This window comes from Thiococcus pfennigii, assembly GCF_016583835.1.
Lineage (GTDB): Bacteria > Pseudomonadota > Gammaproteobacteria > Chromatiales > Chromatiaceae > Thiococcus > Thiococcus pfennigii.
Genome location: NZ_NRRW01000018.1, coordinates 1 through 56,958 on the forward strand (window position 1 = coordinate 1; position 56,958 = coordinate 56,958).

General features: G+C 69.0%; 45 protein-coding genes, 1 rRNA gene and 1 CRISPR repeat array (1 of these 47 only partly in view). Of the genes, 14 read left to right on the forward strand and 32 right to left on the reverse strand.

Translation table 11 applies throughout. The features are described from left to right. Positions 1 to 101, forward strand: a 5S ribosomal RNA gene (rrf, locus tag CKO41_RS08085); the annotation flags it as partial. A 165-nt stretch (positions 102 to 266) separates the two neighbouring features. Here rrf and CKO41_RS08090 read toward each other — a convergent pair. The 3 genes from CKO41_RS08090 to hcp form a co-directional block, all read right to left on the reverse strand. Next, positions 267 to 1,817: an ammonia-forming cytochrome c nitrite reductase subunit c552 gene (locus CKO41_RS08090; protein WP_338115554.1), complete on the reverse strand. Its 1,551-nt coding sequence runs from the start codon at positions 1,815 to 1,817 to the stop codon at positions 267 to 269. A 183-nt stretch (positions 1,818 to 2,000) separates the two neighbouring features. Then, on the reverse strand, positions 2,001 to 2,516 hold the full coding sequence (nrfH, locus tag CKO41_RS08095) for a cytochrome c nitrite reductase small subunit (protein ID WP_200249283.1): 516 nt from the start codon (positions 2,514 to 2,516) through the stop codon (positions 2,001 to 2,003). Between the two features lie 125 nt (positions 2,517 to 2,641). Next, on the reverse strand, positions 2,642 to 4,270 hold the full coding sequence (gene hcp / locus CKO41_RS08100; RefSeq protein ID WP_200381786.1) for a hydroxylamine reductase: 1,629 nt from the start codon (positions 4,268 to 4,270) through the stop codon (positions 2,642 to 2,644). Positions 4,271 to 4,617: 347 nt separating this feature from the next. Here hcp and CKO41_RS08105 point away from each other — a divergent pair, with 347 nt between their 5' ends. Together CKO41_RS08105 and CKO41_RS08110 are read left to right on the forward strand one after the other, a co-directional pair. Beyond that, on the forward strand, positions 4,618 to 5,334 hold the full coding sequence (locus tag CKO41_RS08105) for a Crp/Fnr family transcriptional regulator (RefSeq protein ID WP_200249285.1): 717 nt from the start codon (positions 4,618 to 4,620) through the stop codon (positions 5,332 to 5,334). Between the two features lie 648 nt (positions 5,335 to 5,982). Then, positions 5,983 to 6,567: a L,D-transpeptidase family protein gene (locus tag CKO41_RS08110; protein ID WP_200249287.1), complete on the forward strand. Its 585-nt coding sequence runs from the start codon at positions 5,983 to 5,985 to the stop codon at positions 6,565 to 6,567. Positions 6,568 to 6,631: 64 nt separating this feature from the next. Here the strand turns inward: CKO41_RS08110 and CKO41_RS08115 are convergent, their stop codons facing one another. From CKO41_RS08115 to CKO41_RS08130, 4 genes are all read right to left on the reverse strand, one after another. Further along, a complete protein-coding gene (locus tag CKO41_RS08115; RefSeq protein WP_200381787.1) occupies positions 6,632 to 7,084 on the reverse strand; it encodes a DUF3617 domain-containing protein in 453 nt (150 codons plus the stop codon). Positions 7,085 to 7,135: 51 nt separating this feature from the next. Then, positions 7,136 to 8,344, reverse strand: coding sequence for an EAL domain-containing response regulator (locus tag CKO41_RS08120; protein ID WP_200381788.1), 1,209 nt, complete (start codon positions 8,342 to 8,344; stop codon positions 7,136 to 7,138). Then, a complete protein-coding gene (locus CKO41_RS08125; protein WP_200381789.1) occupies positions 8,341 to 13,275 on the reverse strand; it encodes a PAS domain S-box protein in 4,935 nt (1,644 codons plus the stop codon). The genes CKO41_RS08120 and CKO41_RS08125 overlap by 4 nt, the downstream gene beginning before the upstream one ends. A gap of 306 nt (positions 13,276 to 13,581) precedes the next feature. After that, positions 13,582 to 14,457, reverse strand: a complete 876-nt coding sequence (locus tag CKO41_RS08130; RefSeq protein ID WP_200381790.1) for a cation efflux transmembrane domain-containing protein — start codon at positions 14,455 to 14,457, stop codon at positions 13,582 to 13,584. A gap of 78 nt (positions 14,458 to 14,535) precedes the next feature. On the opposite strand from CKO41_RS08130, the gene CKO41_RS08135 reads away from it, so the two are divergent. After that, on the forward strand, positions 14,536 to 14,955 hold the full coding sequence (locus tag CKO41_RS08135) for a MerR family transcriptional regulator (RefSeq protein ID WP_200249375.1): 420 nt from the start codon (positions 14,536 to 14,538) through the stop codon (positions 14,953 to 14,955). 432 nt (positions 14,956 to 15,387) lie between these two features. Then, positions 15,388 to 18,660: direct repeats of the CRISPR family, unit length 36 nt; unit sequence GTGCTCAACGCCTTTCGGCATCTCGGATGGGTTCGT. 239 nt (positions 18,661 to 18,899) lie between these two features. Here CKO41_RS08135 and cas2 read toward each other — a convergent pair. The 16 genes from cas2 to CKO41_RS08215 form a co-directional block, all read right to left on the reverse strand. Next, complete coding sequence (gene cas2, locus CKO41_RS08140) at positions 18,900 to 19,208, reverse strand: CRISPR-associated endonuclease Cas2 (protein WP_200249299.1); 309 nt, start codon at positions 19,206 to 19,208, stop codon at positions 18,900 to 18,902. After that, entirely contained in the window at positions 19,205 to 20,842 is a 1,638-nt protein-coding gene (locus CKO41_RS08145; RefSeq protein WP_200381791.1) for a type I-MYXAN CRISPR-associated endonuclease Cas4/Cas1, read from the reverse strand. The genes cas2 and CKO41_RS08145 overlap by 4 nt, the downstream gene beginning before the upstream one ends. A gap of 38 nt (positions 20,843 to 20,880) precedes the next feature. Next, complete coding sequence (gene cas5 / locus CKO41_RS08150; protein ID WP_200381792.1) at positions 20,881 to 21,564, reverse strand: type I-MYXAN CRISPR-associated protein Cas5/Cmx5/DevS; 684 nt, start codon at positions 21,562 to 21,564, stop codon at positions 20,881 to 20,883. Between the two features lie 7 nt (positions 21,565 to 21,571). Then, complete coding sequence (locus tag CKO41_RS08155; protein WP_200381793.1) at positions 21,572 to 22,504, reverse strand: hypothetical protein; 933 nt, start codon at positions 22,502 to 22,504, stop codon at positions 21,572 to 21,574. Between the two features lie 19 nt (positions 22,505 to 22,523). Continuing rightward, on the reverse strand, positions 22,524 to 24,218 hold the full coding sequence (gene cmx8, locus CKO41_RS08160; protein WP_200381794.1) for a type I-MYXAN CRISPR-associated protein Cmx8: 1,695 nt from the start codon (positions 24,216 to 24,218) through the stop codon (positions 22,524 to 22,526). After that, positions 24,215 to 26,584, reverse strand: coding sequence for a CRISPR-associated helicase Cas3' (cas3, locus tag CKO41_RS08165; protein WP_200381795.1), 2,370 nt, complete (start codon positions 26,582 to 26,584; stop codon positions 24,215 to 24,217). The genes cmx8 and cas3 overlap by 4 nt, the downstream gene beginning before the upstream one ends. Beyond that, positions 26,581 to 27,201 (reverse strand): type I-MYXAN CRISPR-associated protein Cas6/Cmx6, encoded by a 621-nt coding sequence (gene cas6 / locus CKO41_RS08170; RefSeq protein WP_200381796.1) that lies wholly within the window; start codon positions 27,199 to 27,201, stop codon positions 26,581 to 26,583. The genes cas3 and cas6 overlap by 4 nt, the downstream gene beginning before the upstream one ends. A gap of 579 nt (positions 27,202 to 27,780) precedes the next feature. Beyond that, complete coding sequence (locus CKO41_RS08175) at positions 27,781 to 28,767, reverse strand: helix-turn-helix transcriptional regulator (protein ID WP_200381797.1); 987 nt, start codon at positions 28,765 to 28,767, stop codon at positions 27,781 to 27,783. A 61-nt stretch (positions 28,768 to 28,828) separates the two neighbouring features. After that, complete coding sequence (locus CKO41_RS08180; protein ID WP_200381798.1) at positions 28,829 to 30,001, reverse strand: class II fructose-bisphosphate aldolase; 1,173 nt, start codon at positions 29,999 to 30,001, stop codon at positions 28,829 to 28,831. Between the two features lie 52 nt (positions 30,002 to 30,053). After that, positions 30,054 to 30,824 (reverse strand): HAD-IA family hydrolase, encoded by a 771-nt coding sequence (locus CKO41_RS08185; protein WP_200249320.1) that lies wholly within the window; start codon positions 30,822 to 30,824, stop codon positions 30,054 to 30,056. Positions 30,825 to 30,923: 99 nt separating this feature from the next. Continuing rightward, positions 30,924 to 31,328: a type II toxin-antitoxin system VapC family toxin gene (locus CKO41_RS08190; protein WP_200249322.1), complete on the reverse strand. Its 405-nt coding sequence runs from the start codon at positions 31,326 to 31,328 to the stop codon at positions 30,924 to 30,926. Between the two features lie 8 nt (positions 31,329 to 31,336). Continuing rightward, on the reverse strand, positions 31,337 to 31,558 hold the full coding sequence (locus CKO41_RS08195; protein WP_200249324.1) for a hypothetical protein: 222 nt from the start codon (positions 31,556 to 31,558) through the stop codon (positions 31,337 to 31,339). Between the two features lie 333 nt (positions 31,559 to 31,891). Beyond that, positions 31,892 to 32,950, reverse strand: coding sequence for a nicotinate-nucleotide--dimethylbenzimidazole phosphoribosyltransferase (gene cobT / locus CKO41_RS08200; RefSeq protein WP_200381799.1), 1,059 nt, complete (start codon positions 32,948 to 32,950; stop codon positions 31,892 to 31,894). Between the two features lie 872 nt (positions 32,951 to 33,822). Further along, positions 33,823 to 35,334: a cobyric acid synthase gene (locus CKO41_RS08205; protein WP_200381800.1), complete on the reverse strand. Its 1,512-nt coding sequence runs from the start codon at positions 35,332 to 35,334 to the stop codon at positions 33,823 to 33,825. A 13-nt stretch (positions 35,335 to 35,347) separates the two neighbouring features. Beyond that, positions 35,348 to 36,334: a threonine-phosphate decarboxylase CobD gene (gene cobD / locus CKO41_RS08210; protein WP_200249331.1), complete on the reverse strand. Its 987-nt coding sequence runs from the start codon at positions 36,332 to 36,334 to the stop codon at positions 35,348 to 35,350. Positions 36,335 to 36,367: 33 nt separating this feature from the next. Then, positions 36,368 to 36,943 carry a DUF1134 domain-containing protein gene (locus tag CKO41_RS08215; RefSeq protein WP_200249333.1) on the reverse strand — a complete coding sequence of 192 codons (576 nt, stop codon included), beginning with the start codon at positions 36,941 to 36,943 and terminating at the stop codon, positions 36,368 to 36,370. 266 nt (positions 36,944 to 37,209) lie between these two features. Here CKO41_RS08215 and CKO41_RS08220 point away from each other — a divergent pair, with 266 nt between their 5' ends. From CKO41_RS08220 to CKO41_RS08245, 6 genes are read left to right on the forward strand one after another with little or no spacing between them, the layout of a single operon-like run. Continuing rightward, a complete protein-coding gene (locus CKO41_RS08220) occupies positions 37,210 to 38,022 on the forward strand; it encodes an MlaE family ABC transporter permease (protein WP_200249335.1) in 813 nt (270 codons plus the stop codon). Between the two features lie 4 nt (positions 38,023 to 38,026). Further along, positions 38,027 to 38,764 carry an ATP-binding cassette domain-containing protein gene (locus CKO41_RS08225; RefSeq protein ID WP_200381801.1) on the forward strand — a complete coding sequence of 246 codons (738 nt, stop codon included), beginning with the start codon at positions 38,027 to 38,029 and terminating at the stop codon, positions 38,762 to 38,764. Continuing rightward, positions 38,761 to 39,867 (forward strand): MlaD family protein, encoded by a 1,107-nt coding sequence (locus tag CKO41_RS08230; RefSeq protein WP_200381802.1) that lies wholly within the window; start codon positions 38,761 to 38,763, stop codon positions 39,865 to 39,867. The genes CKO41_RS08225 and CKO41_RS08230 overlap by 4 nt, the downstream gene beginning before the upstream one ends. Beyond that, on the forward strand, positions 39,855 to 40,496 hold the full coding sequence (locus CKO41_RS08235; RefSeq protein WP_200381803.1) for an ABC-type transport auxiliary lipoprotein family protein: 642 nt from the start codon (positions 39,855 to 39,857) through the stop codon (positions 40,494 to 40,496). Before CKO41_RS08230 ends, CKO41_RS08235 begins: the two co-directional genes overlap by 13 nt. A gap of 50 nt (positions 40,497 to 40,546) precedes the next feature. Further along, a complete protein-coding gene (locus tag CKO41_RS08240; RefSeq protein ID WP_200381804.1) occupies positions 40,547 to 41,938 on the forward strand; it encodes a hypothetical protein in 1,392 nt (463 codons plus the stop codon). Next, positions 41,922 to 43,805, forward strand: coding sequence for a diguanylate cyclase (locus CKO41_RS08245; protein WP_200381805.1), 1,884 nt, complete (start codon positions 41,922 to 41,924; stop codon positions 43,803 to 43,805). Before CKO41_RS08240 ends, CKO41_RS08245 begins: the two co-directional genes overlap by 17 nt. A gap of 34 nt (positions 43,806 to 43,839) precedes the next feature. On the opposite strand, the gene CKO41_RS08250 is transcribed toward CKO41_RS08245, so the two are convergent. The 7 genes from CKO41_RS08250 to CKO41_RS08280 all read right to left on the reverse strand — a co-directional run bounded on the left by CKO41_RS08250 (position 43,840) and on the right by CKO41_RS08280 (position 52,307). Next, the gene (locus tag CKO41_RS08250; RefSeq protein ID WP_200249348.1) at positions 43,840 to 44,142 is read right to left on the reverse strand and encodes a DUF3240 family protein; all 303 of its coding nucleotides are present in this window, start codon (positions 44,140 to 44,142) and stop codon (positions 43,840 to 43,842) included. Then, positions 44,139 to 45,098 carry a sodium-dependent bicarbonate transport family permease gene (locus CKO41_RS08255; protein WP_200249350.1) on the reverse strand — a complete coding sequence of 320 codons (960 nt, stop codon included), beginning with the start codon at positions 45,096 to 45,098 and terminating at the stop codon, positions 44,139 to 44,141. Before CKO41_RS08255 ends, CKO41_RS08250 begins: the two co-directional genes overlap by 4 nt. 644 nt (positions 45,099 to 45,742) lie before the next feature. Continuing rightward, positions 45,743 to 46,981 (reverse strand): class II fructose-bisphosphate aldolase, encoded by a 1,239-nt coding sequence (locus tag CKO41_RS08260; RefSeq protein WP_200249351.1) that lies wholly within the window; start codon positions 46,979 to 46,981, stop codon positions 45,743 to 45,745. 145 nt (positions 46,982 to 47,126) lie between these two features. Then, positions 47,127 to 49,448 (reverse strand): nitric oxide reductase activation protein NorD, encoded by a 2,322-nt coding sequence (locus CKO41_RS08265; protein WP_200381806.1) that lies wholly within the window; start codon positions 49,446 to 49,448, stop codon positions 47,127 to 47,129. 145 nt (positions 49,449 to 49,593) lie between these two features. After that, positions 49,594 to 50,400: a CbbQ/NirQ/NorQ/GpvN family protein gene (locus CKO41_RS08270; RefSeq protein ID WP_200249354.1), complete on the reverse strand. Its 807-nt coding sequence runs from the start codon at positions 50,398 to 50,400 to the stop codon at positions 49,594 to 49,596. A gap of 103 nt (positions 50,401 to 50,503) precedes the next feature. After that, a complete protein-coding gene (locus CKO41_RS08275; protein ID WP_200249355.1) occupies positions 50,504 to 50,857 on the reverse strand; it encodes a ribulose bisphosphate carboxylase small subunit in 354 nt (117 codons plus the stop codon). Between the two features lie 28 nt (positions 50,858 to 50,885). Then, positions 50,886 to 52,307, reverse strand: coding sequence for a form I ribulose bisphosphate carboxylase large subunit (locus CKO41_RS08280; RefSeq protein WP_200381807.1), 1,422 nt, complete (start codon positions 52,305 to 52,307; stop codon positions 50,886 to 50,888). A gap of 122 nt (positions 52,308 to 52,429) precedes the next feature. Here CKO41_RS08280 and CKO41_RS08285 point away from each other — a divergent pair, with 122 nt between their 5' ends. Next, positions 52,430 to 53,326, forward strand: a complete 897-nt coding sequence (locus CKO41_RS08285) for a LysR family transcriptional regulator (RefSeq protein WP_200249357.1) — start codon at positions 52,430 to 52,432, stop codon at positions 53,324 to 53,326. 260 nt (positions 53,327 to 53,586) lie between these two features. Beyond that, on the forward strand, positions 53,587 to 54,033 hold the full coding sequence (locus tag CKO41_RS08290) for a cupin domain-containing protein (RefSeq protein ID WP_200249358.1): 447 nt from the start codon (positions 53,587 to 53,589) through the stop codon (positions 54,031 to 54,033). Between the two features lie 30 nt (positions 54,034 to 54,063). On the opposite strand, the gene CKO41_RS08295 is transcribed toward CKO41_RS08290, so the two are convergent. Then, positions 54,064 to 54,555 (reverse strand): DUF2939 domain-containing protein, encoded by a 492-nt coding sequence (locus CKO41_RS08295; protein ID WP_338113697.1) that lies wholly within the window; start codon positions 54,553 to 54,555, stop codon positions 54,064 to 54,066. 150 nt (positions 54,556 to 54,705) lie between these two features. On the opposite strand from CKO41_RS08295, the gene CKO41_RS08300 reads away from it, so the two are divergent. Both CKO41_RS08300 and CKO41_RS08305 read left to right on the forward strand, forming a co-directional pair. Continuing rightward, positions 54,706 to 55,383: a DUF4126 family protein gene (locus tag CKO41_RS08300; RefSeq protein ID WP_200381808.1), complete on the forward strand. Its 678-nt coding sequence runs from the start codon at positions 54,706 to 54,708 to the stop codon at positions 55,381 to 55,383. A 12-nt stretch (positions 55,384 to 55,395) separates the two neighbouring features. Continuing rightward, complete coding sequence (locus CKO41_RS08305) at positions 55,396 to 56,631, forward strand: multifunctional CCA addition/repair protein (protein ID WP_200249364.1); 1,236 nt, start codon at positions 55,396 to 55,398, stop codon at positions 56,629 to 56,631. A gap of 56 nt (positions 56,632 to 56,687) precedes the next feature. Here the strand turns inward: CKO41_RS08305 and CKO41_RS08310 are convergent, their stop codons facing one another. Then, positions 56,688 to 56,958, reverse strand: the final stretch of a protein-coding gene (locus CKO41_RS08310) for an inorganic phosphate transporter (protein WP_200249365.1). 1,298 nt of this gene lie beyond the right edge of the window; the window shows 271 of its 1,569 coding nt (coding positions 1,299-1,569); the start codon falls outside the window, past its right edge — the gene reads right to left on this strand; its stop codon occupies positions 56,688 to 56,690.

Here is a 56,958-nt window from a genome sequence, read left to right on the forward strand (position 1 = left end):
GCACTGGAACCACCTGATCCCATCCCGAACTCAGAAGTGAAACGGTGTATCGCCTATGATAGTGTGGGGCCTCCCCATGCGAAAGTCGGTCACCGCCAGGTCCCTACCCAAAAAGCCCGCTGAGTCTCGCACTCAGCGGGCTTTTTTTTGGCTGTATGCTTGCGGGGCCGATGGTGAAATCGATGTGTCCGGGCCACCAGGCGGCCGAGGCTGGGGCGCCCGTGCGTCGGCCGATGCGACGCGAGACCGGCGGCGGCGAGTGGCGGTCACCTCGACGACCGCGGGCGCAGCGCGGCGGCCTGGGCCTGGCGGCTGTAGTCGATGGACTCGGCGAGCAGGCGCATCGATTCCTGGTCGGCATGGAAGCCCCGAGAGTTCTCGCTGCTGATGTAGTCGAGCCGCCACATCGCCTTGCGTTGCAGGTCGAAGACGGCCGCCAAATCCGCGTCGCTGGCGCCGCTGGCCTGGGCCTCGATGATCGCATCGAGCATCTCGGTCATGGCCGCGCCGGCGCGTTCGGTGAGGGCGACGGTGCGGTCCTGGATCGCCACGACCCGGGCGCGAAGCTCGTCCTCGGGGACCTTGTGACAGGTCTGGCAGGCGCCGTTGATGTCCTCCATCGGGCTGCGGACATCGTGGTTGCTGACCTTCATCGCGCCCTTGCGCTCGTAGGGCATGTGGCAGTCGGCGCAGGCCACGCCGCTGCGGGCGTGGATGCCCTGGCTCCAGAGCTCGAACTCCGGATGCTGGACCTTGAAGACCTTGGCCCCGGTCTCGCCGTGCGCGTAGTCGTAGAAGGCCGTGCCGTCGGGGAACCGGCGCCCCTCCCAGAACCGTTCCGCCGCATCGGCACTGAGCCCGTGGCCCCAGGGGTAGGTCAGGGTGTCCTTGTCGGCGCAGTAGTACTCGACATGGCATTGCCCGCAGACGAACGAGCGCATCTCCTGGCGGGTGGCCAGCGCGTTCGGGTCGTAGGGCGCGCGGCGATCGCCCCGGCGCCACTGCGCGATGCTCGGCAGGTGCGGCACGGCCCCCTCGCCAGCGGCCAGTTCGGCGATGCCAAGCAGGAAGCCCGGGCGGGTCACGCGGACCGCCATGGTGTTCGGGTCATGGCAATCGACGCAGCTGACCGGGTGCGCCTCGCCGGTCGGTGGCGCATGCGCCCCGTCGATGGGCTTGCCCGCGTATCCGCCGGTGAACCCCCCGGTCGGGGCCATCGGGAAGACCGGCTCGTCCTCGCCCGGCGTGCCGTCCGGGGTGGCCGAGAGCATCGCCAACACCTCTTGATAGGGCCGCTGGCTGAGCTCCTGGAAGCCGCGAATCATCGCGGGCATGTCGAGCGCGGCGGCCAGCCGCTCATCGGTGACGGTCTCGCCCATCGCCTCCAGCCCGACCCGGCGGTAGAGCACGTTCACCGAGCCATGGCAGTGCAGGCAGGCGCCGGCCTGCGGTCGCTGGGTCACGCGCTCGGTCACGCCCTGATCGTAGAGCATGTAGGCGTGGCCGCGCGCCTCGCGGTAGTCGATGCTGAAGGCGTACCCGGCATAGAGCCGCGCTAGCCAGGGATGGGCCTCCAGCTTGCTCCGCGGCATCGCGCTGCTGCCGCCGTAGAACTTGTCGCCCGAGGTCGACTTCCAGCCGTCGAACTGATGGGGCCAGTTCTTTCCCCAAGGCTCGGGGTCGGTGGTGATCTCATCGACCTCGACCACGCGCACGAATGGCTGGCGGGCGTCCTGCTTGTGGGTGAACATGGTGATCAGCACCCAGGTCACGACCAAAGTGGCGATGACGGCGAGGCCGAACACGGCGGCAAGCACCAAGGCGCCACCGCGCTGGTCGCGAGGCCGGCCAAGGGCAGTGTCCGGGGCGGGAACGGGGCGGGCTTGGTTCGGGGCTTGATTCATCCTGGACCTCTCGATCTGGGGACCGCGGAAGCGCTGGACCATTCAGCGCCTCCCGTGCCGACTCTTGGCCAGGGCGGCCAATGAATCGGCGTCTTCTCAGCGGCGCAGTGCGTGGCCGACATCGCTGTGGCAGTGCACGCACAGCAGCGCCTGATCGCCGGGCTCGGCCGGGAGCATGTGATCGACGAATGGCCGGTGGCAGTGCAGACAGGCGGCCTGGGTGACGCGCCGATTGCGCGGGCGGATCTGGAGCGGCTCGTGGAAGTCGCCGGTCGTGAAGGCCAGCGCATGGAAGAAGCCATTGTCGGCCTTGATCAGCCACTTGCCGACGGGATCGTGGGGGAGATGGCAATCGTTGCAGCCGGCGACCCCCCGATGGCTCGATTTGACCCAGGCGTCGAACGGATCCTGCATCAGATGACAGTTGATGCAGGCCGTGGGGTCATCGGTCAGGTAGGACAGGCCGTTGCCATAGCCGAGCGTGAACAGTCCCACACCGCCGAGCACGCCGAGCGCTGCGGCCAACGCGATCGCGAGCCACCCGCCCGGCCTGGGGCGGGGAGGCCGCGGTTCGCGCCCGGCGAATGGATCCTGGCCGCCTCGCGTCTTCATCGCGCTCTCCGGCTGGAACCTGTCGATAGCCTACGCCGTTTCCAGCGCCGCGGACACCCGCGCGGCGCCTCGCCCCGTGCCGTGCGGGGGCTGCCGGGCGCACCGGGCCGCCCGACCCGCGTGGATCAGGCCGCGGCCATCATGGCCGCGACATCCTCGTGCACGTCCCCGATCGGTCGGATGTCGAACTGCTCGATCAGGACCTTGGCGACGTTCGGCGACAGGAAGGCCGGCAGGGTCGGTCCCAGGCGGATGTGCTTGACCCCCAGGTGCAGCAGCGCGAGCAGGACGATGATCGCCTTCTGCTCGTACCAGGCGATGTCGTAGGAGATCGGCAGCTCGTTGATGTCGTCCAGGCCGAAGGCCTCCTTGAGCTTCAGCGCGATGAAGGCCAGCGAGTAGGAGTCGTTGCACTGCCCGGCATCGAGCAGGCGCGGGATGCCGCCGATGTCGCCGAGATCGAGCTTGTTGTAGCGGTACTTGGCGCAACCGGCGGTCAGGATCACGGCGTCCTGCGGCAGGGCCTGGGCGACATCCGTGTAGTAGCTGCGCTCCTTGTGCCGGCCGTCGCAGCCGCCCATGACGACGAAGCGCTTGATGGCGCCCGACTTGACCGCGTCGATGACCTGATCGGCCAGGGCCATGACCTGGGCATGGGCGAAGCCGGTCGTGATCTCGCCTTGTTCCAGCTCGGTCGGGGGCGCGCAGGTCTTGGCCTGCGCGATCAGCGCCGAGAAGTCCTTGGCGCCGCCCTCGGGGCGGTCAGGGATGTGCTCGATGCCCGGCCAGCCGGTCATACCGGTCGTGTAGATGCGGTCGCGGTAGGCGACCTTGACCGGCGTGATGCAGTTGGTGGTCATCAGGATCGGGCCGTTGAAGGCGGCGAACTCCTTGTCCTGTTGCCACCAGGCGTTGCCGTAGTTGCCGATGAAGTGCGGATACTTCTTGAAGGCCGGGTAGGCATGGGCCGGCAGCATCTCGCTGTGGGTGTAGACGTCGACGCCGGTCCCGGCGGTCTGCTCGAGCAGGTCTTGCAGGTCCCTGAGGTCGTGCCCCGAGATCAGGATGCCGGGGTTCTTGCCCACGCCGAGCCTCACCTGGGTGATCTCCGGGTGGCCGTAGGCGCGGGTATTGGCCTCGTCGAGCAGGGCCATCGCGGTCACGCCCACCGCGCCGCACTCCATGACCAGCGCGACCATCTCCTCGATGCTCAGCTCGCGGGTCGTGGCGGCCAGCGCCTTGATCATGAAGGCATGGATCTCGGGCCTCTCGAGGCCGAGGATGGCGGCGTGGTCCGTGTAGGCGGCCATGCCCTTGACGCCGTAGATCAGCAGCTCGCGCAGCGAGCGCAGGTCTTCGTTGGGCTGCGATAGCACGCCCACCGCGGCGCCCTTGGCGGCGTAGGCGCTCGCCGGGCCGCTCCAGGTGACGGCATCCTGCGCGCCGTCGAAGCCGAGCGCGGCCTTCAGCGCATCGCGCCTGGCGATGGTCTCTTGGATCAACTCGTCGAAGCGCGCGGCATCGAAATTGGCGTTGGTGATCGTGGCGAAGAGTGCGCGGGTGATGAAGGGGCCGACCGAGTCGTCCGGCCGCCCCTGGCGCTGCGCCGCCTCGGCGACCAGGGCCAGGCCCTTCAACAGATAGACCAGCAGGTCGTGCAGCACGGCGATGCTCTCGGTCTTGCCGCAGATGCCCTTGACGGTGCAGCCGGTGCCCTTGGCCGCCTCTTCGCACTGGAAACAGAACATATTCATGGAGACGCTCGATAACTTGGCGGTGGTTCAGCGATGTCGGCCTTGACGGGAGACAGTCTTCCAGATCGCGACGAGGGCCGACTTGATCAGGGTCAAATCGTCTTTTTCGTCAATTGCGACAGCCGGTTGTCTTGCGTTCGCCGTGCCGGGCGTGGCGGTCTTCACCGAGTGGGGGAGCAGGACCCACGTAAAGCCTCTTTGCGCTTTCAACGACTTCCGTCCATGATGAAACGGTCGACTGCCGTTTTCAGGATCATGCCGGCCCTGTCGGCGCCCTGGCCGCCGGAGTCCCTCGGCCACGCCGCTTGGCGCGACCGCATCGCCGCACACGCACCCGAGCAGACCCGATGATCGAAGCCCTTTGCCGCACGCCGCTGCTCTCGCAACTGACCGACGCCCAGTTGCAGAGGGTGGCTGCGCGTGCGCACAGGCGGCGTCTCGAGGAGGGCGAGTGGCTGTTCGCTCAGGGCGATGCGGCGACCCGCTTCTATCTGGTCGAAGAGGGCCAGATCCGGCTGTTTCGCCTGGCCGCCGACGGTGGCGAGAAGGTCATCGAGATCGTCTCGCCGGGCCAGACCTTCGCCGAGGCGCTGATGTTCATGCAGGCACCGCACTATCCGGTCAGCGCGGCCGCGCTCTTGCCGACGAGCCTGATTGCGATCGATGCCCTGGATTTCGCGGCCATGCTGCGCGAATCGGTCGATACCTGCTTCGTCGTGCTCGGCGCGCTGAGCCGGCGTCTGCGGGCCTTGATCGGCGAGATCGACAACCTGACGCTGCACACGGCGCGCAACCGCGTCGCGCGCTACCTGCTGTCGCAATGCCCGGTCGACCGGCGTGCCTTCACCCTCGAGATCCCCAAATCCGTGCTGGCCTCGCGCCTGTCGATCAAGCCCGAGACCTTCTCGCGCGTGACCAAGCAACTCGCGAGCGAAGGTCTGATCTCGGTGCACGGTGGACACATCACGATCCATGACCGCGACGCGCTCGATCGTGCCGCCGAATGGCAGGGCGACCTCGAGCAGGGTGGCGGCGCGTGTCCGCGGTCGCTTCGCTCCCGCTGACCACTATCGGACATGAGCGCCAACCACAGACCCCGAGCCCAGTCGAGAACACGCGGCCAGATGTCACTTGCGGGGGAGGCTGTGCACGTCGTCCAAGTCGTGTTCGGCGACGAAATCGCGCAAGCGCACTAGATCCCGTGCGGCGCTCGCCGTGGCTGGAGTCGCTTCAACCGGGCCGCTCACACTCGATTTCGGAGTCCCAGCGGTCGATTCAGGCCAGCACCTCATCGCCATCGACCACCCTGCCCGGCAGTCAACTCGGCCGATGGCGAACCACAGCGACTATCACGATATCTTCTCTCGAGCGTTCCACCGAAAGGCGGCAGTTGGACGGTGCCCGAGGTGCGCCGCGCGCGACCTGCATCGGGCGCCGTAGCGGCCTTCACCGAGCGGGTGAGCAGGACTCACGGGGACCTTGAAGAATTGCCATCCGGGCAATCTTTCAAGACGCGAAGCGAAAATGCGATTTTCGCTTCGCTTCATTCCAAGTCGCTTAGGCGACTGAAAATGGCGAGGCATCCTTGCCCTGCGCAGGCACCTGGACGTTTCCAAGGGGCCCTTGATCCCCTGATGGCGGCATTGTCTCCGCGTCTGCCCCTTCGTTAGAATCCGCCGCCAACAAGGACCCGAACCGTCGACGCCTCCCCGATGCCCGCCCGTCTCTTGCCCCTGCTGCTCTGTCTGGGGCTGGCCGCCTCGCCGTCGGCCGGCGCGATGTCGTTCCTCGTCAAGCGCGGCGAGGAGCCGGCCGTCGAGCCCTCGCCGGAGCGGGCCGCCGAGGTCGCGGCCGAGTATCGCCGCCTGGTCGCCGATCTGGTCGTCGTCGAGAAGTCCGAGCGGCGCCTCTATCTGGTCAAGGATGAACGGCCCGTGCGCTCCTATCCGGTCTCGTTGGGCTTCGCGCCGACCGGGCACAAGGAGCGCGAGGGCGATGGACGCACCCCGGAAGGTCGCTATGTGCTCAATTGGCGGAAGGCCTCGGGCAACTTCTACAGGTCGATCCACATCAGTTACCCCAACGCCGAGGATCGCCTGCGCGCCGCCAGGCTCGGCGTCAACCCGGGTGGCCTGATCATGATCCATGGCCAGCCCCCGCCGAACGAATACAGCGACCTCCAGGACCTGTTGCGCGACGAGGATTGGACCCAGGGCTGCATCGCCGTCTCGAACCAGGCGATCGACGAGATCTGGGCGGCGACCCGCAACGGCACGCCGATCGAGATCCGGCCCTGAGTCGTTGCCGTTGCGATAGAACGGCCCCAGCGGTGCCCGTCGGCCGGGCACCGTTGGAGCGATGTCAGTCGCAGGGGCCGACGCGGCGCGCCTCCCACTGCTGGTGTATCGTCATCTCGCTCGGACCGTCGCCCCCCATGGCCGGCATCGCCATCTTCATCTCCATCGACCCCGATGCCCGGTCGCCCTGAGTCTCGAAATGACCGATCCCGGTCATCGGCGGGCCGGCGTCGCCCTGACAGGTGACCTCGAACTCGAGCCGGCCCTTGCCCTCTTCGGCGTGTACGGCTTGGCATTGCCCTTTGGCGAGCATCATCGCCAGCGGGTCCTGCTGTGCCTGCTCCTCGGTCACGCAACGGACATCCTGCACCGTCATCGGCTCCGGCATCATGGGCATCGTCGTGATCGAGGTCGACTCCCATTTGCCGGGCTTCATCGCGAAACCGTCCGCCCAAGCCGCCCCGCTGCACAGCAGCAGTCCGCAGCAGCCGGCCATCATCGTCGTCGTTCGCTTCATCGTTTCTCCTCCTGTTGCGCCATCGTGTGCTCGCCCCAGGCCCTGGGGCGGTCAGGTAGCCGATCCGATCAGCTCGTCGCGGCGCCCCTCCCACTGCGTCCACCAGGCCGGCAGATCGGCCGCTGCCATTGGACGGGCGACGAAGTAGCCCTGCGCCAGGTCGGCGCCGTTGCGGCGCACGAAGTCCCAGTCGGCGCGATCCTCGATGCCTTCGGCGACGGTGCGCAGGCCGAGCTGACGGGCCATGGCGATGCTGGCCTCGAAGATGGTCTGGCGCGAGTGGTCGCGGTGGGCGCCGTGGACGAACTGGCGGTCGATCTTCAGTTCGTCGAACGGGATGTTGAGCAGCTGGGCGAGCGAGGAATGACCGGTCCCGAAGTCGTCGATCGAGAGGCCGATCCTCTTCAGGCGCAGGCGCGTGAGGATGTCGAGCGACCCCGACGGGTGGGTCATCAGGCGGCTCTCGGTCAGCTCCAGGACCAGATCGGTTGGGGCCACCTCCGCCTCGGCGAGGGCCCTAGCGATGAAGTCGGGGAAGTCTAGGTCGCGCAGGTTCTCCATGGAGACGTTGACGGCGACCCGCACCTGTAGGCCCTGCTCGCGCCACACGCCCAGTTGGGCCAGGGCGGTGCGCAGTACCGAGCGCGTCAACTGCTCGATGAGGCCCCGTTCCTCGGCCACGGCGATGAAGCAGTCCGGGTGCACCAGGCCGTCCTGCGGGTGCCGCCAGCGCGCGAGGGCCTCGACCCCGACCAGGGCGCCGGTCTCGAGGGCGATCTTCGGCTGGTAGTGATTGACCAGTTCGCCGGCGGCGATCGCCTCGCCGAGCCGTTCGGCCGAGTACTTGCGGCTGCTCGCCGAGGCGCCCCTGGCCTGGCGGCACGGCGGTGAACGCCGCGCGAGGAGCTGTTGCAGGGCCTCGCGCGAGACCGGCTTGCGCAGCGCGCCGAGGACCTCGAGCCGCTGGCTGCGGGCGAGGCGCTCGGCGGTGTCCAGGATGCGCTCGTCCTCGCCGCTGACAAGGATCAGTCGCCCGACGTAGCCGAGACCGACGAGATGGCGGATGAACTCGACCCCATCCATCTCCGGCATCTGCAGGTCGCAGACGATCAGTTCCGTTGTCGCGCGATCGGCGCCGAGGGCCGCCAGGGCCTCGGCGGCCTTGCCGTAGGCGGCGACGTCCTCGACGTCGAGCGCGGCGAGTTGCCGGGTGAGCAGCCTGAGCATGAAGGGATCGTCGTCGATCACCAGGGCCTTCATCGTTCGTCCTCCGCATCTTGCCCCCCGGTCCCGGCCAGCTCGGCCGAGATGGCGCGCTCGACCTCGTGCCAGGTCGCATCGGCCTCGGCCATCAGGCGCGTGATGCCCTCCCAATCCGGGGTCTTGGTCTTGGCCGAGCGCTCTAGCGCGGCGCACAGGTCGCCGAGGGATCGCGCCCCGGCGGCGCGCAGCGATGACTTGAGCCGGTGCGCCGTCGCGCCGATGGCCGCCGGATCGGCGGTCGTCACGGCCGCGTGCAGCGCCTCGAAGCCGTGGCGGGTGCCGGTCAGGCACTCGCGCAGCAGCTCCTGGATGATCTCCGGGTCGTCGCCGACCAGGCCGGCGAGCACCGACAGGTCCAGCCAGCGACCGGTAGCGGTCGCTGAGTGTGGGGGGATGCCGGGCGCCGCCTCATCCTGCCGCGGCGAGGCCCCCGCCGCCGGCAGCCAGCGCTGCAAGACCTCGCGCAGCCGCGGCAGCTGCACCGGCTTGGTCAGATAATCGTCCATCCCCGTGGCGCGGGCGCGGTAGGGCTCGCCGCGCAGCGCATTGGCGGTCAGGGCGACGATCGGCCGGCGGCGGTCGGTCTCCTCGCGCCGGATGGTCTGGGTGAGCTCGTAGCCGTCGAGCTCCGGCATGTGCAAATCCGTCAGCAACAGGGCGTAGGCGCCGGTGCGCCAGCGCGCCAGGGCCTCCGCCCCGTCGTCGGCGATCTCGGCGGCATAGCCGAGCAGCGCCAGCTGTTGGCGGATCACCTGCTGGTTGACGGCATCGTCCTCGGCGACCAGGATCAGCCGGTCCTGGGCGCGCGCCTCCGCGACGCTGGGCGCCGCCGCGGCCTCGATCAGCGGCCGCTCGGGGCCGCTCTCGGGGACCGGCTCGGGTGAGGCCCGGCCCGCGGCGATCGCCACGGCCCGCAAGAAGGCCAGGCGGCGCAGCGCGTCGCCGTCGAGGGTCACGACATTCGGGGCGTGCACACGGGCGCGCCGCCGCTGTCCCCAGCCGATCAGCAGGTGGCGCAGCCGGTCCTGGCCGACGAAGGCGGCGCCCGGGCGCCGCTGCAAGCGATGTTCATGGTCGAGCATCTGGATGACGACGACTGGCTCGGCGAGGCCTGCGGCCAGCCGGGCGGCCGCCTCGTCATCGGCGACGATGCGGGGGCGGGCGCCGGCGGCCGCGAGATAACGGCCGAGGTCTGCGACGTCCAGCCCGCCGGCGCGGCGCACCAGCACGCAGTCGAGGCCAGCGAGGTCGGGCAGCAGCTCGGCCGGCTGGTCGACGCTCGCCTCGCACGGCAGCCGCACGGTGAAGGTCGCGCCCTCGCCCAAGGCGCTCTCGACGGTCAGCGCGCCGCCCATCATGTCGACGAGCCGCTTGCTGATCGCGAGGCCGAGGCCGGTGCCGCCGAAGCGTCGGGTCGTGGTCACCTCGGCCTGGGTGAAGGGCTGGAAGAGGTCGTTCATCGTCGCGGGCGCCATGCCGATCCCGTTGTCGGACACGCTGAAGACCAGCGGCGCCGAGGGGGCGTCCGCCAGCGTCGCGCGGATCGCCACCCGCCCGCGCACGTCCGGCCGACCACCGGAGAACTTGATCGCGTTGCCGATCAGATTGTAGAGGATCTGCCGCAGTCGGACCTCGTCGGCGATGACTCGGGCCGGGATCTCGGGGGCGACGAATAGGGTCAGGTCGACGTCTCGGGTGCTAGCCAGCGGCAGCAGCGAGCCGCACAGCCCCTCGAGCAGGTCCCTCACCGACACCGTCAACCGGGCGACCTCCAGCCGGCCTGCCTCGATCTTGGAGAAGTCGAGGATGTCGTCGATGATCCCGAGCAGCAGTTGGGCCGAGTCCTCGATCGTCGAGACCAGGTCGCGCTGGTGTTCCGAGAGGTCGCTGTGGGCGAGTACCTCCAGCAGCCCGACGACGCCGTTCATCGGCGTGCGGATCTCGTGGCTCATGGTCGCGAGGAAGGCCGACTTGGCGCGACTCGCCTGCTCGGCCTCGGCCTTGGCCGCGGTCAGCTCCGCGGTGCGCTCGGCGACCCGCTGGGCGAGCCGTTCGCGCTCGTGCTCGATCGCCTCGTTGGCCGCGCGCAGGTCCTCGCCGACCCGTTGCAGGTCGCGCAGCGTCCGCTCGCGTTCGGTGACGTCGCGGATCGTCGCGACGATCAGGGTCCCTTCGGTCGACTCGATCGGGCCCAGGCTGACATTGACCGCGAAGGTCGACCCATCGCGCCGCTGGCCGCGCAGGGTCGACTGGATGCTGGCCGTCATCGGCCGGGTCTGGGGTCGCTCGGTGTAGTGCCGACGCTGCGCCTCGTGATGGTGCCTTCGATCCTGCGGCACCAGCATCTCGACCGGCTGGCCGACGAGCCCGGCGCGCGACCAGCCGAAGAGCCGCTCGGTCTGGCGGTTCACCTGGGTGATCAGGCCCTGTTGGTCGACGGTCAGGATGGCGTCGGGCGAGGACTCGAAGAGGGTCGCCAGGCGGCGCGCGCTGCGGCGGATCTCGGTGACATCGTAGAGGGTCGCGATGGCCCCGACCCGTTGGCCGGAGGCGTCCTCGATCGCCTCGTCGCTCGCCAGGACGAAGCGCGGCGGCTGGCCCTCGGCGCGGATGCAGAGCTCGACCCCGGCGAGGCGCGCCCCGCGCAGGGCGCTGACCAGGGGCAGCCGTTCGGCGGCGAGGGGCGTGACGCCATCCGGCTCGTAGAGGCCGTAGTAGGTCGCCCACTCTTCGGGCGGGCGGGTCTGTGGTCCGTGTCCGAGCCATTCGCGTGCGGCCCGATTGAAGAGGGTCGGTCGCGCCTCGGCATCGCAGACCAGTACGCCCTCGGCGAGGTTCTCCAGCAGCAGGCGGCTCTCCTCGCGTTGCCGGTAGAGTTCCGCGGTGCGCGCGGCGACGCGTCGCTCGAGGTCGGCGTTGAGCTGGCGGACTTCGGCGTTGGCCCGCTGCTGGGCCGTGACGTCGCGCGACAGACAGAGGAGCCGCTCCGGGCGGCCGTCGGGGTCGCGCACCGGCGTGATGGTCACGTCCCACCACTTGGGCGTGCCGTCCATGGTCGGGGCGAATCCGCTGAACTGCCCGAGGCGCCCGGCCGTGGCCTCGGCGATCGCCTGCCGCGCCGCCTTGCGGTCCTCGCCCTCCCAGAAGCCGAGCCAATCGGCGCCGCGCAGCTGCGCGAAATCGGCCACGCACATCAGCTCGCGGCCGCGGGGGGCCATGTCGAGCAGTCGCCCGTCCAGGCTCAGGACCTTGAGGCAGTCCTGGACGCTGTCGACGATGCTGCGGCTGTAGGCCTCGCTCTCGCGCAGGGCCGCCTCGGCGGCCTGGCGGGCCTCGAGCTCGTCCCTCAGGGCGCCGGTGCGTGCGGCGACCGCCGCCTCGGTGGCCGTGCGCCGGCTGGCCGCGGCCAAGGTCGCGAATGCGGCCAGGACCCCGAGGATGACCGAGAAGTACAGGTGCGAGTGGATCGGGTGGCCGGCCCCGGGCGGCCAACGTTTGGGGTCCGGTCCGAGTTCCAGGCGCCAGTGACGGTCGGCGAAGGCGATCGCCTGACGCCGCTCCATCGCCCCCGTCTCCGAGGGGATACCGGCGAGCGCGACGCCGGGCTCGCCGGGTGTCGCGTCGGTCACCCGCAGGAGGAGGGCATTGTCCCGTGCCGTCTCGGTGAGCGGGGCGAGGAGGCCGACGAGACTGAACGAGGTCCGGACGAAGCCCGTCAGCACCGCCGGATCGCCTTGCCGGACGGGCGCGTAGACGACCACCTCGGCGGCGCCCGACCGTGGCGCATCGATCGGGCCGGCGGCGTAGCCACCGTCGCGAGCCCTCGCCATCAGTGCCCGCTCTCCGGGCACGGCGGCGCGATCGAGACCGATCGGTGCCGCGCGATCGGTGGGCGATGCGGCGAAGAGGATCGGGAAGGCATCGCCGGCGCGATCCGCGTCGGCGGTGGTCGCCGCGGTCGGCGTGCGAACCGCCACGCCGTGCTCGGTCTCGAAGGTCGGGCGGTCCGCCGCGGCGATGCGTGGCAGCCACTCGACGGCCTGCAAGGCCGGCCCGGCGAGCAGCGGCGTCGTGAAGAGCGCGAATTCCGCGCGGGTGACCTCCTCGCTCGCCGACAGGAAGCGCTCGATGCTTGCGACCTTGGCGAGCGCCTCGGCGAGGGGTTGGATGCCGATCTGGTAGGTCTGATCCACGCGCCGTTGGAGTTCGCTGGCGAGCCGGCCGCGCTCGGAGGCGTCGTGTTCGAACTGACTGGCGCTCAGCAGGGCGGCCGCGATCGCCAGCGGTAGCGTGATCCGGGCGATGCCGTGCGGCCAGGGGGATCGCCCACCCGGCCAGAGGGCCAGCGCGATCGGCGCGATCAACACCACCCCGAGGGTGTCGCTCGCCCAGCGATCGAGCCAGGCGACCGCGAGGGCGGCGGGTTCCCGCCCGCCGAGCGCGAAGAGGGCGATCGTCGCGATGCTCGCCGACACCAGGCAGGCGAGCGGCCCGCCCATGAGCAGGAAGCGCCAGACCTGCGCCTGGCGCGCGAGCGGCGTCGACGAGGCGAAAAGGCCGCGGGTCAGGAGCCAACCCAGCCAGGCCTGTAGGGTCGCGCCGCTGGCGAGGACCGCGGCCGCCCATGGCCCGCCGACGGCGGAATCGAGCGTGAGGAGCGCCGCGAAGCCACCGAGCCAGACGCCCGGCCAGATGCGCGGTCCATGGATCAGGAACGCGGCGAGGGCGATGCCGGCGGTCGGGGCGAACGGCAGGGTCAGCGCCGCTGGCAGCGCGATCAGGTGCCCTGCCGCGGCGGCCGCCCAGCAGAGCGCCGCGACGGCGGCGATCCGGCCCAGGCTGGATCGGTCGGCCGTCGGGGGTGCGGGTGCCCTGCCCAGGCCCTGTTCGGCGCCGTCCTCGGCGACGGGTGCAACGTCGTCGGTCATCGCCCTTGTCCTACCTCGATGCGGTGGCCCGGTGGCGAGCGTCGCCGCGTCGCTCGGGCGCGTGTACTCGCGAAAGTATGGAGCTCGGCCCCGACCCTGTCGATCGCCGATCCCCGGGTCCCACGAGATCGTCACAGCATGCGCGAGATCCCCGGCCAGGGAAAGATCACCGGGAACGCAGGGCACCGGAGTCCCGTGCCCCGGCCCTTTTCGCGGTGGTGCGAGCGGTTGCCGATCGATCCCTGGTGGGCCGCGCTGGCGATACCCCGACTTCCGGGGGATCCCATCGCACCGTCGGGGCGCGTGCTACCGTTGGGAGCCCGGCTCCTTCGGCGATCGCCCGACCCGATCGCCCGCAAGGGCCGTCGGTCGGGTTGACCCATCGGGGCGTACCCCGACGGTCGGCCACTCGGCCCCAGCGCAGCCAGCCCCGGCGGCATTGGCCGGTGCGTCTCGTCCGCAGCCTCCCGCGGATCGGACCGGCTCCGTCTCGGAGGGCATGCCATGGGCCTCGCCTCTTCGAGGCTCGTCGGCGTTGCGGCCGCCGCAGGTCTGTCGGTTCGGTGCACCAGCCGACCGCCATGCCTGCCAGGCCTCGCCGATGACCTGCCTGGCCGAGTGCAGGAACAGGGCGGCAATGGTCGAACCGACGAGGAGGTCCGGCCAAAGGCTCCCCGTCAGTACGACCAGGCCCGCGGCGAGGATCACGCTGGCATTGGCGAGCAGGTCGTTGCGCGAACAGAGCCAGGTCGAGCGCATGTTCAGGTCGTCCGCGCGATGGCGATAGAGGAGCGTGAAACAGAGGCCGTTGGCCAGCAGGGCCAGCGCCCCGACGGCGCCCATCCAGTCGGCGGCCGGCATTTCTTGGAGCCGCAGCTTGAGCAGCGCGTCGCCGACGACCAGGAGGCCGAACGCCAGCATGAACCCGCCCTTGAGCAGGGCCGCCCCGGCACGCGCACGGGGGCTGCGGTGCAGGACGAACAGGGTGAGGGCATAGACGGAGGCGTCGCCGAACATGTCCAGCGAGTCACCGAGCAGTGCACTCGAGCGGGCGATCCAGCCCGCGGCGAACTCCAACAGGAACATCACGGCATTGATCGCCAGGACGATCTGGAGGACCCGGCGCTGCCGGGTTCGCAGTCGCGCCAGTTCACCGGTCTTGCCTTCGCAGCAACTGTCCATCACCCGTTCCTCAGGCCGTCGGTCGATGGCGGCAGCATGAGGGTTATAGCGACTACAAGGTCAAGCGCCATGAACGGAATGACATTCACCATAGGCCAATTGGCCCGCACCACCGACACCAAGGCGGTGACCATTCGCTATTACGAGCAGGCCGGTCTGCTGCCCGCGGCGTCGCGCAACGCCTCCGGCTACCGCGTCTACTCGCACGCGGATCGCGACCGCCTGCTGTTCATCCGTCGCGGCCGTTCCTTGGGCTTCAGTCTGAACGACATACGCGAACTGTTGGAGCTGGCCGACCACCGCCGGGCCTCATGCGCGGCCGTCGATGCCAAGGTGGCCGCGCAACTGGAACAGGTCCAGCGGCGCCTGCGCGACCTGCAAGGTCTCGAGCGGGAACTCCAACGCCTGCTGGCCCGTTGCGAGGGGGGCCTGATCGAGGAATGCCGGATCATCGAATCACTGAGCGATGGGTACGGCGTCGAGCCGCCCGAGCGCTGACCGACAACCCATATCGGCCGGCGGCTGGATCGCCGGCATCACGAACAGGCCCAGGCTGGGCACGGTGATCGAGCCGCCGACCCGGCGCGCGGCGCCGCCGCACCCGGAGATGCGGCGGCCAGCCGGCGTCATCGCGTCAGGTGCAGCAACTGGACCGCTTCTGGTACTGCGACAGGGTGTCGGCGATCGACGGCTCGCGCCTGTAGGGCGCCTTGAACATTCAAGGTGCCCGCGCGGGGCAAGGAGGTCCCGTCTCGAGAACGTCCCCGGATGGCGATTTTTCAAGGTCCCCTGGAGTCGAAGATGTCATCGTGCTGGCTGCCCTCGGACAGGAAGACCTCGGCACGGTAGCGCCGACCGAGTGCTGGCCAGCCGCTGCTGCCCCCCGCGGCGGAGGCATAGTCCCCGATCGCCAGTGCTGGCTGTCGAGATGTGCTCAACGCCTTCGGGCATCTCGGATGGGTTCGTGGAGTACGGCGTCGACCGCGAGTTCATCCTCAGGGGGTGCTCAACGCCTTTCGGCATCTCGGATGGGTTCGTGATCGACATCGAGAACATCAAGCTGGTGGTGCCTGTGCTCAACGCCTTTCGGCATCTCGGATGGGTTCGTTCGACGGGGCGACCAGCATCATCAAGACCGCCCAGTTCCCGTGCTCAACGCCTTTCGGCATCTCGGATGGGTTCGTGCGCCAGCCAGAGATGGCCTCGCCGATCCTTCACCCCCTGTGCTCAACGCCTTTCGGCATCTCGGATGGGTTCGTTTGACCGATGCGCTACCGGACGCGCTATCCTGGGCGGTGCTCAACGCCTTTCGGCATCTCGGATGGGTTCGTTGGATAGCAACGTTCGGCGGCTGGTCGGGAAACAGTGCTCAACGCCTTTCGGCATCTCGGATGGGTTCGTCGTCGGTGGCGCCCTCGACCGCTTGCTTGTTGGCGGCGTGCTCAACGCCTTTCGGCATCTCGGATGGGTTCGTGGACCTGCTGGCGAAGCTGGCTGGCGGGGCGGCATGTGTGCTCAACGCCTTTCGGCATCTCGGATGGGTTCGTGGCCTCTCCGACGACCGCGATAACCACGCCGTTTACGGTGCTCAACGCCTTTCGGCATCTCGGATGGGTTCGTAGACCTGATAATACAAGTCAAAGAAGCGTCGCAGCTGTGCTCAACGCCTTTCGGCATCTCGGATGGGTTCGTGACGATCGCGACCAGCACCAACTGACCCAGCTGGGCCGGTGCTCAACGCCTTTCGGCATCTCGGATGGGTTCGTAGACCTGATAATACAAGTCAAAGAAGCGTCGCAGCTGTGCTCAACGCCTTTCGGCATCTCGGATGGGTTCGTCGGCGAGCTATTCAGGAAAGTCGACGCGTCCGCGAGTGCTCAACGCCTTTCGGCATCTCGGATGGGTTCGTCAGGGCGTAAGATCATCCGTGGCATGGGGCACAAGTGCTCAACGCCTTTCGGCATCTCGGATGGGTTCGTGCTGACGCGCTACGGCTTCCTGGATCAGTCGAACGAGTGCTCAACGCCTTTCGGCATCTCGGATGGGTTCGTCTGCCCGTCATCGTGTCGGTGGTCGTATCCGTCGACCGTGCTCAACGCCTTTCGGCATCTCGGATGGGTTCGTCCCCTTGGGGGGCCGGGGGGGGTCAGTCAGTCCTAAGTGCTCAACGCCTTTCGGCATCTCGGATGGGTTCGTAATGGCGTAAGGCGAACAAGGACCAGCTCAAGGCGTGCTCAACGCCTTTCGGCATCTCGGATGGGTTCGTCCGGCGGCGAATTGTCCCGTTTTCACATCGTATGTGCGTGCTCAACGCCTTTCGGCATCTCGGATGGGTTCGTGTCGAGGGCGGCGAGGACGGGCGCGAGCAGCGCCTCGTGCTCAACGCCTTTCGGCATCTCGGATGGGTTCGTCTTGTCGCAAATCTCGACGCCCAAAACGTCGCCAGGTGCTCAACGCCTTTCGGCATCTCGGATGGGTTCGTCGCTTGGCGTCGTCCATGCGGCTGAACGACTTCTCGAACGTGTGCTCAACGCCTTTCGGCATCTCGGATGGGTTCGTGCCCCCGGCGCAGCCTCCAGGGGCACGAGCGCCTGCGTGCTCAACGCCTTTCGGCATCTCGGATGGGTTCGTGCCGTCCGGTTGCTCTTGCCTTGTCGGTCCGCCATGGGTGCTCAACGCCTTTCGGCATCTCGGATGGGTTCGTACAGTCGTCGATTCAATCGGCGCGGGCATTTCGGGCTTGTGCTCAACGCCTTTCGGCATCTCGGATGGGTTCGTGCAAGGATTCGGTATCTCAGGCACCCCACTACCGCGTGCTCAACGCCTTTCGGCATCTCGGATGGGTTCGTGTCGAGCGTAACACTGTTGGCCCTGAGCCGGACTGTGCTCAACGCCTTTCGGCATCTCGGATGGGTTCGTGCGTATGGGGCAGGCTGAGGCCCGCTATGCCCATGAGTGCTCAACGCCTTTCGGCATCTCGGATGGGTTCGTCAGCGATGGCACCAAGAAATGCCGCCCACGTATTGTGCTCAACGCCTTTCGGCATCTCGGATGGGTTCGTTAAGCATTCTTCGAGTGCTGCTTCTCTCTCTCGTTGTGCTCAACGCCTTTCGGCATCTCGGATGGGTTCGTCTCGTGTTGGTGGCCATCGTGGGCATCTTCGCCATGTGCTCAACGCCTTTCGGCATCTCGGATGGGTTCGTCAAGCAATACTTGCCGTTCACCGGCGGAGTGCTCGGGTGCTCAACGCCTTTCGGCATCTCGGATGGGTTCGTTCTGCTCAATATTCGACCCATTCGTATTGAGATCGAGTGCTCAACGCCTTTCGGCATCTCGGATGGGTTCGTGTGAGGTCCTCGAAGGATCGGAAGGACGTCTCGATAGTGCTCAACGCCTTTCGGCATCTCGGATGGGTTCGTATGACCCGGCAGGATCAGACGGACCGAGCCTATTTGTGCTCAACGCCTTTCGGCATCTCGGATGGGTTCGTCTCGCGGTGGTACTCCGCGTAGGCGTCCAGCAGCTGGTGCTCAACGCCTTTCGGCATCTCGGATGGGTTCGTAGGCGCATCGGCAGCTGCACCGAGCTGAAGCCGGTGTGCTCAACGCCTTTCGGCATCTCGGATGGGTTCGTGCTGGTGTCGCGCGTCTCGTAGGGGATCTGGGTGGTGTGCTCAACGCCTTTCGGCATCTCGGATGGGTTCGTTCCCGCTCCCAGCCGTAGGACTCGTGCAGCCAGTCGTGCTCAACGCCTTTCGGCATCTCGGATGGGTTCGTGGCGAGACCAGGCTGCTGCACGACGTCGACAAGATGTGCTCAACGCCTTTCGGCATCTCGGATGGGTTCGTTCGGCGAGGGTGAGGTTGTTCTTCTGGATGAAGTCGTGCTCAACGCCTTTCGGCATCTCGGATGGGTTCGTCACAGATGCCTTGGCCATCATTTCGGCCATCTGCATGTGCTCAACGCCTTTCGGCATCTCGGATGGGTTCGTACCTTGAGCAGCCGCCCCGTGCCATCGCTTACACGTGCTCAACGCCTTTCGGCATCTCGGATGGGTTCGTCGCCCACAGCCGGTAGTGTTCGCGCCGCTGGCGGAGGTGCTCAACGCCTTTCGGCATCTCGGATGGGTTCGTCTGGTCGCGGTCATGCGTCGTGTCTTGGTCTCGGTGTGCTCAACGCCTTTCGGCATCTCGGATGGGTTCGTCGCTGGGTTGTATCCCTTTGTCTATTCTCGTTGTCTTGGTCTCCCGCGCAGGCATCTGGAGTCGAGACACCGCACGTGCTACGAAAAAAGAGGTGCAGATCCTGATCGAGATTGAAGAACAGAGGCTTGCGTTCGCCATGGTTCGGTTTTGGGATGAATGGCTGGTAACTTTTTGTTTAAAAATCGATTGTCTTGTATTCTGCTGCGCGCCAGGTCGCTCCACCCGTCGGTGCTTGCCGTCACAGAATCTGGTAGCGCGGAGGATCGTGCGACCAGTCTTCAGCGCTGCCTTTGATCTTCACGCGGCCGGCGCAGCGTGGGCAGAGGTGGACGAACATCAGGTCGTCCTCGTCGGCGAGTTCGCGATGGAGTTCCCATCTTAAATGCTCCATCTCGGTCTTGGATAGACGGCAGCGAAAGAGAGAATATTGTATGCGCTCGCCCGAGCCCTTGAGGATCCTGTAGGCGCGCCGCCAACGCCGCGGATCGCGGATGTCATAGACGACCAGGTACCACCGTTTTTCGGCATGTTCGGCATCGTGGCTCATCCGCGCACCCGCATCCGTGCGAAGAGGCCGGGCGAGCCGCTCCACTCCTTCTCTAGTAGGCGCGCTTCCAATTCGATCGCGCGGGCGTAGCTCAGCGAATAGTCGAGTACGGGGTGTCGCCAATGCTCTTGCTTGCGTTCTTCGTACAGGCGGATTGCGAGTTTGCGGCCTTCTGCGGAGAGCCACACTTGCTGAGGTGCGATCGTGAAGTGTGCCTCGGCCCATTGACGGCGATTGATTGAGCCGACCAGTGGCATGTCCCAGAGCGTCGTGCGAAACAGCTCCATGAGGTCCAGCGCCAAGGGATATGCGGCGCTGCGCGGCGTGTGGAAAAACCCCAGCGCCGGATCGAGACCGACGCAGAGGATGGCCGCCATCACGTCACGGTAGAGCAGGCTGTAGCCGAAGCTCAGCGCGGCGTTGAACGGATCGCGCGGTGGTCGGCGGTTGCGTCCGGAAAAGGCCATCAGGGTCTGTTCCGGATCGAGCAGTTGGCGAAGTGCGGCGAAGTAGTGGCGGCCAGCCATGCCCTCGTGGCCGCGCCAGGCGGCGATGCCCTCATCGCGCTCGATGCCGCGCAGGGCTGCCTTCAGACCGTCGACCTGCTCGGAGATCTGTTCGGTTCGATTGCGGGCGCGGGCGCTGCGGAGCAAGAAGCGAAGCTGGTTCTCGACCTTGGCGGAGGCGAGGCGGCGGGTCAGCGATTCGCATCTGGCTTGGTCGAGCAGGCCGCGATACTGCCGCAGACGACGCTGCACGCCGCCGGGCGGGGCCATGGCGCCGATGTAGGTTCCGCCGGCGCTGAGCCAATGGATGGCGATATCACGGGATGCGGCGTACTGAATGAGCTGCGCGCTGATCTGTACGGCGCCGTGCAGGGCGATGGCGGCCAGGTCATGTGCCGGAAATCGTTGTTCGACGCCTTCATGGGGCGTGACGAGGATCTGTTCGCCGCGCTTGCCGATGCGGCTCCCGGCGTCTGTGACGTGCAGGATCAGGCGTTCGTCGTCGGGAGGGAACAGGCGCTTGGGTTTGGGCGCGTCTTCGTTTGGTTCGTCGAGCCCGAGCAGACGCTCTTCCTCGGGTAGGCAAATCGGCGCGAGGGAACAGCGCCCGCAAAGGTTTTCATTCTCGGCGATGGGCGGGCGATCGATCCGTGCCCGCAGTTCCGCCGCGCGGGCCAGCGCCGCGCGGAGTTCTCCAAGAGCGACCGTATCGATCGCTACGCGCACGGTCTTGTTGCTGGCGTGGTAGCGGATGCGGCCTTCCGGCACGGGACGTTCGAGGTGGTCGGCCAACAGGGCGGCGTAGGCGATGACCTGAAGTCTGTCGGAGGGCCAGGCGTCGTCGCCGCGGGCGCGCCCGCGTTTGTGCTCGAACGGGCAGACGGCGCCGTCTCGGTAGCGGACGTAATCGATCTTGCCCTTCAGGCCCCAGCGTTCGCTTTCGAGCGTCACGCTGCTCCATTCGCCCTCGGGGTCGATATCCGCGTGCAGGGTGCGGCCCGCATAGACGCGATGGTCGGCGACGCGGATCTCCTCCACCTCCTCCAGGTAGAACAGGCGCTCGCAGTAGGCGAGGGCGTGCAATGCCATGACCCGTGTTACGGGCCGATCGGCCTCCGTGGTCTGCATGTCGTGACCCCTCTCGATCCCTTTCGCGACGACATCGGTCAGTAGCCAACCGGCGTCCAGGCGGCGGCGGGTACTGTTTCCGTCTCCGTTGCTTGCATCCGGTACAGCCGACTGGTCGTGCGAGACATGTCGGCACGATCGATCGCGATCGTCAGGCGCATGGGCGATGTGTCGGTCTCGGGCGCGTCGTCTTCTTCGAGCGGCACGAGCCAGCGTGCCGGCAGGGGCTCGGCGAGCGGGTCGATTCGGCTGGGCAGGAAGTTGTTGTCGCCGAGAAACGGTAGCCCGTAACGCTTGGGTCCGCGCCCGGCGAGGCCGTCGTGGATCCGTTCGGACAGGGCGTCGTCGCCGCGCACCCCGATGAGTGCCCGCAGATCGGATAGGAAGGCTCGCCGCGCCGGCGCGATGTTGTACTTGCTGCCCTTGCAGGCCGGTGCATGGTCCTTGCCGCTGCTGCCGACCGGATAGTTGTGCAGTTGCTGGAACAGGCTGTGCTGGCCCGGCACGCGGCGTGCCCCGAGGGCGATCTCGAGGCGGGGTAGGTCGGTGCCGATCAGCGTCATCGCGGACTTGCCGTCGTCGCGGCGCATCTCGATGCCGGCGAGGTTGAGCAGCAGCCCGTAGGCGGCCGACGGCGTGATGAAAGGTGCCGTCGGCCGGAAACTGCCGGCCGTGAAGGTACGGAAGGCGGCGAAGGGGGCCTCGACGTTGAGCCAGAGCATGGTCGTGCTACTCGGTCGGCCCGGATAGGCCGGCCCGGTCGGCGACCGTCATCAGCAAGCGTTGCGGGCTGCGCTCCAGCGTGACGCCCTTGCCTGCCAGCGCACGTTGGGTCTCGGTATCGAGATCCTTGACGACTTGGCCGCCGAGGAGAAATTCGTTGCCGGGATAGTCGTCGGCCAGGATCCCGTCGACGATCTCCGGCAGCCGATGGGCGCCTTTGTCGTTTTCGAAGCCGTAGGTATCGAAACCAGCGACCAATTGCTCGGTGAGGCGGACGACGATCGAGGCCGGTGCCATCTCGAAGTAGCTGCGGGCGTGGTTGCCGGCGACGTCGTTCAGCTCACCGATCGCCCTCAGCAGCAGGCGTGTCCATTCGGGCCGGGTGGCGCAATCCTCGAGGTTCAGCGCGAACGGGTATTGGTAGGCGGTGTAGGCGGTCTCGCGGTGCAGGAGCTGGCTCTTGTCCGCGTTTCTCCAGGGGCTGTCGACCTGCGCGGGCGACTGCGTGAAGACCGAATCGTGGCGGTAGGGCTCCAGCGCGACGGCCATGTTCATGCGCAGGATCGAGTCCCGGCGGAATTGGAAGCGCTGCGGATCGCGTCCAGCCTCTTGGATCTCCGTCATGATCTTCGCACGATCCTTGCCACCGGCCGCGACCAGCCAGCCCATGAAGAAATCGTCGGCGAAACGATCCTGATCAGGGTAGTCGGTGAACCGGACTGCGAGCTGATCTTCGTCGCCGAGCCGCTCGCGATTGCAGGGCAGGCCGAGGCGTCGTAGGTGCTCGCGGATGGCGTTGCGGATCGCCTCCGGGCTGATGATCGCGTACTCCAGGTTGCCTTTCGTGATCTTTTGGATGACGGCTCGGTTCTCGGCCGATTCGCCGCGGTAGTTGGCGCTCGGGGCGGTGTAGGTCAGGACGGTGGCGAACAGGTTCATGACGGGGGCTCCTTGCGGTTCAATCGGCGGAAGAGGTGTCTGGCTCGCTGGCCGCGGCATCGGTGTCGTCGGCCTTCGGAGCGCTCCAAGAGTGGGCGGACAGCGCGAGCATGGCGAGCGTCTTGACCTTTTCGGGCTCGCGCATCAACGCCTCGGCCAGCAGGAGAAAATCATCCTCCTTGAGATGGAAGCCGACCGCGCACAGGGTGCCGGTGAAATATTCGGCGATGTCCTGGTCGCGCCGGCCGCGCAACGCGAGAAAGGCATTGGTGGCCACCTTCGGCTTCGCATCGCGGTACTTGGCGACCTCGGCCGGGGTGAGCTGCTTGAAGTCCTTGTCGCCCGGCAGTCCGGCGCGATCGCGGGTGCGCCGCTCTACATAGTTGCGAGCGACCCGGTAGATCAGGCGTTGCAGGGCCTTGTCTCGATCGTCTTCCGACATGGGTGTCTCCTGGGTGTTCAGATCAGCGATAACCGCTTCGAAGCAGCGGCGCACGTCGGTACCGAAGAAGCGCCCCCGCGGTGTCTGCGGGCCATGGACGAAGAGCTCGACGGCATAGCGGTCGAACAGGTCCAGGGCGCCGCTGTACCAAGGTCGGCCGCGCACCAGATTGCCGATCTGGAGCCGCTTGAACAGCGGATGCCTGTGGCGGTAGCGGCGGATCTCCTCGTAGCGGCCGAGCAGTCCGGGGTCTGGCGTCAGGCGCTCGGCGGCGAGCTGGCGGACGTTGTTGCCTTGTTTGTGCTGGTGGTAGAGCTCGACGGCGTGGAGGCTGAACCGCAGCTTGGTGCGCCCGACGCGGTGCCGCCCCAGGTGATACAGAAACTCGAGGCCCCCTTCCTCCGGGAGGTCGATCAGCGCGTCGGCCGGCCGATAGCCGATCTTGGCCGGATTCAACCCTTGCCAGTAGCGCGGCATCTCGTCGACGAATTCTTCGAGGTCGGCAACCTCGGGAACCGCGAAGAGGAAGCCCTGGTATTCCCAGCTACCCTTCCTCGGATCGAGCAGGCGCGGCACGAAGACCGGCGTGGCCCACTGCCAGAAGTGCAGCAGCAGGTTGTGTTCGATACGGCCGGTGAAGGCGACCTGTTCGGCATTGCGATCCTGAGCACCGATGAAGAGCGAGCCGGCGATGGACTCGATGACGTATTTGCCTTGGCCGCGCTGCGATTGCGCCTTGACTAGACCGCGCCAGAGCTTGTCGGCCAGCTTGTCGCGATCGGTGCCGCTCTGATAGATGCCGCGGGTCTTCGGCTGGGCGCGCAGCACGCTCCAGAGCATGCCCTGCCAGAGCTTGAACCAGCTGCTTTCCCTGCCTCCTTCGAGCCAGAAGGGAAGCACGGGGCATTGCGGCCGCAGCTCGCTGTACAGATAGGACTTGACGTTCTCCTGCTTGCCGTCGCGTTCGATCGTCTCGACCTTCTCATCCAGCGGGTCGCGGCCGCCGTACTTGCTGCGCGTCCAAACGTCCTCCAATGCCCCGGCATAGAGGTCCTCGAACAGGACGCCTAGCGAGTGTCGGTCGAAGCGGATCGTGGCGCCGAAGGGGCCGAGCCGCGTGATCTGTGGGGCATCGGCGACTTCGCGTCGTTCGAGGCTTCTCAGGTGCAGGAGCAGGCCGGCCAGGCCCGCCTTGTGCTGGGCCGTCGGTAGCTCGATGAGGTCGTAGTCGAGCAGCAGGGTCTGCTCGTCGGTCCGCGATTGCGTGCTCATTGGGTTGCGTCCTGCGTGGTCTCGAGCGGGTGCTTCAGGAAGCCGAGCTCGGGCGAGTAGTGGCTGGCCGGCGCACGCCGCAAGTGATGCGGTAGGCGCGGGTCCGGCTCCGCGAGGCCGCCATGGCGAGGCACCGGGACGACGAGCCCTTCGGCACCGGGTGACCAACGTTCGAGGTCGGCATCGAGCACGGCTGGGACGCTCGCGTCGTCGCCGTCGCGCAGCTCGCGGCTGCCACCCTTCGCCCAAGGGCCATCGTCGAGGAACGCGGTGAGGATGTCGCCCTCGGCCGGGTCGAGCCGGCTGTAGCGCTCGAGCAGCTCCTCTAGGTCGGCCTGGCTGGCCGCGCCTCGTTGTGCCAGCTCGGCAACGAACTCGCCCGCCGCGGCCAGCGTTTCGCGCTCGTAGGGACGATGGCCCTCTGGCATGTAGACACAGACCTGGCCGAGGGGGCGCCCCGTCCATTCATGTCGGTGGCAGCGGCCCATGCGCTGGATCAGGGCGGTGATCGGGGCCTGCTCGGTGATCAGGACGTCGGCATCCAGGTCCAGGCTCATCTCGCAGACTTGGGTCGTGATCGCGATCAGGCCGCCGGCCTCGTCGCGGCGCGCGCCGAAACGGCCGACGACCTCGCGGTGTCGGGCATTGCGGTCCATCAGTCGGAAGCGGCTGTGATAGCAGAGCGGTCGCAGCTCGGCGAGCGATCGCGCGAGTCGTTGGCAACGGTCGACGGTGTTCACGACCCACAACACGCGCTGGCCCGCCCGGACGGCCCCGATGGCGATCTCACGGGCGGGCACCTCATCATCGAGCGACAGGATTCGGTACCGCGGCGCCGACGCACGGGCTTCGAGGTCGGCGAACTCGCTGGTGGAGCGAGGATGGACGGCGAATCCGAGCGCTTCGAGCTGCCGGCGGCGTCGTTGGGGCAGGCTGGCGGTCATGCACAGCACCGGGAGATCGAAGGTCGCGAGGAATCGCGTGAGCGCTCCGAACAGCGCCGGGTCGAAGCTGTGCACCTCGTCGATGACGACGACGCTTTCCGCGAGCACGGGCAGCAGGCAGGTGCTCTTGTAGGCCTGCTGCATGAAGCCGAGGAACTGATCGACGGTGGCGCTGAAGAGGCGTTTGGGCCAGAAGCCGAGCGCGAACAGCCGCGCATCGGCCTCGTAGCTGCACTCGCTGCGCGGGTCGTCGGGGTTGTCGAACATGCCTTGCAGCTCGTTGGCCCCGGTCCCGCTCAGCAGGGTGGCGTCGTTGGCCTCCGGCGCATGCGAGACGTAATCCTTGAACCCCTCGGTGGCCGTCGCGCGGGTCGGGTAGAGGAACAGCGCATGGCGTGCCGGCCGACGGTCGAGCTGTGCGGCGACCCAGCGCCAGGCGGCCAGGGTCTTGCCGGTGCCGCAGCCCGCCAGCAGCAGCGCGCGGTGGGGCAGCGCCGCCGCCTGGTGCTGAAAGGGCTCATAACTGAAGGTGTAGCCGGGCTGTGACGCGCGGCGGCGCTCGGTGATCTCGCGGGCGCGGGGTTCCAGCACCTTGGCGTGGATGTCCTCGCCGCTGAGCGGGGTCGGTGGGAGGGCTTGGGCGATCCAGGATCCGATCTCCTCGTTGATACGCGGCAGTCCGGAGCCGGCGGCGTCCGCCACGATCAGCGCGGCCTTCAGCGCCGGCAGCGTGAGATCGGGCAACGAGCCGTCGCGGGTCCGCTGTCTCCGACCGAGCAGACGGAAACGTCGCCGCAGCGCCTCGACGGAAGCCGGGATGGACTCGCCCTGTCCGCCCTCGAAGCTCCAGATCGGTGGCGGTCGGGGCGGTTCGGGCAGCCGCAGCTGCGCGGCAACGGTCTTCAGCAGCTCGGCGAGGTGCTCCGGCTCGGCGATGCGCAGGCGGTTGCGCTCGGTGTGCGGATAGCGCTCGCCGAACGACGGATAACCGGCGAACCGGGGCGGATTGGGGTCGGCCTTCAGGTGGTGGCAGGCGACGGCACTGATGATCAGGTCGGGCTCCAGCGACGGGTTGGCGCCGAGCCAGGCGGTCACCGGCGGCCAGGCGAGCAGCAGCGCGCTGAAGTGCTCGTGGCGAACGATCTGGCGATCGCCCCCGTGCTGCATCGCGTCCTGAAAACCCTCGTTTGCCTTGCCGATGTCGTGCAGCCACGCGCAGGCGACCAGATGGGCGTGGAATCGCGCCCAGGCGTCGCCGTCGCCGAGGCGGAAGAACCGCGTCCAGGCCTCGGCGAGGCGGGTCGGCTCGTATGCGGTGCCGAACAACGCGATCGCAGCCTGGAACACATCCAGCGAATGGTCGGCCAGGGTCTTTCCCGCGCCTTCCCCTGGGATCCTCTTGGCGAGCAGTGCCACTGTCATCCCCTCCAAGGGACGAAGACGCCGCAGCCCATCTTGCGCCGGCCGCCGAGGCCGAGACTCTGCAAGCGCAGCGAGTCTTCGGCGGACAGCTCGCTGATCAGCAACGAGTGGCCGACGACTGTCTTGTCTTTGATCCGCAGGACGCGCCGTTTGCCGCGGGTGGGCTTGCCGGTGACCTCGATGGCATCGAGCTGGCGGCCGATCTCCGCATCGAAACGCTGGGCGTCCTCGCCGTTGCGCGTGGTGACGACATGCGCGTACAGGGCGACGGCCGGGTGCGGCAGCTGGGTCTGGGGTACGCCGATGGTGACCGGCTGCCCATCGATGTCGATGGTCTTGCCCGTCAGCAGGAGGGTGCGCGGGAGATCCACGGCGGACAGGCGCAGGCGCAGGCGGCTCCGCTCGTTGAGCTGCAGCTTGCCGGGGCGGAGGTAACGACCGCGGATCGAGAGGATCGCGACATCGGCAGCATCGTGAAGCCACGGGCCGACGCCGGGGACGGCGCTCAGCGCGGCATAGAGCGGGTAACCATGATCGACCGGGATGGTCTCGCCTTGGACCGGGAAGGCGCAGTCGATGGTTTGACTGCCTGTGGGGTCGCGAAGGTCGCGGGGCATCTGCACGCCTCCTTGTGGTGCTGAGATGAGAGAGTCGGCCTGCTTCGGTGGTGCCTGGACTGTGTTCCGATGATCTAACGTAGCACGGTGACTGGCTCACAGATTGAGCCGGTGGGATCGCCTTTCGGCATCATCGATCGTCTTTCTCTCGCAACCTCACCAAAAGTAGAGAGAGTCCAGTGCTCAACGCCGTATGGCATCGATGATGTGCATCACGCGAATCTTCCTAGTCGGCGGCGGCTCCGAACGCCACCGAGAGGACGAGGAACCAACGGAAGAACGCTCGGATCAGGCGCTTCCCGGAAAGACCCGCTCCGTGGACTTCGGTGCAGTCGATAGAGACCTGCTCTCGTGCTGCCCACTGTTGGGATCGGATTGCGCCGGTCGGGTGGTAGTCCGTGATGCAAGACCGCTCCCGGATCCGATTGATGCGGAGCGGACGATTGGGCTGGTCGTTCATGGCAAAAAACCCCGCGCTGTTCAGGTCGATCGCAACGATACGAACGCGGAGGCGATTTGTCAAATGTGGACTCTTTCGACTTTAGAAGACTCTCGGGGGCTGCGGGTCAGCAGCGCCCCTCAAGCGTTGTGGTGCACTTTCATCTTGCCAAATTCGTATTGCTGGGCAGCGCTCCGCAGCCGCTCGGCGATCGCGGCACGCAGCTCGGGCGGGGCCAGCACTTGGACGTCGGGTCCGTACTTGAGGATCTGCATCGTCAGTTCGCGGGGATCGGAGTAGGGGACTTGGAGCTGCCAGCAGCCCTGGTCCCAATAGCCGATCTGCTCGGGGTGCCAAGTCTCGTCGGCGACCCAGCGCGAGGCCGCGGCCGTGAAGCGCAGTACGGCCCAGGCCTCGGCGACGCCGGAGAAGATGCCGAAGCTGGCATTGAGAAATCGGTCGAGAACGGTGGCGTCGAGGGCCAGGGCCGGTCGTTCCGCGCGTTTGACCCGGCGGATGCGGTCCAGGGAGAAGGCCCGCAGGTCCTGGGCGGTCTCGCATTGAGCGATCAGGTACCAATTGTCGGCGTAACGCAGCAGGCGCTGTGGGTGGACGCTGCGACTGGTTTCTCGATCGCGCTCGCGGCCGTGATAGCGGATGTCGAGCACACGAGCGCGCAGCACCCCGTCGGCTACGACGGCAAAGCGTTCGGGGTCGCTCGGGCGTGGGGTCAGGGGGCGCAAGAGGATCCGTTCGACCACGGAGTCGGCGCTGTGGCCGCTGTGGGCGAGCAGCCCCCGGATGCGGTTGCGCAGCGGACCGATGTGCGGCGAGAGCAGGTCGGGCTGCATGCCGTGGAGCAGGTGTACGGTGGCGAGGAGCCCGAAGAGTTCGCTTTCGTTGAGCCAAAGGCCGGGCAACTCGAAGCTCGGCGCCTTGGGGTCGTAGCCGTGGGTGTTCGTCGTGCGATCGTAGCGGATCGGGGCGTGCATGAAGTCCTTCATGTACCCGATGTCGCGAACGACGGTTGCGCGGGAGACCTCGAGGGCCTCGATGAGCTGCTCCAGGGAGCGTGGCTTGTCCTTGAGCAGACCGTGGAGTCGGAAGATGCGTTCGGCGCGATTCATCGGCGCATCCTGTTTGCTGGCCGGCCGTTCTCGTCTTCCGGTCTCCCGGGGCGAGGGCGGGTCAGTCGCGCTCGAAGTCGATCGTGATGCGGTCGCCGGCGATCGGCCGGAAGCGTTCGTCGGCGAAGGCCTGGTGGGCCGGGTGGTGTTTGTAGGCGTCGATCACCGGCTCGCCGCAGAAGCGGATCAGCCAGCAGTGGCGGTAGCGGGCATCGGCGGTGACGGCGCGGCCGGTGGCCGCCTCGCGCACGCCGGGGAGCGCCCCGAGCGCCTCGCGGCCGGCCGCCTTCATCGCCGCGACCGCGTCGTCCTCGGCGGTCGCGTTGAAGAGGATCACGTGGTCGATCTCGCGCCAGGGGCGGCAGTGTGCGAGCAACTCGTCGGCACGCCCGGCGCCGCCGAAGAGGCGGATGACGCGTTCGGCCTCGGCCTGGATCGCGGCGCGGACCCGCTGCGTCAGCCGGGTGTAGCCGGCGCGCGGGTCGGCGGCTGCGGCCTCGCGGATGGCGTGTGCCGCGGCGTCGGCGAGCGCCGTGTAGTAGTTGATCTTGGCGACGCCCGAGGCGATCAGGCGGCCGAAGGCCGCGTCGCCGAGTCCGGTGCCGCCGTGGATCACGAGCGGGATCGGTGTGGCCGCGGCGATCGCCGCGAGTCGCTCGTAGTCGAGCCGGGGCTCGCCGCGCATCCGCCCGTGGACGGTGCCGACCGACACGGCGAGGCAGTCGACGCCGGTCGCGGCGACGAAGTCGGCGGCCTCCTCGGGGGTCGTGTAGACGACCTCGCCGGGATGGCGCTCGGCGTCCTCGCCCTCTTCGCCCGGTACGTAGCCGAGCTCGCCCTCGACGGTGACGCCGCAGGCCTTAGCCATCTCGGCCACGGTTCGGGTCAGGGCACGGTTCTCGTCTGGACCCAGGTGCGAGCCGTCGACCATCACGCCGTTGCAGCCCAGGCGGATCGCGCGCACCGCCGAATCCAGGCTGGCGCCGTGATCGAGGTGGATCGCGAGCGGCGCCGGCGAGCGCTGGCAGGCGGTGACGACGGCGGTCATCAGCAGTTCGAAGTCGTAGTGCTCGAAGTGCGATTCGGCGAGGCTGACGACGACGGGGGCGCGACAGGTCTCGGCCGCGGCGATGACGGCCTCCAGGAAGTCCAGGCTCACGACGTCGAGGGCCGCGACGGCATAGCCGTGGCCGCGGGCATGGACGAGCAGGTCGGTCATGTTCACAAGGGGCATCGGGTCTCTCCTCGAAGGCGGGCGGTCGGCGGATGCGGCGCGGTGCGGGCCGTCAGGCGGTGCTCGCGTGCCAGCGGGTCAGCAGATCGCGATCGACCCAGCCGCGCGCGTCGGCCCCGCCGGGCAGGGTGCCGGCAAGGAGTCGGAACGGGGCGTCGGGTTCGCCGAGGTCCGAGAGCACGGCCAGGCTGCCGGAGAAGTCGTCGCCGCGGCTCCAGCAGGATTCGGTGACGAGCGTCGCCAGGTCGGCGCCGCGCGCGGCGCGCACGCCGTTCTGCGAGTCCTCGATCGCGAGACAGCGCTCGGCCGGCAGGGCGAGCCGCGCCAGGACCCATTCGTAGATGGCCGGCGAGGGCTTCTTGTCGGCGGCGTGCTCGCCGGCCCCGATGACCTCGAAGGTGTCCCCCGGTAGGCCGCGCAGGCTGCCCTCGAGCAGGCTCGCGACATTGGCGAGCGAGGTCGTCGTCGCGATCGCGAGGCGGATCCCGGCGCCGTGCAGCTCCTCGATCAGGCGTCGTACCCCGGGGCGGGGCGCGATGCTGCCGCTCGCGACCATCTCGGCGTAGCGCTCGGTCTTGCGCCTGTGCAGGGCGGCGATCCGCGCCTCGGCGTCCGGTGCTTCGAGCCACTGCGGAGCCGCGCTCTGGCAGTAGTGGTGGATGCGTTCCCGGCCGCCGGCGACGGCCAGCAGCCGCCGATAGAGCGCCGGGTCCCAGTCCCAGGGCAGGCCGAACTCCTGGAACGTCGCGTTGAAGGCCTGTCGATGGGCCTCTTCCGTATTGGCCAGGGTCCCATCGACATCGAAGATGACGGCTTCGAGCATGCGTTGTCCTCTCGTGTGGGCGCCGGCCGGAATGGGCTGCGGCGCACCATGGTCTCTTCTCTTCGTGTGGTTAGCGGTCAGTGCGCGACCGTGTGAGGATCAGCCGTCGGCGACGGCGTTCAGAAACTGCATCTGCACGAAGTGCGCGTCGAAGCCGGCGAAATGGCGGATGCGATTCGCCGCCATGAGCACGAAGCTCGTGCAGTCGGTGACGCTGAAGTCCTTGTCGTTGTATTGGCGGAATAAATCGATTGCTCGCTTTTTCGTTGTCTTGTCGACCTCGAGTACGTCGATTGTGCTGGTCTGCACCTTGTCCAGGAAACGCAAGGCCAGATCGTGCCGGCCGAGCGAGCAATTGAGGTAAGTCAGGGTCTCGAAGAGGACGAAATCCGACACGAAAGGCCGAAATGTGCTGAGCAGATGGCCCAATCGGCCAGTGGCAGCCTGATGATTCCTGTCGCGGCGATCCAGTAGCGCGATCCAGAAACCCGTGTCGATGAACAAGCCGTGCCTCATTTCGTGCGCCCGATCATGTACCGGTCGTGCTCGACGGAGCCGTCTTCCCGCGCGGAGATGATGCCGATGAGCTCGTCGAACGCGGACGAGTCGCCCGCTTCGGTGGTCGGCTTAAGCTCCTCGAGCACGGTCACGATGACCCGGGCGCGCTGGATCTCGGGTATGTCCTCGAGCAGCGTGACCTTGCCGTTTTCGTAGATCGCGTTGACTGACAGCATTCCGTCCTCCGAGTTTCGGGTGGGAACAGTGATCGGCGCAGTAGAGACCGAACGCGGCGCAACGGTCAACGCGGTCGATGACGGATGGTCGGCCCGGGGGCGCGAGGCCTGGTCCGTCAGTCGCTGAGAGGTCCAGCGCACTCGCCCCATGGATCGGGCCGTTAGCAACGACTCAAGAACAACCGGCGCATCTTCTTTTGAACTACGAAACACGCGAAATACACGAAAAGGCAGAATATATGCGGGAGAATCTGCAATTTTTTTCGCGACTTTCGCGCATTTCGTAGTTTCTTGTCTTCCCCGCGCTTGCGTCGGTTGTTTCTGCGCCGTCCGTTACATCTGCGGCGAGACCTCGGCCTCGGCGAAGGTCGCCATCTCGTTGTGCAGGGCGCAGGCCATGCGCAGCAAGGGTACCGCGACGGCGGCGCCGCTGCCCTCGCCCAGGCGCATGCCGAGGTCCAAGAGCGGTCGGGCGTCGAGGGCCTCGACGACGCGCCGGTGGCCGGGCTCTGCCGAGGCGTGCGTGAGGATCAGCCAGTCGCGGGTGCCCGGGTGCAGGCGGGTCGCGGCGAGCGCCGCGGTCGAGCTGATGAAGCCGTCGACCAGGACCGGCAGGCCCATCTGGGCGCAGGCGATGTAGCTCCCGGCCAGGGCCGCGATCTCGAAGCCGCCGAGGCGGCGCAGGGCCTCGCGCGGGTCGTCGAGGTGGTCTCGATGGTGGGCGAGGGCGCGGCGCAGGACGGCGACCTTGTGCGCGATGCCACCCGCGTCGAGGCCCGTGCCCGGACCGGCGAGCGCCTCGGGGTCGAGGCTCAGCAGGGCGCTCGCCAGGCCGGCCGAGACGGTGGTGTTGCCGATGCCCATCTCCCCGCCGATGAAGAGGTCGGCGCCGGCGAGGCGGGTGCGCTCGGCGGCGTGACGCCCGGCGGCGAGCGCCCGGGCGCACTGGTGCTCGTCCATCGCGGGGCCGGCGACGAAGTTGGCCGTGCCCGGGCCCAGGTCGCAACGCACGACGCCGGCGAGCGCGCCCGGATCGACGACCGTGCCCAGATCGACGATCTCCATCGTCGCGCCGAGCGCCCGGGCGGCGACGCTGATGCCGGCCCCGCCGCGGGCGAAGTTCTTGATCATCTCGGCGGTGACGGATTGCGGAAAGGCCGAGATGCCCTCGGCGGCCACCCCATGGTCGCCGGCGAAGACGACGATGGCGATGCGCTCGGCGCGCGGCCGCTCGGTGCCCTGCATCGCCGCGAGTCGCACGGCCAGCTCCTCGAGCCGGCCGAGCGAGCCGCGCGGCTTGGTCAGCACCTGCTGACGGGCCAGGGCGGCGGCGCCGGCGGCCTCATCGAGGGCCGCCGCGGGGACATCCAACCATTCAAGACCTTGGTTCACTCATCTCTCCAATCGGGATACGGACATGCGTGGTGCGCGCCGACGGGTGACGATCCTGAGCCTGAGCGGTCTCGGGTCCGCGGCGGCGCGGCATTAGTATCGCATCTCGCCGCGCTGGCGGGGCTGGGTAGGCATTGGCGGCACAGGGTTGAGGCGGAGGCTCGGCGAGGTATGTACCCCAGCCGCGATCGGCGTCGCCCGCTGGCCGCGGATCGGCCGTGCCTGCGACGCCGTAGGGCGGGAAAGCGAAGCGCATCCCGCCGCTCGTAATCGCGCGTCGCATCGCCCGCGGAACGGGCTTGCCGTGTTGCGCGCGTCGATCCCGGTCAGCTGTCGCAGGCCGCCGCATGGGACAGCTCTCCCAGGGGGGCGACTTAGGCAACACACGGAAAATAAAAGACCACGGCGACGTTGGGTTACGGCGCGCATCCAACGCCTTACCAAGACCTCAAGGCCCGAGACGGCGCGCCTAACCCAACGGCCTCGCACCCGAAAAAGATATCTCGCGCAGAGACGCAAAGGCGCGGAGAAGGAGAAGAGGAGCGTACTGGTGACATCGACCAAGGCTTTCTCTTCACTTTGCGCCTACCGTCTCTGCGCCAGCCCGGTCGGGTGAGGCGCGCCGGCACGGCGGTCGCCGAGCAAGAAGGGCGTGCGCGCACCGTAACCCGACAGCGGCCTCGGTGGGGGCCGCGTTGGCGGTCGTCGGGTTACACCGGAGAGGCTAACCCGACATGGCTCGTCGTTTCGCGGGCCTTGCCTGAGCGGCGCGAGTGTCGCCACCGGGAGTGGGTGACTCGGGAATGGCGCGTTGTGCTGCGCTCTTGGGTGGCGGGATGCGTTTCGCTCAGGCATGGCGGGATGCGCTGCGCTCAGGCATGGCGGGATGCGCTGCGCTTTCCCGACCCGATCGTTCGGTCTGGGGGCAGGCCGAGCAGGGTCAGCAGCGCGGTCGTGTCGAGGTGCTCGGCGACCAGGTCGGCGAGTCGCTCGAAGGTCGCCTCGCGTGCGGCCGCCGTGTCGGTCGGCGCGAGACCGGGGCGGCCGGCCCAGGCGAGGAGGGCGGCGCAGGCCGGGGCCTCGTCGAACAGGCCGTGCAGGTAGGTGCCGAGGATCTGGTCGTCGTCGCTCCGGGCGCCGTCCGGGCCGTGGGCGAGGGCGAGGGCCGGGCGCGCGAGGGCCGGACCTTGGGTCACCCCGGCATGGATCTCGTAGCCGGCGACCGCGACGTCGGCGAAGGCGAGGCGGCCGGTGACGTTGCGCAGCTGCTTCTCCGGGGCCAGCGTCGTCTCCAGTCCCAGCAGTCCGAGGCCGGCCGAGCTCCCGGCCGGGCCCTCGATGCCGAGCGGGTCGTGGATCCGCTCGCCGAGCATCTGGAAGCCGCCGCAGATCCCGATCAGCCGGCCGCGGTAGCGCAGGTGGCGGTGGATCGCCGCCTCCCAGCCCTGGGCGCGCAGCCAGGCGAGGTCGGCGCGCACGTTCTTCGAGCCGGGCAGCAGGATCAGGTCCGCCGGCGGCGGTGCCCTGCCGGGGCCGACGAAGTCGACCTCGACCTCCGGGAGCCGCCGCAGCGGGTCGAGGTCGGTGTGGTTGGCGATCCGCGGCAGGGCCGGGACGACGACGCGGAAGGGCCGCTCGTCTCCGGCCGCTGCCAGCGCGCGCGGCAGGGCGTCCTCGGCCTCGAGCATCAGCCCATGCAGATAGGGCAGGACGCCGAGCACGGGTTTGCCGGTGTGCCCCTCGAGCCAGCGCAGGCCCGGCTCGAGCAGGGCGAGGTCGCCGCGGAAGCGGTTGATGACGAAGCCCGCGATGCGCGCCTGCTCGCTCGGCGACAGGAGCGCCAGCGTGCCGACCAGGTGGGCGAAGACGCCGCCGCGGTCGATGTCGGCGATCAGCACGACCGGGCAGTCGACGGCCTCGGCGAAGCCCATGTTGGCGATGTCGTGGGCGCGCAGATTGATCTCGGCCGGCGAGCCGGCGCCCTCGACGACGACCACCTCGTAGGCGTCGCGCAGCCGTGCGAACGACTCCAGCACGGCGCGGCGCGCGACGCGCTTGTAGTCGAGATAGGCGCGCGCCTCCTGCTCGCCGATCGCGCGGCCCTGGACGATGACCTGGGCGCCCCGGTCGGTCGTCGGCTTGAGCAGCACCGGGTTCATGTCGCTGTGCGGCGCGAGGCCGCAGGCCTGGGCCTGGACCGCCTGGGCGCGGCCGATCTCGCCGCCGTCGACGGTCACGGCGCTGTTGAGCGCCATGTTCTGCGGCTTGAACGGGGCGACGCGCAGGCCGCGGCGGGCGAGCCAGCGGCACAGGGCGGTGACGAGGAGGCTCTTGCCGGCGTCGGAGGTCGTGCCCTGGACCATCAGGGCGCCACCGGCGGTCATCGCGGTGCGGTCCTCAAGGCGCCGTGGCGCTGGCGAGCGCCGCGGCGAGGCGCGCCCAGGCGGGCTCGTCGCCGGGCAGCCCGAGGCGCAGGCTCGCGGGGGCGTCGAAGAGGCGCGTCAGGATGCCCTGGCCGGCGAGGGCCTCGTGGATCGCCGCGGCCCGCGGGGTGAGGACCCATTGAAAGAGCGCGCAGCCGCCGCTCGGCGCCAGGCCGTGGCGGGCGAGCAGGTCGGCGAGGCGTTGCGACTCGGCCGGCAGCCGCTCGTGGGTCGCGCGCTGCCAGGCCCGGTCGGCGAGGGCCTGGCGGGCGGCCCAGCGCGCCGGGGCAGCGATCGGCCAGGGGCCGAGCCGTTCGCGCAGTGCCTCGGCGAGCGCCGGCTCGGCGAGGACGAAGCCGACCCGCGCCCCGGCCAGGCCGAAGAACTTGCCGAGCGAGCGCAGCAGGATCAGGCCGGGCCGCGGGCCGAGGTCGGCGAGGCTCGACTCGGGGGTCGCATCGATGAAGGCCTCGTCGACGACCAGCCAGCCGCCGTCGGCGGCGAGCCGGGCGTGCCAGGCGAGGAGCTCCTCGCGCCCGAAGCGTGCGCCGCTCGGGTTGCCCGGGTGGATCAGCACCAGCGCCTCGACCGGTGGCAGGTCCTCGCGCAGGCGCTCGGCGGTGATCGGCAGGACGGTGTGGCCGGCGCGCCGCCAGGCCTCGGCATGCTCGGCGTAGCCCGGGTCGAGCACCGCGACGCGCCCCACCGGGCGCAGTCGCGGCAGGGCCTGGATCGCCGCCTGGCTGCCGGCGACCGGCAGCGGTGCCGGGTGGCCGTAGTAGGCGCGCGCGGCCTCCTCCAGCCCGTCGTCGTCCTCGGGCAGCCGCTGCCAGAAGGCCGCGGGCGGCGGCGGGACGGGCCAGCCGTTCGGGTTGATGCCGGTCGAGAGGTCGAGCCAACGCGCGAGCGGGATGCCGTGGCGCGCCGCCGCCTGGCGCAGGCGGCCGCCGTGTTCAAGCATGGCGGCGGGGGTGGTTGGCCATCGGCTCGGACCTCAGAAGGGGTTGAGGTTCGAGTGCTTCGTGAAGTCCATGTAGCCGGCGCTCAGGCCCTGACGCCAGCCGGCGCCGAAGCGGATCGGGGCGATCACGACGCCGTCGGACTGCAGGTAGTTCACGCCGACGCCGCCGACGAAGTAGAGGCTCCCCTCGATGCCCGGGAAGCGCTGGTACAGGGCCTCGGGGTCGGGCAGATCATAGATGAGGACGAAGACTTTGGAGACGTTGAGGCCGATGTCGAAGCCGATCGACGGGCCCTGCCAATAGACGGGTTGCTCGAGGTAGGGCTTCATGTGCAGGGTCCCCTTGCCGTAGCGCAGCCCGACGGCGAGCGCCCCGGCGATCTCCTCGCCGGTGATGTAGGCGTTGGGCTCGCCCTGCTCCTTGAAGACCTTGCGGACGACGTCGGCGAGGTTCGCCGCGCCCTGGCCGAAGAAGTTCTCGACGCTGGCGAGGATCTCCTGTTCCTTGTAGGTCTCGGTCTGGCCTTGGGTCTGCGACTGAAGCTCGTCGGCGGCAGCCGGGATGGCGGCGAGCCAGAGGAGTGCGAGGAGCGTCGGGAGCCTGTGCATGGACGTTTCTCCAGCGTGATCGGTGAGCGTCGTCGCGGCCCCCGGGCGTGCGCGGCCGTCGGAGAGGGAGTGGCGTTCTGTCGTCGAGGGCCATGTCTCGAGCGGGGCGACCGGAGGCCGTGTTCGGCCTGCGAGACCCGCGGGAGCGCGGTGTCATGCGCGCTACAGTAAAGCAAAACACGGTCCTCGACCAAGGTCGTCCGGCACGCGGCCCCGATCGTGTTATCGTTCCGAGTCTAACTGGGAGCCTGGCGAGTCCTGCGATCATGAGCCATCTTCTCGCGCGCCGGGCGGCTGGGGCGACCCCGCGCCCCCTCGGCGGGCCACTCGGCTGGTTGGAACAGCTCGGCCTGGGTGCGCTGACCCTCGCCGCCTGCCTGCACCTCTACGGGCGCATCCTCCTCGGGCGCGCCCCGCTCGACATGCCGGCCTTCGCCGCCGCGCTGCGCCAGGCCGGCCTGTCGATGCTCGGCGCCATCACGCTGGTCGCGGTGGCCCTTGGCCTGATCCTGGGCGCCCAGATCGAGTCGGTCCTCGCGCGCCTCAATCTGCCGGGGCTCGCCCTCCTGCCGGTGACCTATCTGGTCGTCATCGAGTTGGTCCCCATCCTGGTCGGGATCCTGGTGGCGGGGCGCGCCGGGGTCGCGCTGGCGGTCCGCCAGGCGAGCCTCACGGCCAGCGGCGAGATGGACGGGCTGCTGGTCCAGGGCATCGATCCGCGCGAACTCACCGTCGGCCCCATGCTGCTGGCCATGCTCTTGATGTCCTTCGCCTTCGCCGTCTGGATGACGCTGATCGCGTTCCTCTGCGCCTTCCTCTGGCTATGGGTGACGGCCGGCATCTCGCCGGCCCTGTTCGTCGATGCGCTGCAGCGTGCGCTGGCGCCCGGCGACCTGCTCGAGGCGCTGGCCAAGCCGCTCGTCTTCGCGCTGCTGATCGCGCTGATCGCGACCGTCAACGGCACCGCCGCCGGGCGCGAGCCGAACGGCGTCGCGCGGGCCGCGACCCGCACCATGATCGGGGCTGTGGTCGCGATCCTGATCGCCGACCTCCTCTTCATTCTGTGGGTGGAGGGTTGACCCCATGACCGCCGCGGTCGCGCTCGAGGGGGTCTTCCAGCACATCGGCGGGCGCTGCGCGCTGGCCGACATCGATCTGCGCCTGGAGCCCGGCGAGTGGCTCCTGGTCATCGGCCCGAATGGCGCCGGTAAGACCCTCCTCACCCGCCTCCTGCTCGGGCTCGATCGGCCCTCGGCCGGGCGGGTGCGCCTCGCCGGCGAGGACCTGGGTACGCTCGACGCCGCGGCGCTGCGGCGGCTGCGCCAGCGTCTGGGCGCCGTGCTCCAGGGCGGCTCGCTGCTCGAGGAGTTGACGGTGCTGGAGAACCTGCTGCTGCCGCTGCGCGCGGCGCCGCTCAGCCGCGACGAGCGGGCCCGCGCGGCGCGTCTCGCGCTGACCCGCTTGCAGCTGGACGGGCTGGAGAACCACTGGCCGCGCTCGCTCTCGCTTGGCCAGCGGCGACGCGTCGAGCTCGCGCGGGCGCTGATCCATCGCCCGGCCCTGGTGATCTGGGACGGCCTCACCGACGGCCTGGACCCGGGGGCGGCGAGCGACACGCTGGCCCTGTTGGCGGTCGAGCGCGACAGCCAGCGGCTGACCCTGGTCGCGACCGACAACCGTGCCGCGGCCCTCTCGGACTACACCGAGCGGGTCGCCGTACTCGACCGCGGGCGGCTCCTCTTCGATGGCCGTCAGTCCGACCTCGCCGCCGCGGCGGCCGAGGACCTGGCGCTGCGCTACCTGCTGCGGGCCGAGCCATGAGCGGCATCGAGCGCCTCTATGCTCCGCCGGAGATCGGCGCGCCGGGTCAGCGTCGCGGCCGGGAGCGCCGCCGCGACCTGCGCCTGGCTGGGCTCTTCGTGTTGGCGATGGCCGGCGTCGCCGTCGGTGCGCTGGCCCTGCTGCGCCCCGGCCTGTTCGGCGGGACCTATCTGGTCACGGCCTACTTCGCGGACGCGACCGGGCTCGCGGCCGGGATGCCGGTCCTGCAGTCCGGCTATGCGATCGGCCTCGTCGACACGGTCGCGCCCCGTTTCCCCGGGCGCGATGCCGACGCGGTCCATTGCCCGGGACCGGCCGCCGATCGCCCGGGCGCCGTCGAGCACCCCTGCTTTCGGGCCCGGCTGCGGATCGCCGGGGACTGGCCGATCCCGGTCGACAGTCGCGCCCTGGTCGGCTCGGCCGGCCTGCTCCAGGGGGCGGCGATCAAGATCGAGCCCGGCCGCGCCGGGGAGCGACTCGCCGACGGCGGGCGCCTGCGCGATACGGGCCGCGAGACGGACCTGATGGCCCAGCTTGCGACCCTGACCGATTCGCTCCAGGCCCTCGTCAGCGAGACGATCGCCCCGACCCTGGCGAGCATCCAGCAGCAGGTCCGGGCGATCGAGGCCCTGATCGGCGCCGGTGACGCGCCCGGCGGCGAGGACGGCGAGGGCGACGGGGAGGAGCGCCTCGCCGGGGCGCTGGCGAGCGTGCAGCGTTTGGCCGCCGGGATCGAGTCGGTCGTCGATCCGGCCCAGCTCGGGCGTATCCTCGGCGCGATCGAGGAGGTCTCGGTCAACCTGCGCGAGGCCTCGGCCGGCCTGAGCAGCGGCACCGCCGAGTTGCGCGTCGCGGTGCGCCGCTACGGCGAGCTGGCCGGCGACCTGCGCCAGGTCGTCGAGCGCAGCGAGCCGGATGTCAGCCGCTCGCTCGACGATGCCCAGTACCTGCTCCAGGAGTTGGCCGCGACCCTGACCCCGATCCTCGCCAACATCGAGGAGGCCACGCGCAACCTGGCGGCCCTCTCGCGCGACCTGCGTGCCAACCCGGCCGTAATCCTGCGCGGCCGCGAGACCGAGGACCCCTCGCCATGGTCCAGATGAGCCTCGTGCGTCTCGCCATCATCGCCCTGGCCCTGCTGCTCGCGGCCTGCGCCGCGTCCGGACCCGTCGAGCGGGATCGCTACTACCGCCTGAGCCCGGCCGAGGCGCTGGCCATCGCGCCCGCCGGTCGGCCGGTGGCGGCGACGCTGCGGGTCGACCCGCTCGCCGCCCGCGGCTTCCTCGGCGGGCGCGAGATCGTCTACCGCACCGGCGAGGCGCCGCACGAGGTGCAGCGGCACCAGTACCACCTTTGGGAGACACCGCCGGCGGTCGCGCTCGCCGACGCCCTCGTCGAGGCCCTGCGCGCGGCCCGGCTCTTCGAGTTCGTCGCCGATCGCTCCGGCGGTGGGCGCGCCGACTATCTCCTGGACGGCACCCTCAGGGCCTTCGAGCACCATCCGGACGATCGGTCGGCGCGCGTCGTCGTGGCCTTCGACCTGATCCTGAGCGATGCCCGCACCCGCCGCACCCGGCTGACGCGCAGCTACCGGGGCGAGGAGCCGCTGGCCGCCGACGACCCGTCGGACATGGTCGCGGCCTTCGAGCGACTGACCGCCCGGCTGATCGGCGAGGCGGTGCGCGACCTGCAGGCCGAGCGCCCGCGGCTGGTCGCGGGCGGCGCACGGTGACGGGCGGGGCCGATCCGCTGGCCGCTCTGTACCCCGAGGAGGCGGGAGCGATGGCCGTCGCGCTCGATCAGGTCCGCATCCCTGGGCCGCCGCCCGGGCTCGCGCTCGATGCCACCGAGCGCGACGACCCGCGCCCGGCGGTGCGCTATCGCCGGCGGCTGATCCAGTGGTTCGGTCTCGACGACGACCTCGACGGTCGGCTCGGGCTCATCGACAAGGCGCTGCCGCACGCCCTCCACGACCTGATGCTGAGCGACCTGGCGGTGCGCGAGCGGGCGACGCCGGCCGATGTCCCGGCGGGCACGGCGCGGCTCTTCTGGCGCACCGGGCTCGGTTTCGTGCGCTTCGTCGCCGACCCCGAGGTCCGGCGCCGCTTCGGGCTCGCCGGCGCGACCGTCCACCTGGCGATGAATTGCGACCCCCACACCCGCGACCGCGAGAGCATCCAGGCCGCGAAGCAGTTTCACCTGCACCTGATCTGCTGGACGCGCGCCGAGTTGGCCGCGCTGGCCGACCCGGGGCCGCTGGAGCGCCTCGGAGACTTGGCCGACGCAGCGCTTCTCCGTCAGGTCCTGGATCCGCTCGCCTTCCTCGGCGCCGATCTGGTCGCCGATGCCGTCGCCGACCTGCCGCTCGGCCTCGCCGGCGCCGACTGGCTCGCGCCGAGCCCGGCCGAGGTCGTCGCCGGGCGCCGCCCGGCCGGCGCCGTGCTGCGCCTGCCCGGCTGGCAGGCGCTCGACGACCCGGCCTTCGCCGATCTGGTGGGGCGTCTGCATGGGCGCCTGGCGCCCTGGGCGGCCCGCCTGCTCGGGGCCTTCACGGGCCGCAGCGAGCCGCCGCCGCGCTGGCGGCGCCACCGGCTCTTGCCGCGGGCGCGGATCGCAGCGAACCTGGCGCGGCTGCCGCTATCGGCGGCCTCGCGCGCCGGCCTTGCCGTCCTCGCCGAGCGTCTGCATGATCTGCCGGCGCCGCTCGCCGAGCGTCTCGCCGCCGCCACGCCGGCCCGTCGTGCGCGGCTGATGACCCTCAACCAGCCGAGCTACGCGCTCTGCCTGCAAGAGGCAAGGCAAGAGAACGGGCGAGAGACCCGGTCAGGGACTGGGACGGGCGAGGGGCCGGCCGTCTATCTCTGTCTGCAGCCCAAGCTCTTCTCCGGGATCGGTGGCGCCGGCCTGTTGCGGCTCGCCGGCGTGCCCTGCGTGCGCGTGCGCCGGGGCTGCGGGACCTTCACGGCGGCGCAATGGGCCGAGCGCGCCCGCTTCCAGCGCGCCTTCGCCGCCTTCAACGAGGCGCGGTTGTCGGGAACGCCCCGACTCGTCTGCGGGCCGCGGCGCACCTTCGCCGGCCCGCCCGCTGGCTGGGTCGACGGCACGGCCGGCGATCCTGGCGCTGCGGGTCGATGCAATCGGGATCCATGCAATGATCATGTCGCTCAATCGTAAGATCACCCTCCTGCTGGTCGCCTTCGCGCTCGGGATCCTGATGACGGTCGGGGCCATCAGCCTCTATGCCTTCCGCTCCTTCTCGATCGCCTCGTCGACGGCCCATGTGAAGACGGCCGCCGAGATCGTGCGGGTCTACCTCACCGAGTCGATGATCAATGGCGTCATCGACAAGCGCGAGCAGGGCCTGACGCGGTTGGCGGAGGTGCACAACCTGCGCACGGCGCGCGTCGTGCGTTCGGCGTTCGTCAATCGGCAGTTCGGGCCGGGGCTGTCGCGCGAGATGGCCGCCGATCCGATCGAGGCCCGGGTCCTCGCCGACGGCCGGGCGCGCTTCGAGCTCGACGAGGCGGCGGGCGAGCCGGTCTTTCGCGGCACCATCCCGTACACGGCGACGGCCCGCGGCGAGCCCAACTGCCTGCAATGCCACCAGGTCGAGGAGGGGACGGTCCTCGGCGTCGTGACGATCGAGCTGTCGCTCGCCGAACTCCAGCGCCGGGGCGCCTACGATGCCCTGGCCGTCGTCCTGGCCGTGCTGCTGATCTCGATCCTGGCGATCCTCTGGGCGCGGCGCCTGATCCTGCCGGTCGGCGACACGGCCGTGGCCATCGGGGAGGTCGTGCAGCGCGCGCTGCAGGGCGATTTCAAGGGGCGGATCCGCCAGCGCACGCGCGATGACATCGGCCAGATCGCCGCCCACATCAATCGCCTGCTGGCCTTCCTCGACCAGGGCCTGTCGCAGATCGGCGCGCGCGTCGCGCAGCTCACCGGCCGGCCGCCGCACCGCGACGAGAATCAACTCCAGGCGACCATCGACATGGTCGACAATCTCACCGACGCGACCCGCTTCAAGGCGACGATCGAGGAGGACGAGACCAAGACCGAGATCTACGAGCGCTTCGGTCGCCTCCTCGGCGAGCGTTTCGCGGTGCGCGAGTACACGATGTACGAGGTCCAGGACACGGGTGACGAGGGTCGCGGCCTCGTGGTCGTGGCCGTCGATGGGGCGATCGGCGGCGCCTGCCGCTGGTGCGACCCCCAGGTCGAGCAGCGCGGCGACCTGTGCCGCGCGAAGCGCTCCGGACACCCGGTCGATGGCCTGGTGCAGCCTGGCGTCTGCCTGGCGTTCCTGCCGCGGGAGGCCGAGGTCGACGGCGTGGCGCGGCGCCACTACTGCCTGCCGCTCATCCAGTCCGGGACCGTCGGCACCGTCATCCAGTTGGTGACGACCGTCGCCGAGGCCGAGACGCTGCTCGAGCGGTTGCCGTTCGTGCACGTCTATCTGCGCGAGATGGCCCCGGTCCTGGAGGCCAAGCGGCTGACCGAGACGCTGCGCGACTCGTCCTTGCGCGATGCCATGACCGGCCTGCACAACCGGCGCTTCCTCGAGGAGTACATCGACACGCTGGTCCGCGGCGCGCGCCGCCGCGACGGCCGGCTGGCGCTGCTGATGCTCGACCTCGACTATTTCAAGATGGTCAACGACAACTACGGACACGACGTCGGCGACAGCGTCCTCAAGGGGTTGGCCGAGGTCCTTCAGGACTCGGTGCGTGCCTCCGACATCCTCGTGCGGTTCGGTGGCGAGGAGTTCCTCATCGTCCTGCAGGATGTCGAGCCCGAGGCGGGCGTCGCGGTGGCCGAGAAGATCCGCCGGCGGGTCGCGGAGTTCCGCTTCCGGGTCGCCGACGGCGCGCTGCAGAAGACCATCTCGATCGGCGTGGCGGTCTTCCCGGACGACGGCGAGACCTTCTGGCAGGTCCTCAAGTACGCCGATGTCGCCCTCTACCGCGCCAAGGAGGAGGGGCGCGACCGGGTCGTGCGCTTCACGCCCGACATGTGGCGCCAGGGGGGCGAACTCTTCTGATCCGCCGGCCCGGTCTGCGCCGCTCCGCGGGCGGTCAGAACTTCTCCGGTCGCAGCACGGCCACGTCGGAGACGAACAGGATCATCGCGTAGTGTGCGTAGTAGCGGGCCTGTAGGTGGGCGGCGATGGCCTCGGCGGTGGCCGCGTCGCAGACGATCTCGACGCGGATGTTGCTGCTCTCCCCCCAAGCGGCGTTGCGCGTGCCGCGGCTGCCCTTGCCGCGCGCATCGGTGACCGTGTAGCCGCTCGCCCCGAGGGCCTCGAGGTCCTTGACCAGGAGTTGTTCGAGGGCGGCCTCGGTGACGATCGTGAGCAGTCGGCGCGTCGTGGCGTTCATGGGCTCGGGCCTCCGGTGAGGGCGAAGAGTCTCGTCGCCAAGGCATGGTAGAGGGGGATGCCGATCAGGATATTGAACGGGAAGGTGACCCCCAGCGAGACGGCCAGCGACAGCGTCGGGTTGGCCTCCGGCACCGAGATGCGCATGGCCGCTGGCACGGCGATGTAAGAGGCGCTCGCCGCCAGCGTGGCCAGCATGGCCGTGCCGCCCAGCGACAGCCCGAGGGCCAGGCCCAGGGTGGCGCCGATCAGCGACGAGAACAGCGGCATGGCGATGCCGAACGCCACCAGGAAGAGGCCGTGGCGGCGCAGGCTGCCGAACTGGGCGGCGGTGATCAGCCCCATCTCCAGCAGGAACAGCGCCAGGATCCCCTTGAACAGGTCGAAGAACAGGGGCTCCACGGGCGCCAGCCCCTCCGGTCCGGCGGCCCAGCCGATGAGGAGACCGCCGACTAGCAGCACGATCCCCTTGCCGAGAAAGATCTCGTGCGCCATCGTGCCGAGGCGCAGATCGCGAGACAGACCGCGGGCGAGCAGGATGCCGACCAGGATGGCCGGGATCTCCAGCACCGCGAGCAGGAGCGGCATGTGCGCCTCGAAGGCGACCTGGCGGGAGGCGAAATAGGCGGCGGCGACGGCGTAGGTGGCGACGCTCACCGACCCGTAGTGCGCGGCGATGGAGGCGGCGTCCGCGCGCGGCAGACGCCCGATGCGGCGCAACACCGGAAAGGCGATCAGCGGCAACAGCATGCCCATCACCATGACCGCGAGGGCCTGCACGGCGAGATCGCCGAAGGGCTGGCGGGCGAGTTCGGCCCCGCCCTTGAGGCCGATCGACAGGAGCAGCAGCATGCTCACCAGCTCGTAGACGGCCGCCGGCAGGCGCAGCTCCGAGCGCAGCAGGCCAGCGGTGAGGCCGAGCAGGAAGAACAGCGGGACGGGATCGACGGCGTTCATCCTAAGCACCGAAACACACGAAAAGGCAGAATATACGCGGAAGAATCTGGGGTTTTCGCGACTTTCGCGCATTTCGTGGTTTCTTGTCTTCCACGTGCTTGTATCGGTTGTTTTTGCACCGTTCCTAAGCCTCTTCGCGATGTCAACGACTTGAATCCATGATGAAGGGGGCAACGGCTGAGGTGTCCCCACGAAATCGGCCTCGACGGCGAGTCGGTACGAACTGGGAGCGCCGGCTTTCAGCCGGCTTCGCGCGCGGGGGCTCGATGCCCGCGGCGCGCGACCTTCGGCGCTGGAACCAGGAGATCACCGATAAGCGCCGCTGGATGGCCGCTGCGCACGTGCCCTCCTACCGGCCCAGACGCCGCCGACGCGGCATCGAGCCGCGACGGCGACGAGCCGGCTGGAAAGCCGGCGCTCCCAGTGAGCCGCGCGACGGCGAGATGGCTCGGATCGCGAGAGCCGGCTTGCGTCGGAAACTCGACCTACGCCACGGCGGTTCAGGCCTTTTATCCGGGGATGTCTCAGGGGCAACGGCCGTTCTTGGGTTCACGACAGTCGTCCTTCGTCAATCGGTGGCGCCGCCGCGGTCTGGGGCGCGTGGCATCCCGTGGCATCTGGGCGACGAGGCCGTGGCCGTGCGCTCATGAGGCCACCGCCTCGGTGCTCGGGACCCGGGGCAGCGGCAGGGCCGCCGTCTCGCTGTGCCGGTCCGCGATGCGATAGTCGGCGCTCAGGCGGTCCGCGGCCGCCGGTCGGAACAGTCGCTCGACGAAGGCGATCTGGGCCGGGTGGCGCCTGTAGCGCTCGATCGCCTCCGGCGCAGCGAGGCGGATCAGCCAGCAGTGTCGGTAGCGGGCGGGCGCGTCGGCGACGCTGCCGACGCTGACCCCGCGCACCCCGGGGATGGTCGCCAGGGCCCGCTGGCCTTCGGCCATCAGCGCACGCACGCCGGCCTCGTCGAGTCGCGGGGCGTTGTAGGCGACGACGTGCTCGACGTTGAGCCAGGGGCGGCAGCGATCGCTCACCTCCGCGGCCCTGCCGGCCGCGCCCCAGACCCGCAGGCAGCGCTCCACCTCGGCGGCGATCGCCTCGCGCACGCCGCCGAGCAGCGCCGTGTAACTGCGTCCCCCCGCCTTGGCGGCGGCGCGGATCGCCTCCCCGGCGGCGTCGGCGAGCGCGGTGTAGTAGTTGATCTTGGCCACGCCCAGGGTCACCAGCTTGCGGTACTGATCATCGGTGAGCCCGCTGCCGCCATGGATGACCAGGGGCAGCCCCAGGGCGGCGTTGAGCTCTTTGAGGCGCGCCCAATCCAATCTGGGCCTGTCCGCGCGACGCCCGTGCAGCGTGCCGATGGAAACGGCCAGGCAATCGACGCCGGTGCGCTCCGCATAGGCCCGCGCCTCGGCCACGGTCGTGTACTGTACCGGCCCGGGGTGGCGTTCGGCCTCCTCGCCTGCCGCGCCGGGGACGTAACCGAGTTCGCCCTCGACGCAGACACCACAGCCGTGGGCCATCTCGACGACGCCTCGGGTGATGGCGACATTGTCGCCGATCCGCAGGTGCGAGGCGTCCACCATGACCCCGTTGGCACCGAGACGGATCGCGCGCACGGCCGACTCCAGGTTGGCGCCGTGGTCGAGATGGATGGCCACGGGGACGCGGGCGCGCCGCGCTGCGGCCTCGACGGCGGGCATCGCCAGTTCGAAGTCGAAGTGGTCGAAATGCGATTCGGCGAGGCCGAGGATCACGGGTGCCCGGCTGCGCTCGGCGCCGGTGATGATGGCCTCGAGGAAATCCAATCCGACCAGGTCGAAGGCGCCGACCGCGTAGCCGTGGGCATAGGCGTGGTCGAGCATGTCCTTCATGTTCACCAGGGGCATGGCGGTTCCTCGCGGGTGTCGCTTGACTCGTCATCTGCCGGCGGTCGCCGTCCGGCGATCGCCCCTCGGCCGAGGGCGGCGCGCGCGCGGTCGGCACCCGTCATCGGGGCGCCCGCCAGCTCGGGATCGACGGCCTCCTCCATGGTCAGCCCGTCAGCTCGACGAACAGTTGCGGCAGGCGCTCCGGCAGGCGCTCGACGCGGTCGACGATGGTGTAGCCGTTGGGGCCGAAGATGCGTTCGACGTAACGGTCGGCGTTGGGGTCGAGGGTCAGGCAGAAGCTGTTGACGCCCTGGGTGCGCAACTCCTCCACTGCCCGCTTGGCGTCGTGTCGCAGGTATTGCGGGTCGCGTTCGTCGATGTCCGCCGGCTCGCCGTCGGTGACCAGGAGCAGCAGTTTCTTGCGCTGCGGTTGGTGCAGCAGGTGCCGGCCGGCGTGGCGCAGGGCGGCGCCCATGCGGGTCGAGTAGCCCCCGTGCAGGCCGGCCAGCCGCCCCTTCGCCTCGTCGTCGAAGCGGCCTTCGAAGGCCTTGATCGGGTAGTACTTGACGTCGTGGCGGCCATCCGAGCAGAAGCCATGGATCGCGTAGGGATCGCCGATGTGGCCCACGGCGGTCGCGAGCAGGGCGGCCGCCTCGCGGGTCAGGCCGATGACGGTGTTGTCGGTGCCCCGGACCTCCTCGTTGGTGGACTCCGACAGGTCGAGCAGGATCAGCACCGCCAGGTCGCGGCGTTTGAGGACGTAGCGCATCGTGATGCGCGGGTCGTAGTCGAGGCCGGCGCGCATGTTGACCATCGCATCGACGGCGGCGTTGAGGTCCAGCTCGTCGCCGTCCTCCAGCTTGCGTTCGCGTATCACGCCCTGCGGCCGCAGGCGGTCGACGATCTGGCGCAGGCGGCTGGCGATGGGTTTGTGGCGGCGGATGATCGCGTCGATGGTGTCCGGGTCCTCCTTGGGCATGCGCCGCTCGTAGAGGGTGACCCAGTCCGGGCGATGCAGCTGCACCTGGTAGTCCCATTCGTGGTAATGGAAGGGGTCGGATACCGGCTCCTTGCCGTACTTCTCGTTGTAGGTGGTGCCGTCGTCGTCGAACAGGGTGCCGTCGAGGATCCAGACCTCCTGGGCGTCGTCGCCGGCGGTCTCGACATCGACCTCGTTGACGAACTCCATCAGGGAGATGCGCCGGCGGACCTGCCTCTGGCCCTGGAGGATCTCGACGCTGCGCTCCCAGGAGAAGGCCTCGAACTGCCAGACGAAGCGGTTGTCGTCGCGGTAGGGCAGGCGCAGGGCCTCGAGCTGACGCAGCGAGGGCAGTGCCTGGCGCGCGGCGAGCAGGTGGTAGAGCTCGATCCCGAGGTGCCAGGAGAACAGGTTGTCGTGGCGGTTGGCCTCGATGTTGGCGTGGAAGGTCCGCGCGAGGGCGTCGAGTTCCGCATCGCCAGTGGGCGTCTCGGCATCGAGCAGGTGCAGGGCGAGGGCCTCGAGCCAGGCCTGGGCCTCGTGCTCGGTGCGCGATCCCTGCTCCATCGTCAGCAGGGTGCGCCAGAGCGGCTTCAGGCCCGGTAGCTCGCGGATCGCGTTGTACTCCACGCGCGCATCCTCGATCAGGCCGATCAGGTTCATCTGGGCCGGATTCAGTTCCTGCGCCGAGATCGGCGCCGAGGTGTAGGCGATGTGGGCGGCCAGATGGGCGGCGATGGCGCGATAGACGTCGAGGCCCTTCAGGGTGCCCAGGTCGTCCGCGGCGTCGGGCAGGTGCAGGATGAACCCATCCAGATAGGGCTTGAACTCGCTGCGATCGGCGGCCGCCGGGCGCAGCCAGAAGTCGCGCCCCCAGAGGGCGCGCAGGTAGGCCGAGAGTTTGCGCTGGTGATCGATGAAGAGGGTGCCCTTGCGCTCCTTCTGGAGCATGGCCTGGCTGTCGGCCGTCTGCAGCGCGAAGTAGGCGAGCTGGGTCTTGTAGTCGGTGCGATGGGCGCTGGCGCCGAAGAAGGCCCAGCGGCGCAGCCCGCCCAGCGTGAGCTTGGAGAGGAGTTCGTCGAGGATGCCCAGCATCGGTCGCAGGCCGCGCGGGGCGCGCGCGGCGAGCTGGTGGAGGAACTGGAGGTAGGCGCGGAAGAGCGTCATGTCGCCGAGGCGCCGGGCGGCGGTGGGCAGGGCGGCGAAGAACAGCCCGATCACCTCGCCCGAGGTCATCGACGAGAGCTTCATCGCGGCGAGCAGCGACTCCTGCACGGCCTCCTCGCCGATCTCCCTGGCCACCAGGGGCATCTCCTGGAGGTAGGTGATGATCAGGTCGTTGCCACGGCCCAGGTTGCTCAGGCCCTTGGCGCCTTCGAGATAGTGCTGCAGGCCGCTCGGCGACATCGCCCGGGCCGCTTCGTGGAAGGTCCCTTCCAGCACCCCGCGGATCTCCGGGTTGAGGTGTTCGAGATAATCGCCGTACTCGTTCAGGTCGATGTTCATGGTCCGCTCCTACGGAGGTGCTGGGTTGGCGACCTTCCAGCCCGAAGATCGGCCCGAAGATCGGCTCGGAGGGCGCAAGCGGGGATGCGGATCATCTTCGGGTCCTGCCGGACCGGCTGCGGCCCGCCCCCGCAGCCGGTGTCGCTCAGGAGAAGAAGGTCCCGACCGCCGCGTCGAGGGCGTCGCGCATGTCCGGGTCGTCGGTCAGCGGGCGCACGAGCGCGATCTGGCAGGCGTCCGCCGGAGGGATGCCCTTGCCGATCAGGGTCGCGGCGTAGACCAGGAGCCGCGTGGAGATGCCTTCGTCCAGGCCGTGACCCTTGAGGTTGCGCGAGCGCGCGGCGATCTGCACCAGCTTGTCGGCGATCGTCGCCTCGACGCGGCCCTCGTGGGCGATGATCTCGGTCTCGACGGCCGCTTGCGGATAGTCGAAGTCCAGGGCCCCGAAACGCTGCTTGGTGGACTGCTTGAGGTCCTTCATCAGCGATTGGTAGCCGGGGTTGTAGGAGATGACCAGCTGGAAGTCGGGGTGGGCCTGGACCAATTCGCCCTTCTTGTCGAGCGGCAGCACCCGGCGGTGGTCGGTGAGGGGATGGATGACCACGGTGGTGTCCTGTCGCGCCTCGACCACCTCGTCCAGGTAGCAGATGGCGCCGATCCGCGCGGCCGTGGTCAGGGGGCCGTCCTGCCAGCGGGTGCCGTCGCGGTCGAGCAGGAAGCGGCCGATCAGGTCGGCGGCGGTCATGTCCTCGTTGCAGGCCACGGTGATGAGCGGTCGGCCGAGCCGATAGGCCATGTATTCCACGAAGCGGCTCTTGCCGCAGCCGGTCGGGCCCTTGAGCATCATCGGCAGGCGGGCGTCGTAGGCGGCCTCGAATTGGGTCACTTCCTTGCCCACGGCCCGGTAGTAGGGTTCGGACGCGATGCGGTACTGGCTGGCGATGTCGGTCATGGCGTTGCTCCTGTGCAGTCCGGGTGGCTGGGGCAAGGGCGCCCATCGCGCCCTTGCCCCGGACACCTGGAGAACCCGCCCCGGCGGGGCGGGGTCGCGCGGGTCAGGCGGAGGGACGGTAGATCAGCATGGCCGTGCCCTGGGTCTGGCGATCGTTGTCGTAGCCGATCAGTTTCACCAGGTGTCGGGGGTTGGCCTCGTGGCAGGCCTCGCACTCGGCCAGGATCTGGTCCACGTCGCCCTCGCCGAACATCGGCAGCTTCCACATGTACCAGTAGTGCTTCATCGCGTTCTCCGGCTCGCAGTGTTCCACCGCGGGGTTCCAGCCGGCGTCGACGATGTACTGGACCTGCCTGCGGATCTCCTCGCCGGTCATCTGGGGCAGGTAGGAGAAGGTCTCGAAGCGCTTGCTCGCGGCATCGCCCAGGCGGGATCGGTAGTCTTGCAGCTCAGTCATGTCGATTTCCTGTTACGTCGGTGGGGCATCACTTGTGGGAGACGTCGAGCTTGTCGACGGTCTCGAATTCGAACTTGATCTCCTTCCAGGTCTCCATCGCGATCTTCAATTCGGGCGAGGACTGGGCGGCCTTGGTGAGGATCTCCTTGCCCTCGCGCTCCAGGTCTCGGCCCTCGTTGCGGGCCTGCACGCAGGCCTCCAGGGCGACACGATTGGCGCAGGCGCCGGCGGCGTTGCCCCAGGGATGGCCGAGGGTGCCACCACCGAACTGCAGGACGGCGTCGTCGCCGAAGATGGAAACCAGGGCCGGCATGTGCCACACGTGGATGCCGCCGGAGGCGACCGGGAACAGGCCGGGCATCTGGCCCCAGTCCTGGTCGAAGAAGATGCCCTTGGAGCGATCCTCCTTGGTGTAGCGATCGCGCATCATGCCGATCCAGCCGATCGTGGCCTCGCGGTCGCCCTCGAGCTTGCCGACCACGGTCCCGGAGTGCAGGTGATCGCCGCCCATCAGGCGCAGGATCTTGGTCAACACGCGGAAGTTGATGCCGTGCTTGGGATTGCGGTCGATGACGCCGTGCATGGCGCGGTGCACGTGCAGCAGCAGCCCGTTCTTACGGCACCATTTCGACAGCGAGGTGTGCCCCGCCCAGCCGATGGTCAGGAAGTCGGACATGATGATCTTGGAGCCGATCTCCTTGGCGAATTCGGCACGCTCGTAGACGTCCTCCATCGTCGGCGCCGTGACGTTCAGGTAGTGGCCCTTGTATTCGCCGGTCTCCTCTTCGGCCTTGTCGATGGCCTCCTGGCAGAACAGGAAGCGGTCGCGCCAGCGCATGAAGGGCTGGGAGTTGACGTTCTCATCGTCCTTGGTAAAGTCCAGGCCGCCGCGCAGGCACTCGTAGACGGCGCGCCCGTAATTCTTGGCCGATAGACCGAGCTTGGGCTTGATCGTGCAGCCGAGCAGCGGTCGCCCGTACTTGTTCAGCTTGTCGCGCTCGACATAGATCCCGTGCGGCGGACCGGGATTGGTCGCGACGAACCACAGCGGCATGCGCACGTCCTCCAGACGCAGGCTGCGTACCGCCTTGAAGCCGAAGACGTTGCCCACCAACGAGGTGAACATGTTCACGACGGAGCCTTCCTCGAACAGGCCCATCGGGTAGGCGATGAAGGCGTAGAAGGATTCGTCGTCGCCGGGCACGTCCTCGATGGCGTAGGCGCGGCCCTTGTAGTAGTGAAGGTCGGTCAGCAGGTCGGTCCACACCGTCGTCCAGGTGGCGGTGGACGACTCGGCGGCCACGGCGGCGGCAGCCTCCTCGCGTGGCACGCCGGGCTGCGGCACGATCTTGAAGACGGCCAGCACATCGGAATCCTTCGGCGTATAGGACGGCTCCCAATAGGCCTCCCGGTATTCCCTGACACCGGCCTCGTACTTCTTACCAGCCATAGCGCTCTCCTGAGTTGAACATGGATGTCCGCTTGGATCCGCGGGACGGGCGCTACTTTACTGGCAACAAATGCTTTACTTAAGTTAAACTTAATAAATATAACTTTATATAAAAGTAAAACATGCCGCTGCACCACGCGACCCTGCACCAGATGAAGATCTTCCTGACCCTGGCGCAGCACCTGAACATGACGCGCGCCGCCGAGGCGCTGCACATGACCCCGGCCGCCCTGTCGATCCAGGTCAAGCAGCTCGCCGAGACGGTCGGTGCGCCGCTGCACGAGCAGATCGGTAAACGCCTCTATCTGACCGAGACGGGGCGAATGGTCGAGGAGGCCTGCCGCGACCTGTTCGCGCGACTCGAGCGGTTGGGCGAGGAACTGGCCGAGGCGCGAGGCCTGGAGCGCGGGCGGCTGCGGGTGGCCATCATCACCACGGCCAAGTACTTCGTCCCCCGGCTCCTGGGCGACTTCTGCAAGCGGCACCCCGGGATCGAGGTCGCGCTGGAGGTCGCCAATCGCGACCAGATCCTCGCGCGGCTCAAGCAGAACCTGGACGACCTCTACATCATGGGGCAGGTCCCCGAGCAGCTCGGCGTCATCTCGTGGCCGTTGATGAAGAATCTGTTGGTGGTCGTGGCCCCGGCCGGTCACCCGTTGGCGTCGGAGCGCGACATCGATCCGCTGCGTTTGGTCGGGGAACCCTTCATCGCCCGGGAGGCCGGCTCGGGTACCCGCCTGGCCGCCGAGCGCTTCTTCGAGCGGCACGGGGTGCGCCGTCTCAACGTGCGCATGACGCTCGGGAGCAACGAGGCGGTGAAACAGGCCGTGGCCGGTGGGCTCGGGTTGGCCGTGCTGTCACGGCACACGCTGGCCCTCGATGAGTCCTCGGGCGCCTTCGAGATCCTCGACGTGCGCGGATTCCCGTTGGAGCGGCAATGGTCGGCCGTGTATCCGAAGGGCAAGCAGCTGTCCCTGGCCGCGCAGGCCTTCCTGGAGCACCTCATCGCGGCCGGTTGAGGGCGTTGGCGGCCGCTCGACCGCACGGGAGCTCCCGTGTAGGTGCGGCTTCAGCCGCACGAAGGCCAAGGCCCTGGCGAATCGTGTTGCGACCGAGGCCGTCGGGTCAGCCCCTCGGGGCCTCACCCGAGCGCGCCTGATCGGAGCGGATCCGCCGCGGCCGCTCGGACCTCCGGTCCTTGACGGCGGGGTAGGCGCACCAGCATGGTTCGGACTTCGACAATCATTCGGGCGCGAGGCGCCTCCGAGGGGGATCGCCAATGGATCGCGTGCTGGGTCTCTTCGTCCTGTCGTTCGTGGTGGCGGGGTCTGCGACGGCCTGGGCCGATGGCGGTGCCCAGGGCGGATACGCCTCGGGGGTCTCCTCGGTCATCCTGCAACGCGCGACGACGACCAGCGATGGGGCGCCGATCGCCTATCCGCGCACCGAGCGGCCCGAGGTCACCGCGGCCCAGGTGACGATCGCCCCCGGGGCCGAGACCGGCTGGCACAAGCACCCGATCCCACTCTATGCCTATGTGGAGCAGGGGGCGTTGGAGGTGCGGTTCGACGACGGGCGCGTCTCGGCCTTCCAGGCCGGGGATGCGATCTTCGAGGTCGTCGACACCTGGCACAACGGTGTCAACGTCGGCGACACCGAGGTCCGATTGGTCGTCTTCTACCTCGGCGTCGCCGACGAGCCGACGACGATCAGGCGGACCGACTGAGCGGCGCGTGTCGGGCGGCGAGGCCCGGGGTCAGCGGATGATGTCGGTGACCCGCCACTCCGTCCCCTCCAGGCGCATCCGCACGTGCACGGCGCCCTCGCCGAGCTCGCCGATGCGGATCAGGAAGCGGTCGTAGGACTCGAAGAAGGCGAAGCGGATGCCGCTGATCAGGTAGGCCGGGGTCTGGTTCGTCGCCGCGCGGGTCGCCGCGCGCAGCGTCTCGGCGACCCAGGGCAGGGTGATGTACTGATCGACGGCGGCGCGGCCGAGCCGGTCGAGCCCCTGGGCGAGGCCGCGCACGAGCGGCTGATCTTGATTGGGATCGGCGGGCAGCAGGCCGCCGAGGCCGGCATCGAGCCGGCGCTTGTAATTCTGCTGGAGCGCCGGCAGATCGACCAGCCCGGCGAGCGCCGCGGGGTCGTCCTGACCGAGCGCCGTGTCGAGGCGGAAGACGTGGTAGTAGGGCCACAGCCCATAGGCGAGCAGCGCGAAGAAGAGCAGGAAGCGGAGGATGCGCATCATAGCCGTCGTCCTTCGAAGGGGGTGTCGGCCTTCCCGCGATCGCCTCCCCGCGATCGATTGGGCCGGCCCGTCACGGGCGGGTTATTCTAACCGGATCCGGGCGCGGCCGGTGCGACGGCCGGCTGCCGACACTGCGAAGGAGCTGACCCCGTGGACGACCTGACCTCGACCCTGGCCTTGATGCTCGGTGCCGGCTGGGCGAGCGGCATCAATCTCTACGCCGCCGTCCTGGTCCTCGGGCTGCTCGGGGCCTCCGGGTATATCGATCTGCCCGTCGGGCTCGCGATCCTGTCCGACCCGCTCGTGATCGCCGCGGCGGGGCTCATGTACTGCATCGAGTTCTTCGCCGACAAGGTCCCCGGCGTCGACACCGGCTGGGACACATTGCACACCTTCATCCGCATCCCGGCCGGGGCGCTTCTGGCGGCCGGTGCCGTTGGCGGTATTGCGCCGGGCGCCGAGATCGCGGCCGGCCTCGTCGGCGGCGGGCTGGCCGCCGCCTCGCACGCCGCCAAGGCCGGCACCCGGGTGCTGATCAATACCTCGCCTGAGCCCTTCACCAATTGGACGGCCTCCATTGCCGAGGACCTGGGCGTCATCGGTGGCATCCTCCTCGCGCTGACGCACCCAGCCGTCTTCCTCGCCGCCCTGGCGGTGTTCCTGCTCCTGCTGGTCTGGCTGCTGCCGCGGCTGTGGTGCGGCATCCGGCGGGTCTTCGGCGCCATCGTGCGTCTCTTCCGCGGCGAGCGGACCAGTGGCGATCCGCCCGTGGGCGGTGCGGGGCCGCCGGGCAATGGTCCGCCCCCGGCGCCGCCAGCGACCGGCTGAGGGCCAGGCGCGATGAAGGTCTATCTGGTCGGTGGCGCGGTCCGCGATCGCCTCCTCGGGCGGTCGGTCGGCGAGCGCGACTATGTGGTCGTCGGGGCGACCCCCGAGGACCTGCTGCGTCAGGGCTATCAGCAGGTCGGGCGCGACTTCCCGGTCTTCCTGCACCCGCAGACGAAGGACGAGTACGCGCTCGCGCGCACCGAGCGGAAGGTCGCCCCCGGCTACCACGGCTTTCTCTGCCATGCCGCGCCGGACGTGACGCTGGAAGAGGATCTGGCGCGGCGCGATCTCACGATCAACGCCCTGGCCGAGGACGCCGACGGCACCCTGATCGACCCCTACGGCGGGCGCGCCGACCTCGAGGCGCGGGTGCTGCGCCACGTCTCGCCGGCCTTCGCCGAGGACCCGGTGCGGATCCTGCGCGTCGCCCGCTTCGCCGCCCGCTTCGCCGCGCTCGGCTTCCGCGTCGCCGACGAGACGCTGGCGCTGATGCGCACCATGGTCGCGGCCGGCGAGGTCGATGCCCTGGTGCCGGAGCGGGTCTGGCAGGAGCTCGCGAAGGCGCTGGCCGAGGCGACGCCGTCGGTCTTCTTCGCGACCCTGCGCGACTGCGGGGCGCTCGCGCGGCTGCTGCCCGAGCTCGACCGCCTGTTCGGCGTGCCGCAGCCGGCGCAGTGGCACCCGGAGATCGATACGGGCGTCCACACGCTGATGGTCGTCGACATGGCGGCGCGCCTGAGCGAGGACCTGGAGGTGCGCTTCGCCGCGCTGACCCACGACCTCGGCAAGGGGACCACGCCGGCGGAGATCCTGCCGAGCCACCGCGGCCACGAGCACCGCGGCCTGTCGCTGGTGCGGGCGGTCTGCGAGCGGTTGCGGGTGCCGCATCGTGTCCGCGACCTCGCCCTGATCACGGCGCGCTGGCACGGCCTGGTGCACAAGGTCGACGAGCTGCGCCCGACGACGATCCTGGACCTGCTGGAGGGGGCCGACGCGGTGCGCCGACCGGAGCGCTTCGAACAGATGTTGCTCGCCTGCGAGGCCGACTACCGCGGGCGCACCAGCTACGGCGAGCGCGCCTATCCCCAAGGACAGCTGTGGCGCCGGCTCCAGGCCGCCGTCAACGCCCTGGACCTGAGGGCCGTCGCGGTGGCAGCCGCCAACCCGCAGCAGATCCCGGAGCGCATCCGTCACGCCCGCCTCGTCGCCCTGCGCGCCGTCCTGGCGGAGGGGCCGCGCCTGGGCTGAGGGGCGACCCTCGCGGCCGGCGGGTCAGGCACGGCCGCCGCTGAGCGCGGCCCACGTCAGGGCAGCATGAATCCCCTGATCGCAAAGTACAGGATCGCCGCGAGTAGCCCGGATACGGGTACCGTGATGACCCAGGCCGCGACGATCTTCATCAGTGCCGAGCGTTTGACCAGCTCCGTCTTGTAGACGCGCTTCAGCCCCTTGCGCTCCTTCTTGCTCAACTCCGCCCTGGCCGAGTGTTCCTTGAGTTGTTGCAGCATCAGCGCCTTGTTGGCGAGGGATGCCTTGCGGAACTCGATGAGGAAGGCCTCCACCTCGGCCTCGCCC

Bases quoted from the DNA above. Each gene is read 5' to 3' on its own strand.
- CKO41_RS08120 (WP_200381788.1), bottom strand. From the start codon at position 8,344: ATGAAGGCCCTGGTGATCGACGACGATCCCTTCATGCTCAGGCTGCTC.
- CKO41_RS08245 (WP_200381805.1), top strand. From the start codon at position 41,922: ATGTCGCTCAATCGTAAGATCACCCTCCTGCTGGTCGCCTTCGCGCTC.
- CKO41_RS08125 (WP_200381789.1), bottom strand. From the start codon at position 13,275: ATGACCGACGACGTTGCACCCGTCGCCGAGGACGGCGCCGAACAGGGC.
- CKO41_RS08270 (WP_200249354.1), bottom strand. From the start codon at position 50,400: ATGACCGACATCGCCAGCCAGTACCGCATCGCGTCCGAACCCTACTAC.
- CKO41_RS08250 (WP_200249348.1), bottom strand. From the start codon at position 44,142: ATGAACGCCACGACGCGCCGACTGCTCACGATCGTCACCGAGGCCGCC.
- CKO41_RS08230 (WP_200381802.1), top strand. From the start codon at position 38,761: ATGAGCGGCATCGAGCGCCTCTATGCTCCGCCGGAGATCGGCGCGCCG.
- CKO41_RS08130 (WP_200381790.1), bottom strand. From the start codon at position 14,457: ATGGACAGTTGCTGCGAAGGCAAGACCGGTGAACTGGCGCGACTGCGA.
- CKO41_RS08265 (WP_200381806.1), bottom strand. From the start codon at position 49,448: ATGAACATCGACCTGAACGAGTACGGCGATTATCTCGAACACCTCAAC.
- CKO41_RS08305 (WP_200249364.1), top strand. From the start codon at position 55,396: ATGAAGGTCTATCTGGTCGGTGGCGCGGTCCGCGATCGCCTCCTCGGG.
- cobD (WP_200249331.1), bottom strand. From the start codon at position 36,334: ATGCTTGAACACGGCGGCCGCCTGCGCCAGGCGGCGGCGCGCCACGGC.
- cas6 (WP_200381796.1), bottom strand. From the start codon at position 27,201: ATGCCCCGCGACCTTCGCGACCCCACAGGCAGTCAAACCATCGACTGC.
- cas2 (WP_200249299.1), bottom strand. From the start codon at position 19,208: ATGAGCCACGATGCCGAACATGCCGAAAAACGGTGGTACCTGGTCGTC.
- CKO41_RS08275 (WP_200249355.1), bottom strand. From the start codon at position 50,857: ATGACTGAGCTGCAAGACTACCGATCCCGCCTGGGCGATGCCGCGAGC.
- CKO41_RS08155 (WP_200381793.1), bottom strand. From the start codon at position 22,504: ATGAACCTGTTCGCCACCGTCCTGACCTACACCGCCCCGAGCGCCAAC.
- CKO41_RS08255 (WP_200249350.1), bottom strand. From the start codon at position 45,098: ATGAACGCCGTCGATCCCGTCCCGCTGTTCTTCCTGCTCGGCCTCACC.
- CKO41_RS08110 (WP_200249287.1), top strand. From the start codon at position 5,983: ATGCCCGCCCGTCTCTTGCCCCTGCTGCTCTGTCTGGGGCTGGCCGCC.
- CKO41_RS08260 (WP_200249351.1), bottom strand. From the start codon at position 46,981: ATGCCCCTGGTGAACATGAAGGACATGCTCGACCACGCCTATGCCCAC.
- CKO41_RS08195 (WP_200249324.1), bottom strand. From the start codon at position 31,558: ATGCTGTCAGTCAACGCGATCTACGAAAACGGCAAGGTCACGCTGCTC.
- cas5 (WP_200381792.1), bottom strand. From the start codon at position 21,564: ATGCTCTGGCTCAACGTCGAGGCCCCCTTCGCCGCCTTCCGTACCTTC.
- CKO41_RS08215 (WP_200249333.1), bottom strand. From the start codon at position 36,943: ATGCACAGGCTCCCGACGCTCCTCGCACTCCTCTGGCTCGCCGCCATC.
- CKO41_RS08280 (WP_200381807.1), bottom strand. From the start codon at position 52,307: ATGGCTGGTAAGAAGTACGAGGCCGGTGTCAGGGAATACCGGGAGGCC.
- CKO41_RS08115 (WP_200381787.1), bottom strand. From the start codon at position 7,084: ATGAAGCGAACGACGACGATGATGGCCGGCTGCTGCGGACTGCTGCTG.
- CKO41_RS08285 (WP_200249357.1), top strand. From the start codon at position 52,430: ATGCCGCTGCACCACGCGACCCTGCACCAGATGAAGATCTTCCTGACC.
- CKO41_RS08185 (WP_200249320.1), bottom strand. From the start codon at position 30,824: ATGCTCGAAGCCGTCATCTTCGATGTCGATGGGACCCTGGCCAATACG.
- CKO41_RS08235 (WP_200381803.1), top strand. From the start codon at position 39,855: ATGGTCCAGATGAGCCTCGTGCGTCTCGCCATCATCGCCCTGGCCCTG.
- CKO41_RS08225 (WP_200381801.1), top strand. From the start codon at position 38,027: ATGACCGCCGCGGTCGCGCTCGAGGGGGTCTTCCAGCACATCGGCGGG.
- CKO41_RS08220 (WP_200249335.1), top strand. From the start codon at position 37,210: ATGAGCCATCTTCTCGCGCGCCGGGCGGCTGGGGCGACCCCGCGCCCC.
- CKO41_RS08295 (WP_338113697.1), bottom strand. From the start codon at position 54,555: ATGATGCGCATCCTCCGCTTCCTGCTCTTCTTCGCGCTGCTCGCCTAT.
- CKO41_RS08175 (WP_200381797.1), bottom strand. From the start codon at position 28,767: ATGAATCGCGCCGAACGCATCTTCCGACTCCACGGTCTGCTCAAGGAC.
- nrfH (WP_200249283.1), bottom strand. From the start codon at position 2,516: ATGAAGACGCGAGGCGGCCAGGATCCATTCGCCGGGCGCGAACCGCGG.
- CKO41_RS08135 (WP_200249375.1), top strand. From the start codon at position 14,536: ATGACATTCACCATAGGCCAATTGGCCCGCACCACCGACACCAAGGCG.
- CKO41_RS08290 (WP_200249358.1), top strand. From the start codon at position 53,587: ATGGATCGCGTGCTGGGTCTCTTCGTCCTGTCGTTCGTGGTGGCGGGG.
- CKO41_RS08240 (WP_200381804.1), top strand. From the start codon at position 40,547: ATGGCCGTCGCGCTCGATCAGGTCCGCATCCCTGGGCCGCCGCCCGGG.
- hcp (WP_200381786.1), bottom strand. From the start codon at position 4,270: ATGAATATGTTCTGTTTCCAGTGCGAAGAGGCGGCCAAGGGCACCGGC.
- CKO41_RS08145 (WP_200381791.1), bottom strand. From the start codon at position 20,842: ATGCAGACCACGGAGGCCGATCGGCCCGTAACACGGGTCATGGCATTG.
- cmx8 (WP_200381794.1), bottom strand. From the start codon at position 24,218: ATGAGCACGCAATCGCGGACCGACGAGCAGACCCTGCTGCTCGACTAC.
- cas3 (WP_200381795.1), bottom strand. From the start codon at position 26,584: ATGACAGTGGCACTGCTCGCCAAGAGGATCCCAGGGGAAGGCGCGGGA.
- CKO41_RS08180 (WP_200381798.1), bottom strand. From the start codon at position 30,001: ATGCCCCTTGTGAACATGACCGACCTGCTCGTCCATGCCCGCGGCCAC.
- CKO41_RS08105 (WP_200249285.1), top strand. From the start codon at position 4,618: ATGATCGAAGCCCTTTGCCGCACGCCGCTGCTCTCGCAACTGACCGAC.
- CKO41_RS08205 (WP_200381800.1), bottom strand. From the start codon at position 35,334: ATGACCGCCGGTGGCGCCCTGATGGTCCAGGGCACGACCTCCGACGCC.